The sequence below is a fragment of the Mesorhizobium sp. WSM4820 genome, assembly GCF_055811075.1.
The window spans coordinates 286812-343015 of sequence record NZ_JBVVQN010000004.1; the positions used below are offsets into that span (position 1 = coordinate 286812).

General features: G+C 62.2%; 54 protein-coding genes, 1 pseudogene and 1 riboswitch (2 of these 56 cut by a window edge). Of the genes and pseudogenes, 24 read left to right on the plus strand and 31 right to left on the minus strand.

The genetic code is table 11. The annotated features are described in order from the left end of the window. Positions 1-33 carry the 5' end (the start) of a PleD family two-component system response regulator gene (locus tag AC0L2R_RS09375; RefSeq protein ID WP_473508562.1) on the minus strand. Its footprint begins 1341 nt before the window's first position, so the window shows 33 of its 1374 coding nt (coding positions 1-33); its start codon is at positions 31-33; the stop codon falls past the left edge of the window. A 33-nt stretch (positions 34-66) separates the two neighbouring features. Then, complete coding sequence (locus AC0L2R_RS09380; protein WP_287247952.1) at positions 67-423, minus strand: response regulator; 357 nt, start codon at positions 421-423, stop codon at positions 67-69. A 249-nt stretch (positions 424-672) separates the two neighbouring features. On the opposite strand from AC0L2R_RS09380, the gene AC0L2R_RS09385 reads away from it, so the two are divergent. Beyond that, positions 673-972, plus strand: coding sequence for a DUF3572 domain-containing protein (locus AC0L2R_RS09385; RefSeq protein ID WP_027156292.1), 300 nt, complete (start codon positions 673-675; stop codon positions 970-972). Positions 973-996: 24 nt separating this feature from the next. Here the strand turns inward: AC0L2R_RS09385 and AC0L2R_RS09390 are convergent, their stop codons facing one another. Together AC0L2R_RS09390 and AC0L2R_RS09395 are read right to left on the minus strand one after the other, a co-directional pair. Continuing rightward, on the minus strand, positions 997-2490 hold the full coding sequence (locus AC0L2R_RS09390; protein WP_473508563.1) for a hypothetical protein: 1494 nt from the start codon (positions 2488-2490) through the stop codon (positions 997-999). A gap of 150 nt (positions 2491-2640) precedes the next feature. Beyond that, positions 2641-4077, minus strand: a complete 1437-nt coding sequence (locus AC0L2R_RS09395) for a S8 family serine peptidase (protein ID WP_473508564.1) — start codon at positions 4075-4077, stop codon at positions 2641-2643. 125 nt (positions 4078-4202) lie between these two features. On the opposite strand from AC0L2R_RS09395, the gene AC0L2R_RS09400 reads away from it, so the two are divergent. Both AC0L2R_RS09400 and AC0L2R_RS09405 read left to right on the plus strand, forming a co-directional pair. Continuing rightward, on the plus strand, positions 4203-4745 hold the full coding sequence (locus tag AC0L2R_RS09400; protein WP_473508565.1) for an RNA polymerase sigma factor: 543 nt from the start codon (positions 4203-4205) through the stop codon (positions 4743-4745). Then, positions 4742-5533: an anti-sigma factor family protein gene (locus tag AC0L2R_RS09405; RefSeq protein ID WP_091593572.1), complete on the plus strand. Its 792-nt coding sequence runs from the start codon at positions 4742-4744 to the stop codon at positions 5531-5533. The genes AC0L2R_RS09400 and AC0L2R_RS09405 overlap by 4 nt, the downstream gene beginning before the upstream one ends. On the opposite strand, the gene AC0L2R_RS09410 is transcribed toward AC0L2R_RS09405, so the two are convergent. From AC0L2R_RS09410 to AC0L2R_RS09420, 3 genes are all read right to left on the minus strand, one after another. Further along, positions 5493-5996, minus strand: a complete 504-nt coding sequence (locus AC0L2R_RS09410; RefSeq protein WP_473508566.1) for a hypothetical protein — start codon at positions 5994-5996, stop codon at positions 5493-5495. The two genes, AC0L2R_RS09405 and AC0L2R_RS09410, sit on opposite strands and share 41 nt — an antisense overlap. A gap of 459 nt (positions 5997-6455) precedes the next feature. Then, entirely contained in the window at positions 6456-7178 is a 723-nt protein-coding gene (locus tag AC0L2R_RS09415) for a DUF6065 family protein (protein ID WP_473508567.1), read from the minus strand. Between the two features lie 123 nt (positions 7179-7301). Then, on the minus strand, positions 7302-7877 hold the full coding sequence (locus AC0L2R_RS09420; RefSeq protein ID WP_473508568.1) for a GNAT family N-acetyltransferase: 576 nt from the start codon (positions 7875-7877) through the stop codon (positions 7302-7304). 68 nt (positions 7878-7945) lie between these two features. Between AC0L2R_RS09420 and AC0L2R_RS09425 the strand changes: the two genes are divergently transcribed. Then, positions 7946-9274 (plus strand): DNA polymerase IV, encoded by a 1329-nt coding sequence (locus AC0L2R_RS09425; RefSeq protein ID WP_473508569.1) that lies wholly within the window; start codon positions 7946-7948, stop codon positions 9272-9274. A gap of 99 nt (positions 9275-9373) precedes the next feature. On the opposite strand, the gene AC0L2R_RS09430 is transcribed toward AC0L2R_RS09425, so the two are convergent. After that, complete coding sequence (locus AC0L2R_RS09430) at positions 9374-9880, minus strand: hypothetical protein (RefSeq protein WP_473508570.1); 507 nt, start codon at positions 9878-9880, stop codon at positions 9374-9376. A 155-nt stretch (positions 9881-10035) separates the two neighbouring features. Between AC0L2R_RS09430 and AC0L2R_RS09435 the strand changes: the two genes are divergently transcribed. Then, complete coding sequence (locus AC0L2R_RS09435; protein ID WP_473508571.1) at positions 10036-10917, plus strand: DMT family transporter; 882 nt, start codon at positions 10036-10038, stop codon at positions 10915-10917. A gap of 103 nt (positions 10918-11020) precedes the next feature. Here the strand turns inward: AC0L2R_RS09435 and AC0L2R_RS09440 are convergent, their stop codons facing one another. The 4 genes from AC0L2R_RS09440 to AC0L2R_RS09455 all read right to left on the minus strand — a co-directional run bounded on the left by AC0L2R_RS09440 (position 11021) and on the right by AC0L2R_RS09455 (position 18878). Further along, the gene (locus tag AC0L2R_RS09440; RefSeq protein ID WP_473508572.1) at positions 11021-11824 is read right to left on the minus strand and encodes a potassium channel family protein; all 804 of its coding nucleotides are present in this window, start codon (positions 11822-11824) and stop codon (positions 11021-11023) included. 103 nt (positions 11825-11927) lie between these two features. Next, a complete protein-coding gene (locus AC0L2R_RS09445) occupies positions 11928-12938 on the minus strand; it encodes a methyltransferase (RefSeq protein ID WP_473508573.1) in 1011 nt (336 codons plus the stop codon). A gap of 99 nt (positions 12939-13037) precedes the next feature. Further along, the gene (dnaE, locus tag AC0L2R_RS09450) at positions 13038-16565 is read right to left on the minus strand and encodes a DNA polymerase III subunit alpha (protein WP_473508574.1); all 3528 of its coding nucleotides are present in this window, start codon (positions 16563-16565) and stop codon (positions 13038-13040) included. A gap of 300 nt (positions 16566-16865) precedes the next feature. After that, positions 16866-18878, minus strand: coding sequence for an acetyl-CoA carboxylase biotin carboxylase subunit (locus AC0L2R_RS09455; RefSeq protein WP_473508575.1), 2013 nt, complete (start codon positions 18876-18878; stop codon positions 16866-16868). 199 nt (positions 18879-19077) lie between these two features. Between AC0L2R_RS09455 and AC0L2R_RS09460 the strand changes: the two genes are divergently transcribed. The 5 genes from AC0L2R_RS09460 to AC0L2R_RS09480 all read left to right on the plus strand — a co-directional run bounded on the left by AC0L2R_RS09460 (position 19078) and on the right by AC0L2R_RS09480 (position 23411). Further along, a complete protein-coding gene (locus tag AC0L2R_RS09460; RefSeq protein WP_473508576.1) occupies positions 19078-20205 on the plus strand; it encodes an S-(hydroxymethyl)glutathione dehydrogenase/class III alcohol dehydrogenase in 1128 nt (375 codons plus the stop codon). A 294-nt stretch (positions 20206-20499) separates the two neighbouring features. Next, positions 20500-20967 (plus strand): YaiI/YqxD family protein, encoded by a 468-nt coding sequence (locus tag AC0L2R_RS09465; RefSeq protein ID WP_091597173.1) that lies wholly within the window; start codon positions 20500-20502, stop codon positions 20965-20967. 138 nt (positions 20968-21105) lie between these two features. Then, a complete protein-coding gene (locus AC0L2R_RS09470) occupies positions 21106-21654 on the plus strand; it encodes a DUF1345 domain-containing protein (RefSeq protein ID WP_473508577.1) in 549 nt (182 codons plus the stop codon). Positions 21655-21739: 85 nt separating this feature from the next. Continuing rightward, complete coding sequence (locus AC0L2R_RS09475; RefSeq protein ID WP_473508578.1) at positions 21740-22621, plus strand: cytochrome b/b6 domain-containing protein; 882 nt, start codon at positions 21740-21742, stop codon at positions 22619-22621. Between the two features lies 1 nt (position 22622). Beyond that, positions 22623-23411 carry a molybdopterin-binding protein gene (locus AC0L2R_RS09480; RefSeq protein WP_091597163.1) on the plus strand — a complete coding sequence of 263 codons (789 nt, stop codon included), beginning with the start codon at positions 22623-22625 and terminating at the stop codon, positions 23409-23411. A 42-nt stretch (positions 23412-23453) separates the two neighbouring features. On the opposite strand, the gene AC0L2R_RS09485 is transcribed toward AC0L2R_RS09480, so the two are convergent. Continuing rightward, the gene (locus AC0L2R_RS09485) at positions 23454-24452 is read right to left on the minus strand and encodes a hypothetical protein (RefSeq protein WP_473508579.1); all 999 of its coding nucleotides are present in this window, start codon (positions 24450-24452) and stop codon (positions 23454-23456) included. Positions 24453-24616: 164 nt separating this feature from the next. Then, positions 24617-24704: riboswitch (glycine riboswitch) on the plus strand. Positions 24705-24856: 152 nt separating this feature from the next. On the opposite strand from AC0L2R_RS09485, the gene gcvT reads away from it, so the two are divergent. Genes gcvT through gcvP form a run of 3 tightly spaced genes read left to right on the plus strand, consistent with a single transcriptional unit; the run spans position 24857 to position 29161 of the window. Beyond that, positions 24857-25957: a glycine cleavage system aminomethyltransferase GcvT gene (gcvT, locus tag AC0L2R_RS09490; protein WP_473508580.1), complete on the plus strand. Its 1101-nt coding sequence runs from the start codon at positions 24857-24859 to the stop codon at positions 25955-25957. A gap of 5 nt (positions 25958-25962) precedes the next feature. Continuing rightward, a complete protein-coding gene (gcvH, locus tag AC0L2R_RS09495; RefSeq protein ID WP_473508581.1) occupies positions 25963-26331 on the plus strand; it encodes a glycine cleavage system protein GcvH in 369 nt (122 codons plus the stop codon). Between the two features lie 19 nt (positions 26332-26350). After that, positions 26351-29161, plus strand: a complete 2811-nt coding sequence (gcvP, locus tag AC0L2R_RS09500; protein WP_473508582.1) for an aminomethyl-transferring glycine dehydrogenase — start codon at positions 26351-26353, stop codon at positions 29159-29161. Between the two features lie 71 nt (positions 29162-29232). Here gcvP and AC0L2R_RS09505 read toward each other — a convergent pair whose 3' ends face one another. Then, positions 29233-30402, minus strand: a complete 1170-nt coding sequence (locus tag AC0L2R_RS09505) for a GGDEF domain-containing protein (protein WP_473508583.1) — start codon at positions 30400-30402, stop codon at positions 29233-29235. Positions 30403-30669: 267 nt separating this feature from the next. Here AC0L2R_RS09505 and parE point away from each other — a divergent pair, with 267 nt between their 5' ends. Beyond that, positions 30670-32721, plus strand: coding sequence for a DNA topoisomerase IV subunit B (parE, locus tag AC0L2R_RS09510; protein WP_023801056.1), 2052 nt, complete (start codon positions 30670-30672; stop codon positions 32719-32721). Positions 32722-32773: 52 nt separating this feature from the next. Here parE and AC0L2R_RS09515 read toward each other — a convergent pair whose 3' ends face one another. From AC0L2R_RS09515 to AC0L2R_RS09535, 5 genes and pseudogenes are all read right to left on the minus strand, one after another. Further along, complete coding sequence (locus AC0L2R_RS09515) at positions 32774-33136, minus strand: Imm8 family immunity protein (protein ID WP_473508584.1); 363 nt, start codon at positions 33134-33136, stop codon at positions 32774-32776. Beyond that, positions 33133-33354, minus strand: a pseudogene (locus tag AC0L2R_RS09520) (hypothetical protein); the annotation flags it as partial. The pseudogene AC0L2R_RS09520 and the gene AC0L2R_RS09515, both read right to left, overlap by 4 nt. 88 nt (positions 33355-33442) lie before the next feature. Further along, complete coding sequence (locus tag AC0L2R_RS09525; RefSeq protein ID WP_473508585.1) at positions 33443-34513, minus strand: helix-turn-helix domain-containing protein; 1071 nt, start codon at positions 34511-34513, stop codon at positions 33443-33445. 5 nt (positions 34514-34518) lie between these two features. Continuing rightward, positions 34519-35157 carry a hypothetical protein gene (locus AC0L2R_RS09530; RefSeq protein ID WP_473508586.1) on the minus strand — a complete coding sequence of 213 codons (639 nt, stop codon included), beginning with the start codon at positions 35155-35157 and terminating at the stop codon, positions 34519-34521. A gap of 675 nt (positions 35158-35832) precedes the next feature. Further along, positions 35833-36288: a hypothetical protein gene (locus AC0L2R_RS09535; RefSeq protein WP_473508587.1), complete on the minus strand. Its 456-nt coding sequence runs from the start codon at positions 36286-36288 to the stop codon at positions 35833-35835. Positions 36289-36382: 94 nt separating this feature from the next. On the opposite strand from AC0L2R_RS09535, the gene AC0L2R_RS09540 reads away from it, so the two are divergent. Beyond that, positions 36383-36538, plus strand: coding sequence for a hypothetical protein (locus AC0L2R_RS09540; protein ID WP_473508588.1), 156 nt, complete (start codon positions 36383-36385; stop codon positions 36536-36538). 42 nt (positions 36539-36580) lie between these two features. Here AC0L2R_RS09540 and AC0L2R_RS09545 read toward each other — a convergent pair whose 3' ends face one another. Further along, the gene (locus AC0L2R_RS09545) at positions 36581-36868 is read right to left on the minus strand and encodes a nucleotidyltransferase family protein (RefSeq protein WP_473508589.1); all 288 of its coding nucleotides are present in this window, start codon (positions 36866-36868) and stop codon (positions 36581-36583) included. 223 nt (positions 36869-37091) lie between these two features. Between AC0L2R_RS09545 and AC0L2R_RS09550 the strand changes: the two genes are divergently transcribed. After that, positions 37092-37973, plus strand: coding sequence for a dienelactone hydrolase family protein (locus AC0L2R_RS09550; protein ID WP_473508590.1), 882 nt, complete (start codon positions 37092-37094; stop codon positions 37971-37973). A gap of 144 nt (positions 37974-38117) precedes the next feature. Beyond that, positions 38118-38900 carry a 4-hydroxy-tetrahydrodipicolinate reductase gene (dapB, locus tag AC0L2R_RS09555; protein WP_473508633.1) on the plus strand — a complete coding sequence of 261 codons (783 nt, stop codon included), beginning with the start codon at positions 38118-38120 and terminating at the stop codon, positions 38898-38900. 77 nt (positions 38901-38977) lie between these two features. Here dapB and AC0L2R_RS09560 read toward each other — a convergent pair whose 3' ends face one another. Then, positions 38978-40099 carry a DUF2336 domain-containing protein gene (locus AC0L2R_RS09560; RefSeq protein WP_473508591.1) on the minus strand — a complete coding sequence of 374 codons (1122 nt, stop codon included), beginning with the start codon at positions 40097-40099 and terminating at the stop codon, positions 38978-38980. A 237-nt stretch (positions 40100-40336) separates the two neighbouring features. Between AC0L2R_RS09560 and AC0L2R_RS09565 the strand changes: the two genes are divergently transcribed. Further along, positions 40337-40810: a MaoC family dehydratase gene (locus tag AC0L2R_RS09565; RefSeq protein WP_473508592.1), complete on the plus strand. Its 474-nt coding sequence runs from the start codon at positions 40337-40339 to the stop codon at positions 40808-40810. A gap of 3 nt (positions 40811-40813) precedes the next feature. After that, positions 40814-41689 (plus strand): HpcH/HpaI aldolase/citrate lyase family protein, encoded by an 876-nt coding sequence (locus tag AC0L2R_RS09570; protein WP_473508593.1) that lies wholly within the window; start codon positions 40814-40816, stop codon positions 41687-41689. A gap of 12 nt (positions 41690-41701) precedes the next feature. On the opposite strand, the gene AC0L2R_RS09575 is transcribed toward AC0L2R_RS09570, so the two are convergent. After that, positions 41702-43162 carry an MFS transporter gene (locus AC0L2R_RS09575; protein WP_473508594.1) on the minus strand — a complete coding sequence of 487 codons (1461 nt, stop codon included), beginning with the start codon at positions 43160-43162 and terminating at the stop codon, positions 41702-41704. A 132-nt stretch (positions 43163-43294) separates the two neighbouring features. Here AC0L2R_RS09575 and AC0L2R_RS09580 point away from each other — a divergent pair, with 132 nt between their 5' ends. Further along, positions 43295-43909 carry a TetR/AcrR family transcriptional regulator gene (locus AC0L2R_RS09580; protein WP_473490439.1) on the plus strand — a complete coding sequence of 205 codons (615 nt, stop codon included), beginning with the start codon at positions 43295-43297 and terminating at the stop codon, positions 43907-43909. A 56-nt stretch (positions 43910-43965) separates the two neighbouring features. Here the strand turns inward: AC0L2R_RS09580 and AC0L2R_RS09585 are convergent, their stop codons facing one another. Next, positions 43966-44574 carry a flavin reductase family protein gene (locus AC0L2R_RS09585; RefSeq protein WP_473508595.1) on the minus strand — a complete coding sequence of 203 codons (609 nt, stop codon included), beginning with the start codon at positions 44572-44574 and terminating at the stop codon, positions 43966-43968. Beyond that, positions 44575-45159, minus strand: a complete 585-nt coding sequence (locus AC0L2R_RS09590; protein WP_027156268.1) for a nitroreductase family protein — start codon at positions 45157-45159, stop codon at positions 44575-44577. 155 nt (positions 45160-45314) lie between these two features. Here AC0L2R_RS09590 and AC0L2R_RS09595 point away from each other — a divergent pair, with 155 nt between their 5' ends. Then, on the plus strand, positions 45315-46280 hold the full coding sequence (locus AC0L2R_RS09595; RefSeq protein ID WP_128168969.1) for a hypothetical protein: 966 nt from the start codon (positions 45315-45317) through the stop codon (positions 46278-46280). A gap of 48 nt (positions 46281-46328) precedes the next feature. Here AC0L2R_RS09595 and AC0L2R_RS09600 read toward each other — a convergent pair whose 3' ends face one another. The 6 genes from AC0L2R_RS09600 to AC0L2R_RS09625 form a co-directional block, all read right to left on the minus strand. Beyond that, entirely contained in the window at positions 46329-47267 is a 939-nt protein-coding gene (locus tag AC0L2R_RS09600) for a lysophospholipid acyltransferase family protein (protein ID WP_473508596.1), read from the minus strand. A 102-nt stretch (positions 47268-47369) separates the two neighbouring features. Further along, on the minus strand, positions 47370-49346 hold the full coding sequence (gene thrS, locus AC0L2R_RS09605) for a threonine--tRNA ligase (RefSeq protein ID WP_128170790.1): 1977 nt from the start codon (positions 49344-49346) through the stop codon (positions 47370-47372). A gap of 166 nt (positions 49347-49512) precedes the next feature. Next, a complete protein-coding gene (gene blaOXA, locus AC0L2R_RS09610; protein WP_473508597.1) occupies positions 49513-50352 on the minus strand; it encodes a class D beta-lactamase in 840 nt (279 codons plus the stop codon). A gap of 105 nt (positions 50353-50457) precedes the next feature. Beyond that, positions 50458-51837 (minus strand): tetratricopeptide repeat protein, encoded by a 1380-nt coding sequence (locus tag AC0L2R_RS09615; protein ID WP_473508598.1) that lies wholly within the window; start codon positions 51835-51837, stop codon positions 50458-50460. A gap of 65 nt (positions 51838-51902) precedes the next feature. Continuing rightward, on the minus strand, positions 51903-52265 hold the full coding sequence (gene yidD, locus AC0L2R_RS09620; RefSeq protein ID WP_473508599.1) for a membrane protein insertion efficiency factor YidD: 363 nt from the start codon (positions 52263-52265) through the stop codon (positions 51903-51905). Positions 52266-52272: 7 nt separating this feature from the next. Beyond that, a complete protein-coding gene (locus AC0L2R_RS09625; protein ID WP_473508600.1) occupies positions 52273-52719 on the minus strand; it encodes an iron-sulfur cluster assembly scaffold protein in 447 nt (148 codons plus the stop codon). Positions 52720-52960: 241 nt separating this feature from the next. Here AC0L2R_RS09625 and folE point away from each other — a divergent pair, with 241 nt between their 5' ends. The 3 genes from folE (at position 52961) to AC0L2R_RS09640 (ending at position 55258) form a co-directional block, all read left to right on the plus strand. After that, the gene (folE, locus tag AC0L2R_RS09630; protein WP_473508601.1) at positions 52961-53596 is read left to right on the plus strand and encodes a GTP cyclohydrolase I FolE; all 636 of its coding nucleotides are present in this window, start codon (positions 52961-52963) and stop codon (positions 53594-53596) included. A gap of 138 nt (positions 53597-53734) precedes the next feature. After that, entirely contained in the window at positions 53735-54205 is a 471-nt protein-coding gene (gene hisI / locus AC0L2R_RS09635; RefSeq protein WP_473508602.1) for a phosphoribosyl-AMP cyclohydrolase, read from the plus strand. 84 nt (positions 54206-54289) lie between these two features. Next, positions 54290-55258, plus strand: coding sequence for a patatin family protein (locus AC0L2R_RS09640; protein WP_473508603.1), 969 nt, complete (start codon positions 54290-54292; stop codon positions 55256-55258). A gap of 44 nt (positions 55259-55302) precedes the next feature. Here AC0L2R_RS09640 and recJ read toward each other — a convergent pair whose 3' ends face one another. Beyond that, a protein-coding gene (gene recJ / locus AC0L2R_RS09645; RefSeq protein WP_473508604.1) for a single-stranded-DNA-specific exonuclease RecJ crosses the window boundary here: on the minus strand, positions 55303-56204 show its 3' portion. The gene runs 883 nt beyond the window's last position; only the last 902 of its 1785 coding nucleotides appear in the window; the start codon falls outside the window, past its right edge; it ends in the stop codon at positions 55303-55305.

Below are 56204 nucleotides of genomic sequence, written 5' to 3' on the forward strand. Positions count from 1 at the left end.
GATGTCGTCGACGACGAGGATCCGTGCAGTCATCTCATAAAGCTCCGGCTCGGCTGGAAGGGCGCATCAGGCGTCGCCCAGGTAGGATTTGATGGTTTCGATGAAACGCGGCACCGAGATCGGCTTGGAAATATAGGCTTCGCAGCCACCCTGGCGGATACGCTCCTCATCGCCTTTCATCGCGAATGCGGTGACGGCAATGACCGGGATGACATGGAGGTCGTCGTCCTCCTTCAGCCATTTGGTCACTTCCAGCCCCGACACTTCGGGCAGCTGGATGTCCATCAAAATGAGGTCCGGCTTGTGCAGTCGCGCCAGATCCAGCGCTTCCAGACCGTTGCGCGTGCGTACCGTCTCGTAACCGCTCGCTTCAATGAGGTCGCGAAAGAGCTTCATGTTGAGCTCGTTGTCCTCGACGATCATGACCTTCTTAGGCATCAAATTCCCGTCCCGGCCTGCCTTCCGCTCGAAGGATGCCGCCATGCGCCCTCGCCGGTACGCACCAAACCCTGCTCAACTCTACCGCGAGATAATTGACGAAACGGAAACCGGCTGCCGGAAAAGCTTCGGATTTCACCGCGAACTCCGCATTGCAGAGACAGATGGCTTGCCGCAGGCGACGCTTGCGATTACTGCCAAAAACAGACTCATTCAACCCAGAAGAAGGTAGTGATGGCAAACCCAGGGTCAATGCGCGAGGAAGCGGAAACCATTGCCGTGAAGGCATTGGGCTTCGTCGCCGCCGATCCGGAACTTCTGCCCCGCTTCCTGGCGATCACCGGCATCGAGGCGCATTCGATCCGCCAGGCCGCCGGCGAGCCGGGATTCCTGGCCGGCGTGCTGCAATTCATCCTCGCCCACGAGCCGACGCTCATGCGGTTCGCGGCGGAAACCGGCACGCCGCCGGCTTCCGTCGGCAAGGCGCTGCGGGCGCTGCCGCTGGGCGACGACGACCATGAGCATTCGATATAAGCGACGATCGGATCGCGAAAACGCCTACGGCGTCGCTTCTTCTTCGCCGTCGTCGCCTTCATCATTCCCAACCGGATCGGCCGGCTTCACCATGACACCATTGACGCTGACCGAACCGTCCGGCTTGCCGTTGACGACCCATTCGATGCGGCCGTCCGGCAGCGTCTTGCCGAATCCCTTGATCGCAAGCGCCACCGGCACATATTGCGCGGCTTCCGGCTCCGACTTCGCTGCCGCCTGCAGGCTTTCCACGATCCTGTCATAGCCTGCGATATCGATGGTCACATTGGCCTCCGGCTTCATGCCGGCGAACGTCATCTCGCCTTCCATCGCGATTTCCATATCGCCGTTTTTCACCGTGCTGTGGCCGATGACAAATTTCGGCATCTTGGCCATGAAATCAGCGGTCAAGGTATCGCCGAAGTCGGCCGGCAGCGGTGGATTCTTGTTCAGATCAAAGGCTTCGATCGCCTTCTTCGCCATGCTGTCGAGATCGATATTCGCGCCGCCGAAACTCAGATTGACATCGGTCGGCAGCAGCGCCGTGCTCCAGGCGGGCGCGAGATTGTTAGGGATCTTCAGTCCCGCGGCCCTGATCGAGTAGTTGATTGCTCCGTTCTGGGCGATGCCGTCGGTCCCGAAGCCTGTGTCCAGCTCAGTCGCCCCGAAAAGCCCGACCGGGCTTTCGACGGTAAGATCCTTGAACCCGTAGGTTCCGTCGATCCGCTCCCACAGAGGCAGCGCGGCGAGCAGGAGCGATTTGAGCTGCGCCTGGTTGGCCTTCAGTCTGGCCTCGTCTTCATTGGCGACGGCAAATGCCAGCAGATCGAGAAGCGGCCTGGTCCGCACGCCTTTGCCGGTCGCGTTCACCGACAGGTTTGGCGATTTGATCGTGAGCGGGAATTTCAGCCCGCTCTTGGGATCGTCAAAGTCGAGCGCTTCGGCGAAATCGGCGAGCGTCTGCGTCGCGGTGAAATCGACGCCGCCATTCGCAGCTTTGCTTGCGTTCATGGTGGCCGTACCGGCGCCGGTGCTCACCTTGGCGCGCTGCACGGCGTCCCGGGAATTCATCGTCATCCCGGCTATCGACTGTGTGGCGCTGGTGAAAGCCGCCAGTTCGGGATCGTAGACGCCGGAAAACTTGCCGTCTGTAATCGAGAACTGCATGCTTTGCGGGCCCTCTGGCCCCTTGAACTCGAAGGACCCGCTTTGCGACACGTCCGCCGAGACGCTCCATGTCCCGTTGCTGCCTGGCTTGACGAGCAATGCGTAGGGGCTGAAGTCGAACTTGAAGGAATTCTGCGCCGCCAGCAGGTCCACGACAGGTTTGAAATCGACGGCGAGTTTGTAGGCGTCGCCTTCCACCGAAACCTTCAGGAAACCGCTGTCGATCGCCTTGCTGCCGAAATAGCGGGACAGATTTTCGGAGAGCTGCTTGGCACCCTCGCCGTCGACGGTCTGGCCGAAGGCAGGCGCGCTGAGCGCGAGGACAAAGACGGCCGGCAGAACACGATTCACGCAGAATCTCCGTTGCTGTTTCTGTGGTAAAAACTCCAGCCGCAACCGTAATCGGAAACCGTCGGGGTGCAATCCCCTCGTTGGGGCTGGAAGCCGGTCTATAACCAGCCTTCGCCCTCCGCGCTATCCTCCGGCATCGACAGTGGAGCTTCAGGTCGCCTTCTTCGACGTGACGAGGCAAGCGGCACTGGCATTGAGCAGGCCCCAGCCGAAGACGTCGTCCTTGCCCGGCGCGCCGAGATCTTCCGCCGACTTGCCGAGCGCGTCTTGAATGTCGGCTGCGGTGGCGTTGCCGTTTGCAGATTTCATCAAGGCAGCGGCTGCGGTGACGAAGGGCGCCGCGAAGGAGGTGCCGGTCTTCGGCCGTGCGCCGCGGACCGACGCGGCCGTCCACACTTGGACGCCGGGAGCGGCCAGGTCGATATGCTCGCCGCGGCCGGCGCGCCTGTAGGGGCGTTTCATGCGGTCGACCGCCGTCACCGCGATCACTTCAGCATAGGCCGCCGGATAGGCAGGCCCGGCTTTTGGGCCGCCATTGCCGGCGGCGGCGACGATCACCATGCCGCGTTCGGAGAGTCTTCGGACAACCTGCTCGAGAAGCGCATTCGCAGGTCCCGACAGGCTCATATTCGTCACCTGCACGCCGCGCGCCGAAAGAAGGTCGAGCGCGCGAAGCAGATCGTAGGCGTCCGAGCGGTCATCCTGGCGATCGCCCCGATGAAACGCATCGACCGCGATGAGCCTGGCGTGCGGCAGCAGGCCGGGAGTACGGCTGTCGGCGCCGCCGACAAGCAGGGCCGCGACGGCGGTACCGTGCTGGCGGCCGGACTCGGGAACGCCGTCGTCCGACAGGCGAAGAACTTCGACCCGGCCTTTCGAGAAGGCGTCATGCGCAGGATTGATCGCGGTGTCGATAAGGCCGATCGTGACAATGCCACCGCAGCCGGCTGGCAGTCCGCTACCGGCCGGCCAGCCGATCAGGCCCGCGGCGGCGCAGTGCGGCCCGGCACATTCGGCTTCTTGTCCGGGCCGGTAGTAATGCACGAAATCTGCCGTCGACTGCGGAGCGGCATCGATGACAAGATCGCGCGCAGCCTCCAGCGGCATGTTGGGTGGAATGCGCAACCGAATCAGCTCCGATCCAAGAAGCTGAATGGCGGCACGGTCCAGTACGGTGAAGCCGGTTGCCTGAAGCCGACCGATCTCAGCCGAACTCAGCCCGGTCGCCACGATCTGGTCCGGTGCCCGAGACGGCAAAGGGGCGGCTGGCCGTTGCGCACGCCTGCCGCCGCGCCTTGGCGGGCGCGGAAGAAACCGATCCGTCAGCGCGCGAAACAGGTTCGGTCCGGTCGATCGGCGGGGCGTCGTTCGCGACCCACCAGGCGAAGCGCCGGACCGACTACCGTCATCACCGCCGCCATCGTCGCCGCCATCGTCACCGCCACCGTCGTCATCGGCCAACGCCGATCTTGGTCCGAACTCGCCGAGCGCCAGCTGGCCGCCCGGCGCCTGAGGATCGACGAGCAATGCGACGGCGACCCAGAAAAGCAGCAGGGCTTTTGGTCTCAACCAGGAGGTGGCGCGCATGGTCTCCCTCACATTTCCGGCCGTCGCCGATTTTCAACATCGCGAGGCTAGCGGAGCTGTCCGGCAATAAGCTAGCCTTGCGAGGAACGGGCGCGGGGCCGCTTTATTCCAGAACCTGGGGCAACATGCCGGAAAAAGCCGACCGCGTCCAAGATCAGCTTGTCGCTTTTCTGCCGAATCTGCGCCGGTTCGCGATTGCGCTGTGCCGGTCCCGCGACATCGCGGACGATCTTGTCCAGCGCGCCTGTGAACGGGCGCTCGCCAACGAGCAGCGTTTCGAGCCAGGGACGCGCTTCGACGCGTGGATGTTCAAGATCCTGCGAAATCTGTGGATCGACGACATCCGCAAGCGCAAGGTCGCCGGCCCGCAGGACGATATCGACGGGCGCCATGACATCGCCGGCGTTTCCGGTGAGCGCGAGATGGAGGCGCGGCTGGCGCTGAACAGCGTGGCGCAAGCCATAGGCGATCTCGCCGCCGACCAGCGCGACGTGCTGCTTCTGGTCTGTGTCGAAGACCTCTCCTACAAGGAGGCCGCGGAAGTCCTTGCCGTGCCGATCGGGACGGTGATGAGCAGGCTGGCCCGGGCGAGGAGGAATCTGGCGGAGGCGACTGGAATATCTTCGGCGCCCACCCGTTCTCCGGTCACAAAAGGGGCTGCAAAATGACCGAAGAGACTTTTTCGGACGAAATCCTGATGCGGTTCGCCGACGGTGAGCTTGATCCGGACATGGTCGCCAGGATCGAGCAGGCGATGGAAACGGACGACCGTCTGGTGGCCAGGATTGCTGTGTTCATCGAAACCAGAGCGCAGGCGCAGGCCGCGCTGAAGCCGCTGCTCGACGAGCCGGTTCCCGAAAAACTTGTCGCGGCCGTCGAGCAGATGATCGAGGCCAGGCGTGCCGGCGAGAAAGCGGCGACGGCATCGATACTGCCCTTCGGCAACAGGCGCTTGGCAGGGCCTGCTTCGAGGTCTCGATGGATGCTGCCAATTGCCGCCTCTCTCGCGGCGGCAATTGGCGGCGGGCTCGCCGGCTATTGGGCAGCAGGCAGCAACGAACGCACGCAGGGCGGCTTGTGGGTTGCCGGCGTCATCAGGCCGGGCCTGGCCCAGGCCCTTGAAACGGTCGAGTCCGGCAAGGAGATCAAGCTCGCCGGGATCAGCGACCGGTTCCGGGCCATCGCTACGTTCCGTAACGATTCGCAGGATTTGTGCCGCGAGTTCGAGGTCGACTCGCAGGACCGCTCCACGGTGATGTCGGTCGCCTGCCGTTCCGGCGACGAATGGCGCGTCAGCTTCGCGGTCGTGGCGCCGGGCGACGCCGGAGGCTATGCCCCGGCCTCGTCGACCGAAGCCCTCGACGCCTATCTTTCGGCGATCGAAGCAGGCGCTCCGATGTCAGCCGAGGAGGAAGTCAAGGCGCTGGACGAGATCCGTCAAAAGGACCGGAAGTGAAACTGCTACGGCCCGGCTGCTCTGACCCCGCTTGCTCTGGCCCGGCTTGCTCTGAAATGGAATCCAACTTTCTTTGAATGGAATAAAGCCGGCGATCGCCCGTTACTCCGCCGGGCCGCAACTGCCGGTCCGGTCTGAAACAAGGAGTAACTACCATGACAAGACACTGGAAGCTCAAGTCGACACTGGTCGCAGGAATGGCAGCGCTCGCGAGCACCACGGCGCAGGCGAAGGAGTCTCCCGCGGGAGCGCCGGAAACCGAGCGTCCGCCGGCGGCAATGTCCAGCCAAAGCGACGGTTCCTTCATCGTCGCTGGCAACAGCTCTTCAAATTCGAGCTCCAATTCGTCGTCCAACGGTTCGTCGAATTCCAGCTCTAATTCGTCGAGCAATTCGAATTCGAACTCCAGTTCCAATTCCTCGAGCAACTCGAATTCGAACTCATCGTCGAACAGTTCCTCCAACTCGAACTCGAACGGTTCGGATCGCGGCTGGTCGCGCAACTGGCGGCGTTGACATCGGCCGGACGATAGAGCGGCGGCGCGCTTCGACCCGCCGCTTTGGCAATCGACCGAGAAACGGGGGCCAGCGGGCTCCCGTTTCGCATTCGCTGGCGATTGGCGCAGAACCTGTGATGGCGGAGCGAGGCGCCCCCCTCTGTCCTGCCGGACATCTCCCCCACTTGGGGGGAGATCGGCGGCTTCGGCGACGGCGCCAATTTTTTCAACGTTGAAAATTGGCGAAAGCCGAGGGGAGCCAATCTCCCCCCAAGTGAGGGAGATGTCCGGCAGGACAGAGGGGGGCGCGAAGGATCACTGCAGATCAGCATTAGGGGTCTGCGCCGCTTCGCTTCGCGCCCCTGGCCAATCCACAAGGAAACGGGGCCTAGCGGCCCCGTTTTCGTATTCTTCTCCAGAAAAAGTCTAGCGGGCCGCGCGGGCCCATTTGCGATACCAGCCTTCGCTTGCAATCGTGTTGCGGTAGACCTTTTCGCGCTCGGTCGCCTCGGCTCCGGTCTCCGCCTGGATCTCGGCCTTGAGCGCCGCATCTTCGCGGCGAAACGGTATGACCTGGACCAGCGGCGTTCCCTTTTCGATGACGTAGAGGCCATCCGGCGCCGTCGCAAAGAACGGAAAATGGATGTGGGCTGTATAGGTGTCGGTATCGACGATGCCGGCGACGCATTCGAAAGGCTGAGCCGGCCGATTGAGCGGCGGCAGGAACAGACAACTCCAGCCCGGCGGGGTACGGATCGACCAGTAATTGTGAAACTTGCATGGCGGTGCCGGTTCCTTCGGATTGCCGGCGACCTGATGCGCGCCATGATTGCTCACCATCACCCTGTCGAACTCCCAGCCGGCATCGACGGCGCTGCCGCCATCCTTGACCTCAAGGCGGACTGTCGCCGCGATCGGCAGGATCCAGCCGGTTGTCATCGCGTCGAGAAACGGCATGCAGCGCTTGACGGTCAGGCCATTGTTGGTGGCCGAGGCTTGCTGCGCATCGACCGGCGGCAGTTTGCGGAACCAGTCCGGCAGGACCGTCTTGGCCGCCACTGGCGGCGCGATGACGCCATGATCTTCCGGCCGACAGGCAAACCGGATCGAGCGAGAGGTCTTCTGAGAAGTCTGGGAAAAATGAAACATCGATGGCCTCCATGGAAAAATCCGAGGAGGAACGGGCCGCAGCCGGATTTATTCCCGGATGGGCGTCTGATATGCAGGCCGACTACGATAGTTCGGTCGCCGCGGCGCGCACAGCAGCGTTGACTAAAGCACCAATCGCATCAGCGGCCGGCCCGCCTTGCGCTCGACCAGCCTCTCGAAACCGGCTTTCTCGAAGACCCGCGACGAGCCGACGAACAGCCCGATCGAACGCGAATCTTTCGACAGGTCGATCGGACATGCCTCGACCAGCCGAGCGCCATTCTGGCGAGCAAATTCGATGCCGCCTTCGACCAGCCGGTGCGTCACGCCCCGGCCGCGCGCCTTGACGCGGATGAAGAAGCAGGAAATCGCCCAGACGCCCGGATCGGTGGCGTCGGCGGGATCGACCGGCGCCGACCCCCTGCCCTTGTTGTTCCATTCGGGCACGTCGGCGCGCGGGCCGATCTGCATCCAGCCGACCGCCTTGCCATCCTCGAACGCCAGCAGGCCCGGTAGCGGCCCGGCCTCGATCCGCGCCTTGATGTGGTCCTTGTTGCGTTCCCCGTTTCTGGCGCGGCGCGCTGCCGGCGACAGCCGGAAATGTGTGCACCAGCAGCCGTAGCAGGCGCCCTGCTTACCGAAAAGATCTTCAAAATCCGCCCAAAGCTCGGGCACCAGCGGCGCTATGGTCGTATTCACGAACTCTCTCCCGGCCCACCGCCTTGTCGTGGCGTCCGTCCTGACGTACCATTGCTTTTGTTCTCTTTATGTTCGCAGCGATGGCGGTTCCTGTCAACAATCCCGATCACGGTTTTTGCCGCGACTGCCTGACCTTTCAGCGCGGTGAGGCACGGCGCTGTGAGCGCTGTGGCAGTCCACGGCTGGCCCGCCATCCGGAGATCTATCGGCTGCATCTCGCCCATATCGATTGCGACGCGTTTTATGCGGCGGTCGAAAAGCGCGACAACCCGGCGCTGAAGGACCGGCCGTTGATCATCGGCGGCGGCAAGCGCGGCGTCGTCTCCACCGCTTGCTACATCGCCCGCATCCACGGGGTGCGCTCGGCGATGCCGATGTTCAAGGCGCTCGAAGCCTGTCCGGAAGCGGTCGTCATCCCGCCGGACATGGAAAAATATGGTCGCGTCGGCCGCGAGGTGCGCGCCATGATGCAGGCGCTGACGCCGCTGGTCGAGCCGATCTCCATCGACGAAGCGTTTCTGGACCTTTCCGGCACCGAGCGCCTGCATGGCCTGCCGCCGGCGGTGGTGCTGGCGCGCTTCGCGTTGGGTGTGGAGAAAGAGATCGGCATCACCGTTTCATCAGGCCTTTCCTACTGCAAGTTCCTGGCCAAGGTGGCGTCGGACTTTCGCAAGCCGCGCGGCTTTTCGGTGATCGGCGAGGCCGAGGCGACCGGCTTTCTGGCCGAGCAGCCGGTGACGCTGATCTGGGGGGTGGGAAAAGCCTTCGCCGCCACGCTTGAACGCGACGGCATCCGCACCATCGGCCAGTTGCAGCGCATGGAGCGCGGCGACCTGATGCGCCGCTACGGCGTGATGGGCGACCGGCTGTACCATCTTTCACGCGGCGAGGACGACCGCCGCGTCCACCCCGACCAGGATGCGAAAAGCGTCTCGGCGGAGACCACTTTCGACACCGACATCGCCTCCCCCGAGCAACTGGTTTCGGTGCTGAGAGCGCTGTCGGAAAAAGTCTCGGGGCGGCTGAAGAAATCCGGCATTGCCGGGCGCACCGTCGTGCTGAAGCTGAAGACGCAGGATTTCAAGACCCGCACGCGCAACCGGCAGCTCGGCGACCCGACACGGCTGGCTGACCGCATTTTCTCGACCGGGCTCGAGCTGCTGCGCAAGGAGGCGGACGGCACCCGATACCGGCTGCTCGGCATCGGCGTCAGCGACCTCTCGAATGACGAAAAAGCCGATCCGCCCGACCTCGTCGATATCCAGTCACGCAAGCGTGCCATGGCCGAAAGCGCCATCGACAGGTTGCGCGACAAGTTCGGCCGCAGGGCGGTGGAGACCGGCTACACCTTCGGCAAGGGCCGCAACGCCCACCCGTCAGAGCCGATCGAGGATTAGTTTAAGCATGACCCCGAACCGAATGTCCGCGCAAGCGAAAAGCGGATCCAGTTCTCGGAAAGACCACGCTCAAAACAAGACAAGGTAAAGCGGGCCGCTTCAGGTGCGTCGCAGATCGATCCGGCTGGTCGTCACGCGCTCGCCGGTTTTCGGGTCGACGTCGATAACGGTCAGCCGCATGCCGTCCTCGCCGTTCTTCTCGACGGTCATTTGCGCGGTGCGGTCGCCGTTGACCTCCTTCGCCCAGCGGATGCCGAGATTGATCGCATTGCCCGAGCGCCTGCCGCTGAGCTGCGCCGGTCCGGTGCGGGATCCGACATAGGTGCCGGTGTACTTCGTCCCGCTGGACTTCAGGTCGGCACTGATGGCGCGCGTCACCACGACGAGACCGCGGCAGGTGCCGTCCAGCGACAGTGAACTCGATGTCGCGTCGGAATTGAAGCGGCAGGAGACGTTCACCGTCGGCGCCTCGGTGGTTACCTTGACGGTGCCCTTGCCGGCAAAATTCCCCTCGAACGAGCGAAGAAAATCGGCCTCGTCGGCATGAGCCGCGCCGGCGGCAGCCGTCAGGCAGCCGGCGAGTGCAAATCGTGCACATGATTTCATTGGATCTCTCCCCTTGAATTGGCTGTTGGACCAACGCTCGCCGTGACGGCAGGTTCCGCCTTCGAGATGACCGTTTTGCAACACCTCGCTTCTGGCCCAGCCGAATGCGTCGACTAGCGGTTGCGGTGAAAGTCCCGGCTTGCGACATAGCGCGCATGGCACCCTCGCCCTCGATCCCCAAGGCTGCGTTCTGGATGGCGCTGTCGATCGCATCGTTTCTGACGATGTCGGTCGCCGGCCGCGCCACGACCGCCGAGCTCAACGTCTTCCAAGTGCTGGAGCTGCGCTCGGTGATCGGCCTGTTCATCCTCCTGCCGCTGGTGATGATGTCAGGCGGTTTTGCGGCAATGCGCAGCAAACGCCCCACCGCCCATATCGCCCGCAACGTCGTCCATTTTGTCGGCCAGGCGGCATGGCTCTACGCCTTGACATTGATCCCGCTGGCCGTGCTGATCTCCATCGAATTCACGACGCCGATCTGGACGGCCATTCTGGCGGTCGGCTTTCTTGGTGAAAGACTAAGCCGGCCAAGACTTGCGGCGATCGTGCTCGGGCTGATCGGTGTGCTGATCATCGTCCGTCCGGGCGTTGGCTCGGTCGATCCGGGACATGTTGTCGTGCTGGGTGCCGCGGTCTGCTTCGGCATATCCGTGGTCCTGGTCAAATCGCTGACGCGGACGGACAGCGTCGTGTCCATCATCTTTTGGATGCTGGTCATCCAGTCGGTGCTCGGGCTGATCCCGGCGCTCTACGAATGGCGCAACCCGCCGCTCGAACTGTGGCCGTGGATCCTGCTGATCGCCTTCACCGGCATGTCGTCGCATTTCTGCATGGCGCGCGCACTCGCCTATGCCGACGCCACCGTCATCTCGCCGATGGACTTTTTGCGCGTGCCGCTGTCGGCGCTGATCGGCTGGCTGCTGTATCAGGAGCAGATCGACGCCTTCACCGCCGGGGGCGCCTTGCTGATCCTGCTGGGCAATCTGCTTAATCTGCAGAAAAAGGCGACCAAACCAGCGGAAGTGGCAGCGTCTTAGCATTTTGCAGCCAAACGTCTTCGTTTGGCGTCCGACAAAATGCGTTAAAGCAAAGAGCTACCGCGCGGTATTTGTTCCACAAAACCGCGCTTAGCCTCGCATTTCAGTCGCCTTCGTCGGGTATGTTGAGGAGATGCCCGCAGGCCTTGCAGTGGACGGCGTCGGCTTCATGCCGCTGAAGGCCGCATTGCGGGCACGGGAAGAAGACCTTGTTGGGACGGAAGAGCGCCTGTGCCAGCCTGACGAACAGCGATATGCCGATGATCATGGTAACGATGGCGGTGAGCTTGCCGGCTATCCCCGGCAGGACGATGTCGCCGAAGCCGGTCGTGGTCACCGTGGCGACGGTGAAATACAGCGCATCGACATAGCCTTCGAGACCGGCCCCGGTGCGGAAGAAGAAGGTGTAGACGAAACCGGTGACGACAAACAGGAATGTCAGGAGATTGATGACTGCATGGCTTGCCTCGCGCCATTTTTTGAGGCCGCGCATCTCGAAAAACCGCCACAGCGCGCCGCTGCGCGACAGCGACCACAGCCGCAATATGCGCAGAAAACCCAGATTGGCCAGCGCCGAAGGCAGCAGCAGCGTCAGCAGGATGAAGCCGTCGACCCACGACGTCGGCTGTTTCATCAGGCGCAGCATGTTGTTTGACGCCAGCAGCCGGGCAATCATGTCGGCGGCGACAAGCGCTGCCACTGAATAATCGAGCCAGAGGAACGAGGACGATTCCTGGATCACCGGTGTGGCGATGAAGAAGGCGATGATGGCAAGGTCGATGATAACAGCCGCCAGCTGAAACCGGAAAGCCGCAGGCGTGCGCCCGTGATAGAGTTTGCGCAATGTGTCGCGCAGCCGCGTCAAGGCTGAAAAATCCTGCACTCCGTCCCTTTCCGGCGCCTTCATGACAATTGCGATAACGCTCGCTGCGACAGCCGTCCAGTGGGCAGAGCAGAGGCAAGCCGCTGTGGCTTGAGTACATCCGCAGCGTTCCACACCCGGAAAGCAATCAGACCGGTTCGGCCTCGATGATGCTGATGCGAGGTCCGGCTTCAACGATATTCGCGACCCGAAAATCCGACGCGACAAGCAGCAACCTGAATTCTTCCGCCGTGCGCTCCTGCCCGCCCGGCATGACCAGCATGTTCAGATCGCCGAATTTTGCGACGGCGCCTTCATTGGGCGGCGCCAGAATGCTCTCGAGCACCAGCAGTTTGCCTTCTGGGCGAATCGCCCGGCGGCAGCTTTTCAGGATCCGGATGTTTGTGTCGTCGTCCCAGTCATGCAGGATCCATTTAAGCACAATCGCATCGGCTCCTTCGGGCACCGAGACGAAGAAATCGCCGGCGACGATGTCGCAGCGATCGGCCACAGCCGCGGCGTCGAAGACCGGGCCGGCCTTCGCCACGACCTGCGGCTGATCGAATAGAATGCCGCGCTGGCCGGGATTGCGGCGGAGGATTTCGGCAAGCAGCGCGCCCTGCCCGCCGCCTACATCCATAACGACAGAGAACTGCCGGAAGTCATAGGCCGCGAGCACCGCAGCGGCGACGCCACGCGACATGGCCGTCATCGCCCGGTCGAAAACGACGGACTCTTCCGGATGCTCCGCCCGGTATTCCCAAACGCCCTTGCCATAAGCGTGGCGAAAGGCGTTTTCGCCGGTGCTGACACTGTGCAGCAGATCGCTCCATGCCTGACGGAAATACGGCCGTCCGGCCAGAATTGCCCACGACGCGACCGAATGCTGAACGTCGGATCGCAACGCGCCGCCAACCGGGGTCAGCGAGAAGGACCGGTCTTTCGCTTCATGGAACACGCCGGCGGACGCAAGGGCGCGCAGCAGCCGGTAGAGCGCCTGCGGATGGGTATTGGTCAGCACGGCCAGTTCGCCGCTGCTGCGTTTTCCGTCCTTGAGATGGTCTGCAATGCCCAGCGTGGCGGCGACGCATATCGCCTGAGATACCTGGAACCCATTGACCATTTTCTGGAGTTCGGCAGCGGCATCCCGCTCATCCATGACGCACTCCCCCGGCCGCCAAAAGACCCAGGCCGCCGAGCCCACAATACCAGCGGCATCGTCACCGGGCAATGCGACCGGCGGAATACGGTCGTTAGCTCACACCAACTCCACCTCCACCACGCCCGGCACCGCCCGCATGGCCGAGGCGATCTGTGGCGAGACGCGGTAACGGTTGGGCAGTTCGATCTCGACCTCGCCCTGCGCCTCGTCTTTGATGACGATAATGCTCACCTGGCTATCGCCGCGCTGGGTAAGCTGCGATTGAATCGCCGACGCCGGCCGGTCATCCCTGACAAAGATGCGCAAGGCTTTTTGGATGCGGCTTGCCTCGTCCTCCAGCGACTGCACCGTCTGGATGCGCAGATTGACGCCTTCGGGCCTGTCCTCGGCCGAAACTGTGATCACCACCGAACGGCCGGGCTCGAGCAGGTCGCGATATTGCGCCAGACCTTCGGAAAACAGCACTGCTTCATACTGGCCTGACGTGTCGGAGAACTGCACGACGCCCATCTTGTTGCCGGTGCGCGTCTTGCGCTCCTGCTTGGTAGTGACGGTGCCGGCAAGCCGCCCGGCGGCAGCGCCGCGTTTGACGGCGGCCGAGAACTCGGCCCAGGTCTGCACCCGCATCTTCTGCAGCGCCGCCTTGTATTCGTCCAGCGGGTGCGCCGAGAGATAGAAGCCGACCACCTGGAATTCACGGTGCAGGCGGTCGGCGGCAAGCCACGGGTCGGTCTCCGGCAGGTTGAGCGCCTGCGACTGTGCGCCGAGCGAGGCGCCGAAAATGTCGTGCTGGCCCGACATTGCATTCTGCTGCGCCAGCGACGCCAGCCCCATCATCCGCTCGACGCCGGCCATCATCGCGGCGCGCTCGTGGCCGAAGCAGTCGAGCGCACCGGCCATGATCAGGCTTTCGAAGACGCGCTTGCCGACGATCTTCGGGTCGACCCTTTCGCAGAAATCGGCGAGGTTCTTGAACGGTTTTTCGCCGCGCATGGCGACGATATGCTCGACCGCCGCGTCGCCGACGCCCTTGAGCGCGGCCAGCGAATAGAAGATCCGGTTCTCGGCGACCTCGAAGGCGCGGAAGCTTGATATCACCGACGGCGCCACGACATCGATGCCGAGGCGCAGCGCATCCTGGCGGAAATCGGCGAGTTTATCGGTGTTGCCCATGTCGAGCGTCATCGACGCGGCCAGGAATTCGACCGGGTAGTGCGCCTTCAGATAGGCCGTCTGGTAGGAGACGACCGCATAGGCGGCGGCATGCGACTTATTGAAACCATAGTCGGCGAACTTTGCCAGCAGGTCGAAGATGAAGTCGGCTTGCGGCTTGCCGACGCCGCGCTCGATCGCCCCCGAGACGAAGCGCTCGCGCTGCTTGTCCATCTCGGCGCGGATCTTCTTGCCCATGGCGCGGCGCAGCAGGTCGGCTTCGCCCAGCGAATAGCCGGCAAGCTCCTGCGCGATCTGCATCACCTGCTCCTGGTAGACGATGACGCCTTGCGTCTCCTTCACCAGATGGTCGATTTTCGGATGGATCGAAGCCATCTCCTCCTCGCCATGCTTTCTGGCGTTGTAGGTCGGGATGTTCTCCATCGGGCCCGGCCGGTAAAGCGCGACCAACGCAATGATGTCCTCGATGCAGTCGGGCCGCATGCCGATCAGCGCCTTGCGCATGCCGGCACTTTCCACCTGGAACACGCCGACCACTTCGCCGCGTGACAGCATGGCATAGGTGTCGGGGTCGTCGAGCGGAATATGGGCAAGATCGATCTCGATGCCGCGGCGGCGGATCAGCTTGACCGCGGTCTCCAGCACCGTCAGCGTCTTCAGGCCGAGGAAGTCGAACTTCACCAGGCCGGCCTGCTCGACATACTTCATGTTGAACTGGGTGACCGGCATGTCGGAGCGCGGGTCGCGGTACATCGGCACCAACTCCCACAGCGGCCGGTCGCCGATGACGATGCCGGCGGCGTGCGTCGAGGCGTGGCGGTAGAGCCCTTCCAGCTTCTGCGCCATGTCGAGCAGCGTCTGCACGATCGGCTCGCGCTCCGCCTCCTCGGCAAAGCGCGGCTCGTTGGCGATGGCGTCGGCGAGCTTGACCGGATTGGCCGGGTTCGACGGCACCATTTTGCTGAGCTTGTCGACCTGGCCATAGGGCATCTGCAGCACGCGGCCGACATCGCGCAGCACCGCGCGGGCCTGCAGCGTGCCGAAGGTGATGATCTGGCCGACCTGGTCGCGACCGTATTTCTGCTGGACGTAGCGGATGACCTCCTCGCGCCGGTCCTGGCAGAAATCGATGTCGAAGTCGGGCATCGACACACGGTCGGGATTGAGGAAGCGCTCGAACAGCAGCGAGAAGCGCAGCGGATCGATGTCGGTGATGGTCGTCGAATAGGCGACCAGCGAGCCGGCGCCCGAACCGCGCCCCGGCCCGACCGGGATGCCTTGCGCCTTCGCCCATTTGATGAAGTCGGCGACGATCAGGAAATAGCCGGGGAACTTCATTTTCTCGATGATGCCGAGCTCGAATTCCAGCCTTTCGCGGTATTGCTCGACCGCGTAGCCAGGGGCCAGGCCATGCGCGGCGAGGCGCGCCTCCAGCCCTTCATGCGCCTGCCTGGCAAGCTCCTGCGCCTCCGCCTTCACCGCCGCATCGGCATCGGCGACATCGCCGCCGGCAAAGCGCGGCAGGATCGGGTTGCGGGTCTTGGGATAGTAGGAGCAGCGCAGCGCTATTTCGACGGTGTTGTCGATCGCCTCCGGCAGATCGGCGAACAGCCTCGCCATGTCGGCCTGGCTTCTCAGAAAATTGTCGGGCGACAGCCGCCGGCGATTGTCGACGGCGACGACCGACCCTTCGGCGATGGCGATCAGCGCATCATGCGCCTCATAGTCGTCGCGCGAGGAGAAAAACGCCTCGTTGGTGGCAACCAGCGGCAAGTCATTGATATAGGCGAGGTCGACTGACGATTTCTCGATGGCCCGGTCATAGCCGAAAACCCGTTCCAGCTCGACATAGAGCCGGTCGCCGAACAGCGCCTTGAGCGCCAGAAGCCGCGTCTCGGCGAGGTCGCGGCGGTCCTCTTTCAGCGCGTTGCCGATCGGGCCGCGCGGCCCGCCGCTGAGACAGATCAGGCCGTCGCAATGGCCTTGCAGCATCTCGGTCGTCAGATGCACGGCCTCGCCGGGCGGCGTTTCCAGATAGACCCGGCTGACCAGCCTGACCAGATTGCTGTAGCCGGCCTCGGTCGCCGCGATCAAAACCACCGGCCGCATTTCCGGGCCCTGCCGCCTGCGGTCGCGCTGGCTGTCGCTGGCTTCACCGGAAAAAGCGAGAGCGGTCTGGCAGCCGATGATCGGCTGGATGCCCTCCTTCACCGCCTTTTGCGCAAATTCGAGCGCGCCGAACAGATTGTTGGTGTCGGTGACGGCAATGGCCGGGGCGTCATCTTTGACCGCATGGCCGACAACCGTGCCGAGCTGCAAGGCGCCTTCGAGCAGCGAATAGGCCGAATGCACGCGCAGATGAATGAACGGCCGCGCCGGCGCTTCCGGCCGCGACGCCTTCACAAAGGCCTCGCGCCGCAACGGATCGCGGGGAAGTGTCTCATTCGCCATTTTTTTATCGCCGTTTGAGAGGACTCAGTCGATGAGGATGTATTGTCCGGCACTGGACGATGCGAGTCCAGCGACAGGCCAATTGTCGATGCTGGCGCTGCCCCTCATCCGCCTGCCGGCACCTTCTCCCCGTATAGTGACGGGGCGAAGGGGCTGGCCGCAACCTCGGCACGCTTTCTGCCACGCTGCAGATTGGCGAAATCCCTTTGCGAAGGCGTCTTTCTCCCCGTCACTATACGGGGAGAAATGCCCGGCAGGGCAATGAGGGGCAGCGCCAACCAATGCGATTTCCTTGTATCCTCACGCAAATTCCATGATCACCGCGTCGACGGCGAGACTGTCGCCCGGTTTTGCCTTGAGTTTCGACACGGTGAGATCGCGCTCGGCGCGCAGCACGTTTTCCATCTTCATCGCCTCGACGACCGCCAGCGTCTCGCCGGCCTTGACCTCCTGCCCTTCGGCAACGGCGATCGACACGACAAGGCCGGGCATCGGGCAGAGCAGCATCTTCGACGTATCCGGCGCCACTTTTTCCGGCATCAGCCTTTCGAGCTCGGCGGTGCGCGGCAGCATGGCGCGTGCGCTCACCGACATGCCTTTCCAGGCGACGCGAAGCCCGTTCAGCACCGGCCTGACCTGCGCAGCGATCCTTCGGTCGCCGACCGTGCCGCGCCAGACGAGATCGCCCGGCCGCCAGTCGGACGCCACCGTCAGCGCCGTGCCGCCGTCGATCGACAGACCGAGCTCCATCGGAATGGAGATCATGCCTTCGATAACCGAAGCCGAAAGGTAATCCTTGCCGATCTTGACCACCCAGTCGCGTTTCAGCACACCCGAATGCGGCGCCAGCCGCCCGCCGAGCCGGTCGAGCCGGTCGCGGCGCAGCAGTTCGACCGCGGTGGCGATCGCTGCGAGCACGGCCGTTTCTTCGCTGTCAGGCACGATCGGCGCAAAGCCGTCGGGATATTCCTCTGATATGAAGGCGGTCGATATCCGCCCTTCCCGCCAGCGCGGATGCTGCATCAGCGCCGCCAGGAACGGCATGTTGTGCTCGATGCCGTCGACGACAAAACTGTCGAGCGCTTCGGACATGGCGTCTATTGCCGCGAGCCGAGTCGGCGCCCAGGTGCACAGCTTGGCGACCATCGGGTCATAGAACATCGAGATTTCCGAACCCTCGGCAACCCCGGTATCGTTGCGGATGACGACGTCGCCGGACTGTCCCTCTTGCGGTGGCCGGTATCTCGTCAGCCGGCCGATCGACGGCAGGAAATTGCGATACGGGTCCTCGGCGTAGAGCCGGCTTTCCACCGCCCAGCCGTTCAGCTTGACGTCGCTTTGCTTGATGGCGAGCTTTTCGCCGGCTGCTATGCGGATCATCTGCTCGACCAGGTCAATGCCGGTGACGAGCTCGGTCACCGGATGCTCGACCTGCAATCGTGTATTCATTTCAAGGAAATAGAAGTTCTTTTCGCTGTCGACGATGAACTCGACCGTGCCGGCGCTCTGGTAGTCGACCGCGCTGGCCAGCGCCACCGCCTGCTCGCCCATGGCTTTCCGGGTCCTGGCGTCGAGGAAAGGTGAAGGCGCCTCTTCGACGACCTTCTGGTTGCGGCGCTGGATCGAGCATTCGCGCTCGCCGAGATAAAGCGCATTGCCATGCGCGTCGGCCAGCACCTGGATCTCGATGTGGCGCGGATCGACCACGAACTTTTCGATGAAGACGCGGTCGTCACCGAACGAGCTTTTGGCCTCCGACCGCGCCCGGTCGAACCCGTCGCGCACCTCGGCCTTGCTCCAGGCGATGCGCATGCCCTTGCCGCCGCCGCCGGCCGAGGCCTTGATCATCACGGGATAGCCGATCTCGCCGGCTATTTTCTCGGCATGACCGGCATTCTCGATGACGCCGAGCCAGCCGGGCACCGTGCTGACCCTGGCTGCATTGGCGAATTTCTTCGATTCGATCTTGTCGCCCATCGCCCTGATCGCTCCGGGTTTCGGGCCGATGAAGACGATGCCTTCCTGCTCCAGCGCTTCACAGAAGGAGGCGCGTTCGGACAAAAACCCGTAGCCGGGGTGCACGGCTTCAGCACCCGTCGCCTTGCAGGCGGCGATGATCTTCTCCGGCACCAGATAGCTTTGTGAGGCCGGCGAAGGCCCGATATGTACAGCCTCGTCGGCCATCTCGACATGCACGGCGTCACGATCGGCGTCCGAAAAGACCGCGACGGTGGCGATGCCCATCTTTCGCGCCGTCTTGATGACGCGGCAGGCGATCTCGCCACGATTGGCGATCAGGATTTTTGTGAACATGCGGGTTTTGTTCCCTCGGCTGCCTTTCTTTTATGGGCTTGGCCCGACCGGTCAAGGCACGTAGGCGCATATCCGGGCGCAAGTCGCCTGGTGACGACCAAAACCCGGCACCGAACTGTCAATTCGTCCCATAGTCCAGAACCTGCAGATACGCTAAAGCTCGCCCCGATTGCCGTTTTGGCTTGAGAGGAGAGCCCCGATGAAAACCCGTGCCGCTGTCGCTGTCGCCGCCGGAAAGCCGCTGGAAATCCTGGAGGTCGACCTCGACGGCCCGCAAGCCGGCGAGGTGCTGGTCGAGATCAAGGCGACCGGCATCTGCCACACCGACGAGTTCACCCTGTCGGGCGCCGATCCCGAAGGGATTTTTCCGGCAATCCTCGGCCATGAGGGTGCCGGCATCGTCGTGGATATCGGCAAGGGCGTCACCTCGGTCAAGAAGGGTGACCACGTCATCCCGCTCTACACGCCGGAATGCCGGCAATGCCCGTCCTGCCTGTCCAGAAAGACCAATCTGTGCACCGCGATCCGTGCCACGCAGGGGCAAGGCCTGATGCCGGACGGCTCGTCGCGCTTCTCGATCGGCAAGGACAAGATCTTCCACTATATGGGCTGCTCGACCTTCTCCAACTTCACCGTGCTGCCCGAGATTGCGGTGGCCAAGGTCAATCCCGACGCGCCCTTCGACAAGATCTGCTACATCGGCTGCGGCGTCACCACCGGCATCGGCGCGGTGATCAACACAGCCAAGGTCGAGATCGGCGCCACGGCCGCCGTCTTCGGCCTCGGCGGCATCGGCCTCAACGTCATCCAGGGGCTGCGCCTTGCCGGCGCCGACATGATCATCGGCGTCGACCTGAACAACGACAAGAAGGAATGGGGCGAGAAATTCGGCATGACGCATTTCGTCAATCCGAAGGAGATCGACGGCGATATCGTGCCCTATCTCGTCAACATGACAAAACGCGGCGCCGACCAGATCGGCGGCGCCGACTATACGTTCGACTGCACCGGCAGCACCAAGGTGATGCGCCAGGCCCTAGAAGCTTCGCATCGCGGCTGGGGCAAGTCGGTGGTCATCGGCGTTGCCGGCGCCGGCCAGGAGATCTCGACGCGGCCGTTCCAGCTGGTCACCGGCCGCACCTGGATGGGCACCGCCTTCGGCGGAGCGCGCGGCCGCACCGACGTGCCGAAGATCGTCGACTGGTACATGGACGGCAAGATCGAGATCGACCCGATGATCACCCACACGCTGAAGCTGGAGGACATCAACAAGGGTTTTGACCTGATGCATGAGGGCAAGAGCATCAGGAGCGTGGTGGTCTATTGAGAATTTGCGACGTGGCCGGGAGGAAGCAAGGCAATCGCTTTAGGTCTGCGCCGCCCCTCATTGCCCTGCCGGGCATTTCTCCCCGTATAGTGACGGGGAGAAAGACGCCTTCGCAAAGGGATTTCGCCAATCTGCAGCGTGGCAGAAAGCGTGCCGAGGTTGCGGCCAGCCCCTTCGCCCCGTCACTATACGGGGAGAAGGTGCCGGCAGGCGGATGAGGGGCAGCGCCGACCTTTGACCGCTCGAACATCAATCCAGGCACAATCGCCCGGCTTCATACGCTTGGAACGAACCATGCCCGCACCCGCCATTTACGTCGATGCCGATGCCTGTCCGGTGAAGGCCGAGGTCGAGAAGGTCGCCGAGCGCCATGGCGTCGTCGTCACCTTTGTCTCCAATGGCGGGCTGCGCCCGTCGCGCGACCCGATGATCCGCAACGTCGTCGTGTCCAAGGGCGCCGACGCGGCGGACGACTGGATCGTCGACAATGCCAAGCCCAACGACATCGTCGTGACATCAGACATCCCGCTTGCCGCCCGCACGGTGGCGCTCGGCGCCCATGTGCTTGGGCCGACCGGACGCCCGTTCACGCCGGAAACGATCGGCATGGCGGTAGCGATGCGCGACCTCAAGCAGCATCTGCGCGAGACCGGCGAAAGCAAGGGCTACAATGCCAGTTTCGCGCCGCAGGACCGCTCGCGGTTTCTTGGCGAGCTCGACCGCATCTTGCGGCGTGCGCTGAAATCCGCCGCACTGGGCTAGCGCTTGACCCCGAACCGGAGGTCAGCGCAGCAAAACCGGAATCGATCTTCGGCATCATGCGCACAGTCAAAAGTGCTATACTGTTCGAGCCCTAAGAGACGAGCGGCGGTAAGACGGACCGCCATCAGAGGCCGGGCCATGACGACCGAGACGCCCCTGAAGACACCACTGCACCGCCACATGCAGTTCGCGGTGTCGGCCTGCATCGGTGTAGTGGCACTGGCGATCGCGCTGGTCTTGCGCACTCCGCTCGCCTTTTCGATCGGCGCCAATGCGTTTTTCGCCGCCTACACCGTCATCGTCGTCGCCCAGATGCCGCTGCTCACCGGCCGCTTTTTAAGCAAGAACGCGCGGGCCACCGACCAGCCGGTGCTAGTCATCTTTGCGGTGACGCTGATTGTCGTCACCATTGCCATCATCTCGCTGTTCCAATTGATCAATCGCGAGGGCAGCGCGCATCCTGTCGAACTCACCTTCGCGCTGCTGTCGATCCCCCTCGGCTGGTTCACCATCCACGCCATGACGGCGCTGCACTACGCCCATGTTTACTGGGTCAACGATGAAGAGACCGACCCCGGCAGCAAAGCGAAACAGAAAAAGCCGGTCGGCGGCCTCGTATTTCCCGGTACGGAACGGCCGGACGGCTGGGGAGCCGGTAGCACCGGGCAGTCTGTAATAATTCCGTGATCGGATGAAACATCGCTTTGGCTGGCAACGTATTGGGAGGAAACGATCGGAAAGGCCGACTGAGCGGCCGGAAGGACGCGAAAAAATGCAATCGGTTGCCAGGAGCCAATCCACTGTCGGGCCAGATACTGCCGCGCCGAAAGATGCAACGCTGATCTACCGGCAGTCGCGCTGGACGCGGCTGACGCACTGGCTTTGGGCCATTTCGCTGTTCTTCATGCTGCTTTCCGGCCTGCAGATCTTCAATGCCCGCCCCCAGCTCTATATCGGCAAGGAATCGGGATTCGCATATAACAACACCATCTTCGCCATCGGCGCCGAGAACACCGCAAACGGCCCGCGCGGCTACACCGAAATCTTCGGCAAGCGCTTCGACACAACCGGTGTGCTCGGCTGGTCGGGGCCGGCGGGTCGGGAGACGTCCCGCGCCTTCCCGTCCTGGGCGACAATCCCCTCCTATTACGACCTCGGCACCGCCCGCGTCGTCCATTTCTTCTTCGCCTGGATACTGTCCACGACCTTGGTCGTGTGGCTGGTCGCCAGCCTGGTCAACGGTCATCTGCGCCGCGATCTTGTCCCGCGCATCGACGATCTCAGGCGTTTGCCGCGAGACATCATCGATCATGCCAAATTCAAGTTTCATCACACGCGCGAATACAACACGCTGCAGAAGATGGCCTATGGCGGCGTGATGTTCGTGCTGCTGCCGCTGATGATCATCACCGGCCTTGCCATGTCGCCGAGCATGAACGCGGCGCTGCCATTCCTCAACGATTTGCTTGGCGGCAGGCAGACGGCGCGGACAATCCATTTCGTCGTGATGCTGCTGCTCGTCGCCTTCTTCATCATCCATATGCTGATGATCTTCGCTGCCGGCCCGATCAACGAGCTGCGTTCCATCATCACCGGCTGGTACCGAACCGATCCGCCGGCGCATGGCAGCAAGACGCCGCAGAGGGGTGCGTGAGATGGCGAAGTTTGTGATCAGCCGCAGAAAATTCCTGACCTCGGCCAGCCTCGGCGTCACCGGCATCATGCTGTCGGGTTGCGATGCATTCGACAGCCAGCTTCGTGTCGGCGACGGCCTGCGCAGTTTCCTCGAAGGCGCCAACGGCCTGACCTGGCGCGCGCAACGCCTGCTCGCCGGCGATTCGCTGGCGCCGGAATTTACCGAAGCCGACATTCGCCAGCCGCAGCGGCCGAACGGCGTCACCGCGCCGGACGACGATGTCTACAAAAGCCTGCTCGCCAACAATTTCGCCGACTGGCGGCTCGATGTCTCAGGCCTCGTCGAAAAGCCGCTGTCGCTGACCCGCGAGCAATTGATGAACATGCCAAGCCGCACCCAGATCACCCGCCACGACTGCGTCGAAGGCTGGAGTTGCATCGCCAAATGGACCGGCACGCCGCTGTCGCTGGTGCTTGATCAGGCGGTGGTCAAGCCACAGGCGCGCTACGTCGTGTTCCATTGCCTCGACACGATCGACCGCAGCCTGTCCGGCGACATCAAATATTACGGCTCGATCGACCTGATCGATGCCCGTCACCCGCAGACGATCCTTGCCTATGGCCTGAACGGCAAGCCGCTGCCGGTCGAGAACGGCGCGCCGCTGCGCGTCCGCGTCGAGCGCCAGATCGGCTACAAGATGCCAAAGTATCTCCGCCGGATCGAACTGGTCGACAGTTTCGCCGCGATCGGCGGCGGCAGGGGCGGCTACTGGGAGGACAATGGCTACGACTGGTACGGCGGCATTTGACGCCATAGCTCCGCCATTTCCGATCAGTGTTTGGTGCTTTGCTCAGGCGACCTTGTCGATCAGCGGCTTGAGCACCGGATGGATTTCCGGCGAGGCGTGCTTGATCAGTGTCAGCAGCGCGCGCTCGTTCTCATGCAGCGGCCGGTCGCTGCCGATGCGCTCGGCCAGCCATTCCGCCTCGCACGCGTCGATCGTTTCGGCGCGGCGTGCCAGTGCTTCGGCTGCCTTGTTCTTCGATTCCCATTCGGATTCGATATCGCCCGGCGCGCAGTAGGCTTTCATGATGCCGGCGAGGCCACCCGAAACCATGCGGCCGAAGAAACCGCCGATCTCTGGATCGGCCTGCTCCAGGAAAGCATCTTGCCGCAGCGCCACGTCGCGCACCGGAGCTTCGTAGCCGGCCGAGCACATGACGTAATTGGCGAGCGCCTTGACGAACAGATCATTCCACGATGGATCGTTGTTGGCTGCCGCGGTCCGCTCGTTGATCTTGAACAGCACCTCTGCCTCGGCGCGGGTGATGGCAATGTTGCCGTCGCCGCCATAGGCATAGAGGATGCGGCGCAGAAGCTCGACTTCAGCCTTGGCGATCAGCCCGGGAACCAGCTTACCGCCGTGCATCAGCGGCCCTTTGCCGTCGATGATGGCATGGGCGACCTGCTCCAGCGCATAGGCGCAAAGCCCGTTCGGCGAGGATTTCGCCTTTTCCAGCACATGCACGAGCAGTTCGAGTTCGGTCAGGCTGTCGACCATGCCGTCACGCGAAATCGCTTGGACCAGCCAGTCGGCATTGTCCTGCGAGATATAGCCCGCCGGCTTTTCCTGATGAACGATGAGGTCGGTGATGGCTTCGATGAAAAAATCCGGCCATTCCGCGCATTTGTCCCCTTCTATCGCGTCGAGCGCAAACAGCGCCTCGGCCTCGCTCCGCGTCACCACCCCGTCGCCGAATACCTCGCGGCGCAGCATGACCACGTCTTCCGCTGTGACCCGATTTTTCGAGGCCAGCTCGGCCACCGGAACGCTCTTCAATTCGCCCATTTCGTTTCCCATCCATACGTCACTTGGACCCAACATATCGGCAGTTCCTTGAGAAACCGGCAAACCGCGTGGTTAGCGAAGACTTGTCGGTAAGCTGTCGCTAGCAGGTGACAAGGTGTCGCCGACAGGCTATGGATGACGAGTCGAGGGCTCAAATTGAGTCCTACCTGTTTGCGGGAGAGAGCAGCGAGAGCTGCCGCCGAAGGGGAAATCGCCCGAAATCTCTCAGGCAAAAAGAACCGTAGACGGGAAAGACACTCTGGAAAGTCGGGGCTTTTTTCGCCCCGCGCCGAAGGTGTAAGCGCTGCCGACAGAGTTACGGGGCGCGAGTCTCTCAGGCTTCAGACAGAGGGGCACGGACTGGTCGCCATTCGCGGCCGATTGCGTGCGACTCTGGAGACGACATGACGGGCGACGACACCAAACACCTTCCCCTCGAAGACCTGCACGTGGCCGCCAGTGCGCGCTTTGGCGCGTTCGCCGGCTGGTCGATGCCGCTCACCTATCCGGCCGGCGTGATGAAGGAGCACCTTCATACCCGCGAACATGCCGGCCTGTTCGACATCTCACACATGAAGCTGTTCGAGATCAGTGGCTTGGGCGCTGAAGCACTGCTCAATCGGGCCTGCCCGTTCGACGCCGGCGCGCTTGAGATTTCCCAGTCCAAATACACGTTCTTTCTCAATGAAGCGGCCGGCATCATCGACGATCTGATCGTCACCAGGCTCGGCCGGCAACGCTTCATGGTCGTCGCCAATGCCGGCAATGCCGAAGCCGACGAAAAACACTTGCGCGCCCTTGCCATGGATTTTGACACAAAGGTGGACGCACTCGGCCGCGTCTTCCTGGCGATCCAGGGTCCCGAAGCCTGGGCCGCCCTGTCGCGCGCCGGCATCGAAACCGGATCGCTGCTGTTCATGCACGGCTTCGAGCCGCGCGAAAACTGGTTCATGAGCCGCTCGGGCTATACCGGCGAGGACGGCTTCGAGGTCGGCCTGCCGGAAGCGGATGCGCGAAATCTCGTCGCCAAACTGCTCGAGGACGAGCGAGTGATGTGGGTTGGGCTGGCCGCCCGCGACAGCCTGCGGCTCGAAGCAGGGCTGTGCCTGCACGGACTGGACATCACGCCTGAGATGGACCCGGCCAGCGCCGGGCTGATGTGGGCGATCCCGAAGGAGGTTCGCGCCTCTGGCGCTTTCATCGGCGCCGACGCATTGCGTTCAATCCTGGAGCGCGGCCCGGCGCAGAAACGCGTCGGCCTGAAGCCGGAAGGCCGCCAGCCGGTGCGTCCCGGTGCTGCCCTTTTCGATCCCGACGGCAATCCCGCCGGCCACGTCACCTCCGGCGGTTTCGGCCCCTCGGCCGGCCATCCGGTCGCCATGGGTTATGTCCAGACGGCGCTGGCCAAACCCGGCGCAAAACTCTTCGCCGACGTTCGCGGGACCAAAATCCCGGTCGATATCAATCCCCTGCCCTTCACGCCGCATCGCTACCGCAAAGGATGAACTTCATGGCAAAGACCTATTTCACTGAAGATCACGAATGGCTCCGCGTCGAAGGCGGTATCGCCACCATCGGCATCACCGACTACGCGCAGGAACAGCTCGGCGATCTCGTCTTCGTCGAATTGCCGGAGCCTGGGAAAAAGCTGGCCAAGGGCGATACCGCAGTCGTGGTCGAATCGGTCAAGGCGGCATCGGACGTCTATGCGCCGGTCGACGGCGAGATCACCGAGGCCAACGCCGCGCTTTCGTCTGATCCGTCCCTGGTCAATTCGGCGGCGGCCAGCGACGGCTGGCTGTGGAAGATGAAGCTGGCCGATGAAAGCCAACTCGAAGGTCTCCTGGATGAGGCCGCCTACAAAGCCCATATTGGTTGAGAGAGCAGGACCAGGAAAGATGACTGCAGCACCCTACTCCTTCTCGGCCCGCCATATCGGCCCCGGCCTCAATGATGTCAGAGCCATGCTGGCGACGATCGGCGTTCCGTCGGTCGAGACGCTGATCAGCCAGGCTGTGCCGAAATCGATCCGGCTCGACCGGCCGCTGGCCTTGCCGGCCCCGGCGAGCGAAGCCGAGGCGCTGGCCGAGCTGTCAGCGACAATGGCGAAAAATACAGTTTTGAAGAGCTTCATCGGCGCCGGCTATCACGGGGTCCACGTGCCGCCGGTCATCCAGCGCAACCTGTTCGAGAACCCGGCCTGGTATACGGCTTACACGCCCTACCAGGCCGAGATCAGCCAGGGCCGGCTCGAAATGCTGTTCAATTTCCAGACCTTGGTCACCGAACTGACCGGGCTGCCGGTCGCGTCGGCCTCGTTGCTCGACGAGGCGACGGCGGTGGCCGAAGCAGTCGGCATCGCGTTACGCCACCACCGCGACAAGCGGACCAAGGTGGCGCTGGCCGGCACGCCGCATCCGCAGACGCTTGACGTCGTGCGCACCCGCGCCGAGCCGCTCGGCATCGAGGTCGACGGTGACACGATCGACGACAACACAGCCGCTCTGCTGGTCTCCTGGCCCGATACGTTTGGCGTCTATGGCGACCACAGGGCGGCAATCGAGAAAGCCCGCGCCACCGGCGCGCTGGTCGTCTTCATTGCCGATCCGCTCGCCCTGACGCTGACCGACGCGCCGGCTGCGCTTGGCGCCGACATCGCCGTCGGCCCGATGCAGCGCTTCGGCGTGCCGATGGGCTTTGGCGGGCCGCATGCCGCTTATTGCGCCGTTTCCGACAGGCTGACGCGGCTGATGCCCGGCCGCCTGGTCGGCCAGTCCACCGACAGCAAGGGCCGGCCCGGCTATCGCCTCGCCTTGCAGACGCGTGAACAGCATATCCGCCGTGACAAGGCGACCTCCAACATCTGCACCGCGCAGGCGCTGCTCGCCAACATGGCGACCGCCTATGCGATCTGGCACGGCCCTGCCGGGCTGCAGGCGATTGCCGGCCGAATCCATGCATTGGCCAACCGGCTGGCTGCCGGTCTCGAGGCAGCAGGAATTTCGGTGCTTGGCGCAAGCCGCTTCGACACCGTGGCGGTGGAAGTGAAAGGCAGAGCCGGGGCGATTGGCGCCGCAGCCGAAAAGACCGGCCGATTGCTGCGCGTCATCGACGCCGACCGCATCGGCATCAGCTTCGACGAAACCTCGACCGAGGCCGATCTGGAAGCGATCGCGGCGCTGTTCGGCGCCAAGCCGGGCGCGGCCGTCGGCAGCACCATGCCCGGAAAATCGCGTGGCAAGGCGTTTCTCACGCAGCCTGTCTTCCGCGAAAACCACTCGGAAACCGACATGATGCGCTTCCTGCGCCGGCTGGCAGACAAGGACCTGGCGCTCGACCGCGCCATGATCCCGCTCGGCTCCTGCACGATGAAACTCAATGCCGCCGCCGAGATGATGCCGGTAAGCTGGCCTGATATCGCCAATTTGCATCCCTTCGCCCCGGCAAGCCATTCGGCCGGCTACCGCGCCATGATCGACGAACTGGAAGCCTGGCTGGCGGAGATCACCGGGTTCGACGCGGTGACCCTGCAGCCCAACGCCGGCAGCCAGGGCGAGTATGCCGGGCTGCTCGCCATTCGCGGCTATCACCGCTCACGCGGCGAAGCTCACCGCACGGTCTGCCTGATTCCGTCATCGGCGCATGGCACCAATCCGGCGAGTGCGGCGATGGCCGGCATGAACGTCGTCGTCGTGCGCTGCACCGAAGACGGCAACATCGACGTCGATGACCTGAAAGCCAAGGCGGACGAGCATGCGCAAGACCTTGCGGCGCTGATGTTCACCTATCCCTCGACGCACGGCGTTTTCGAGGAAGGCGCGCGCGACCTCTGCGCCCTTGTCCACGAGCATGGCGGCCAGGTCTATTTCGACGGCGCCAACCTCAACGCGCTGGTCGGTCTCGCCCGCCCCGGCGACATCGGCGCCGACGTCTGCCACATGAACCTGCACAAGACGTTCTGCATCCCGCATGGCGGCGGCGGTCCCGGCGTCGGCCCGATCGGCGTCAAGGCGCATCTGCAACCCTATCTGCCCGGCCACGTCGTCGAAGGCTCGGGCCATGCCGTGTCGGCTGCACCGTTCGGCAGCGCTTCGATCCTGCCGATCACCTGGATGTATATCCGGATGATGGGCGCTTCGGGCCTGAAGCAGGCGACCGAGACGGCGATCATTTCCGCCAATTATGTGGCGACGCGGCTCGGAGCGCATTTCCCGGTGCTCTACAAGGGCAGGCACGAGCGCGTCGCGCATGAATGCATCCTCGATACCCGCGTGCTCAAGGACAGTGCCGGTATCAGCGTCGACGACGTCGCCAAGCGGCTGATCGACTATGGTTTCCATGCGCCGACCATGTCGTTTCCGGTCGCCGGCACGCTGATGGTCGAGCCGACCGAGTCCGAGCCCAAGCGCGAGCTCGATCGCTTCTGCGAGGCGATGATCGCGATATCAGGCGAGGCAGCCAAGGTGGCGAAAGGCGAATGGCCCCTAGCCGACAATCCGCTGGTCAATGCGCCGCATACCGCCGCCGAGGCGCTGGCCGGCCAGTGGACCCATCCCTATTCGCGCCTGGAGGCGGCCTACCCCGCCGGCGATGCCGACACGTCAGCCAAATACTGGCCGCCGGTGTCGCGCATCGACAATGTCGCCGGCGACCGCAACCTCGTCTGCTCCTGCCCGCCGCTGTCGGAATATCTGGGGGCGGCGGAGTAGACCATGATCCCGAAAAGTGGAATCCGGTTTTCGGACAAGATCATGGTCTAACAAGAAGATAGAAGCCTCAATCAGGCAGAACGCAAGGCCGGCGCGTCGGCCTTGCTCGCCTTGTTCTGGGCGACGACGCGATTTCGCCCGGCGCGCTTTGCCGCATAGAGTGCGGCGTCGGCTTCGGCCAGCACATTGTCGAGACTGGTGCCATCCGTCCCGCCAAAGCCGATGCCGCCACTGACTGTGCTGCGCAACGGACCAAGCTGGGTGGCGACGACTTCCGTGCCGAAGGCGACGCTGATCTTGCTCGCAATGTCGTAAGCTTTCTCTTCAGTCATCCGCGACATGACGAGGACGAATTCCTCGCCGCCCAGCCGGAAGGCGTCGACGCCGGTCCTGGAGTATTTTCTGACGACAGCGGCGAAGCGGCGCAGAACCTGATCGCCGACCGGATGACCGAATACATCGTTCGTCTTCTTGAAATGGTCGAGGTCGAACATGGCGACGGACATGAACGGGCCGAAAATCCGCTCGCCGTAGAATGCCGTCAACGCCCGCCGGTTCATCAGCCCGGTCAATGGGTCGGTCATGGTCTCGGCCTTCAGTTCAATCTGCGCCTGCAAATGGTGCAGGGAGAGCGTCAATGCGCCGAGCCCCGTCATGCAGGCGACCGCCACGGCGGAATTCAACCGTTCGGCCCAGTTGTCGGGCGCAACGCCGAGCACCCATTGGCCCTTGACCAGCAGGACCGCGCCGCAAAGTCCGAAGGACAGCGCACAGACGCCGCTCAGGAACGAAACGACCAGCAATATCCGGCGATCATGACCACCTTTGATCCAGAACATCACCCCGATAAGCGAGAGCAGCGCCGTTACCGTCGCGTAGGTGACGATGAAGCCGACGCCGTCAAAGCCCAGCGACGTCGCGCCTGCGCAAACCACCATCGCAGCCAGGGTCGGCAAGATGGCGCGCCTGTAGTCGTGGACGCCGAGATACTGCATGGCCGACAGGCAGAGGGTCAGAAGGCCCAGGCTGAGAAGCGCAAGCACGATCTGGCAAAGCCAAGGGCTGGGATGCTTGGCATAGTGCCAGAACAAGACCACATGTGCGACGAGCACGAGAATGCCGCACGCCACCGTCAGCACAAAGCGTGCCTGTGGCGCGGTGCACCAGATCGCAAACAGGGTGATGCTGAGGCACGTGCCCGACAACGCTGCCGCAAGCAGGAGCGAACTGTAATCCAACATGCGTAAGCGACAGCCTCTTCTCGGGTTCTGCCGCATTCTAGGTCAGCAGCAATCCGCGAATACCCTTTTTCGGCCAACCTTCCGGCGTAACCTCCGGACAAGGTTTACAAAGCGTCGATGCCCTCGGCCCATTTCCGCCGCTTGGTTGTCGAATGGTTTTGCAGTAAGAGGCTCTATCCTCGAACGTAACGGGAACCTCCGTCGCCTGCCCGCAAAAAGCGTGGCAGTATCGGGTGGTGATTCGCAGCATCGCAATCCAGGACCAGCATGAACGACAGCAACGATCTTTTCGGCAATTTGGACAAGCAGCCGCAACCGGTTCGCGCCACCGCGCGCCCGGCCGACCCGCTGGTGCAGGCGGCGAAGCGCCCGGCATCCCGCGACGGCAGCGAGAGCTACAGTGCCGCCGACATCGAGGTTCTGGAAGGGCTGGAGCCGGTGCGGCGGCGGCCCGGCATGTATATCGGCGGCACCGACGACAAGGCGATGCACCATTTGTTCGCCGAGGTCATCGACAATTCGATGGACGAGGCGGTCGCCGGCCACGCGACTTTCATCGACGTCGAGCTTTCGGCCGACGGATATCTGGCGGTGACCGACAATGGCCGCGGCATTCCGGTCGATCCGCATCCGAAATTCAAGAAGCCTGCGCTCGAAGTCATCATGACGACGCTGCATTCCGGCGGCAAGTTCGACAGCAAGGTCTACGAGACCTCGGGCGGCCTGCACGGCGTCGGCGTCTCCGTCGTCAACGCGCTGTCGGACCATCTCGAGGTCGAGGTCGCGCGCGGCCGCCAGCTCTATCGCCAGCGCTTTTCGCGGGGCGTTCCGGTGACCGGCCTGGAACAGCTCGGCGAGGTGCATAACCGCCGCGGCACCAGGATACGCTTCCATCCCGACGAGCAGATCTTCGGCAAGGGTGCTGCTTTCGAGCCGGCGCGGCTCTATCGGATGACGCGCTCGAAGGCCTATCTGTTCGGCGGCGTCGAGATCCGCTGGACCTGCGACCCCTCGCTGATCAAGGAGAAGGACACGACGCCCGCCAAGGCCGAGTTCCATTTTCCCGGCGGCCTCAAGGACTATCTGAAAGCCTCGCTCGGCGACGAATTCCAGGTCACCCGCGAAATCTTTGCCGGCAAAAGCGACAGGCAAGGCGGCCACGGCTCGCTCGAATGGGCGGTGACCTGGTTCGGCGGCGACGGGTTCCTCAACTCCTACTGCAACACCATCCCGACCGGCGAAGGCGGCACCCATGAGGCTGGCTTCCGCAACGTCTTGACGCGCGGCCTGCGCGCCTATGCCGAGCTGGTCGGCAACAAGCGCGCTTCGATCGTCACCTCGGAAGACGTCATGATCTCGGCGGCGGGCATGCTGTCAGTGTTCATCCGCGAGCCGGAATTCGTCGGCCAGACCAAGGACCGGCTGGCGACGATCGAGGCGATCAGGATCGTCGAGGCCGCGATCCGCGACCCCTTCGACCACTGGCTGGCCGACAACCCGCAGGAAGCTTCGAAGCTGCTCGAATGGGTGATCGCGCGTGCTGACGAGCGGGTGCGCCGCCGCCAGGAAAAGGAAGTCTCGCGCAAGAGCGCGGTGCGCAAGCTGCGCCTGCCCGGCAAGCTCGCCGACTGCACGCAGAATGCCGCGGCCGGCGCCGAACTCTTCATCGTCGAGGGCGATTCGGCCGGCGGCTCGGCGAAACAGGCGCGCGACCGCGCCAGCCAGGCAGTGCTGCCGCTACGCGGCAAGATTCTCAACGTCGCCAGCGCCGGCAACGACAAGCTGGCTGGCAACCAGCAGATTTCCGACCTGATCCAGGCGCTTGGCTGTGGCACGCGGTCAAAATACCGCGATCAGGATCTGCGCTACGACCGGGTCATCATCATGACCGACGCCGACGTCGACGGCGCCCACATCGCTTCGCTGCTGATCACCTTCTTCTATCAGGAGATGCCGAGCCTGGTCCGCGACGGCCATCTCTACCTGGCGGTGCCGCCGCTCTACTCGATCCGCCAAGGCGGCAAGGTCGCCTATGCCCGCGACGATGCGCACAAGGACGAACTGCTGCGCACCGAGTTCACCGGGCGCGGCAAGGTCGAAATCGGCCGCTTCAAGGGGTTGGGCGAAATGATGGCCGCCCAGCTCAAGGAAACCACCATGGACCCGAGAAAGCGCACGCTGCTCAGGGTCGATGTGATCGACGCCGAGGCGGCGACCAAGGATGCGGTCGACGCGCTGATGGGTACCAAGCCGGAAGCCCGCTTCCGCTTCATCCAGGAACGCGCGGAATTCGCCGAGACGGAAGTGCTGGATATCTGAATTTCTTCGGCTCGGCGAACCGCAACGGCAGGTAGTGTCTCAGTTTGAAATTTCAAAGGCGATAGTCGAACTCCCAGCGCCCTAGTCTGGTGAGTTGCGCGCCGATGGCCTGCCAAGTTTCCCCCTCGGTCGCAGCACAACGATCCCTGAGAAACTTTTCGAGCTCGACGTGGTCGAAACGCGGCATGAAAATCACACTTTCCGCCGCAAATACCTTGCTGCCCTGAGATCGAAGGAACCAATTGGGAGAGCAGACAGTCGCTGTAAATGCGTCGGCGCTGTTATCTCCTTCTGGACCGGCATAGAAATCAATAGTGACGGAGAAGTCAGTGGGATCGCGCGGGTTCCACGTATCGAGGGCAAAAGCTCCGGCATCGGTATCTAGAATTCGGTGGCCCTTGTACTGTGCTCTCATGGCAGCAATTTTTCTTGCTTCTTGTACGGGCCGCGCTTGCCGGGCTTCGGTGCAACAGCGTCCATCTTCTCGCAAAGGTCATCCATTGACCAGAGAGTTTGCGACACGCCAGCGGCCATTGCCGGGGTCATTTTCAGCGCCCTATGCACTTTGGTCTTGGTCGCGCCAGTGCAAACGGCGGGGCTGTAGCGGCGCTCTGGCGAGGTCCTCTTGCCTTCTGTGGAGCGCATCGAAGAACCCTCGCAAAGCACGGTGAGGATTTGGACACGGGTTTCAGGGGCAGCTTGTGCCAAGCATGAAAGTTCATCACACCTTCCGTAGACCTACCCGGCCGGTTGGCTTGGGCGGCGTCGGATCGCCCGTCAACCCAAACACTAGGTTTTCAAGCTCCTCGGGAGGCAAATGAAGGTCTGCCGCGATGCGATTTTTTGGGACCTTCTCGCTCCATAGCGTCGTGAAGACAGCCTTCCACACGACCGATTCTTCACGAGGCACGCTATTCGGCTCATTGTGTCGATAGCCGCGCTCATTCATCTGAATGCAGAACGTGCGATACTGCCAATCGCTAAGTATCCCAAGCTTGTGCAACCGGTAAGCTAGCGCCGCTGTAGAGACTCCCCAACGCTTCTTTGCGATAACGAGATCGTCCAGTCGAGCGACCGAAGGAACCCGAGATTTGATGTCGGCTGCCGGCATCAAAAACGAGGAGGCGAAGCTGTTGGCCTCGATTTCGGCTTCCCGCCCTTGCTGAGGCCCGCCATGCCGATGCAGTACCAAATGTGCCAGCTCATGAGCAGCATCTAGCCGACTGCGGTCCGCCGACTTGAAGGTGTTCAGGAAGATGTAGGGAACATCGTTCCGCCAGCACGAAAAAGCATCCACGTTCTTGGTGTTCTCAGCCAGAGAGAACACGCGCACGCCTTTCGACTCCAACAACTTGATCATGTTGCTGAGAGGTTGTTCGCCCAATCCCCAAACTTCACGAAGCGTTCGTGCCGCCGCCGCTGGGTCGCGCTCGTGCGCCAAGTCTATCAAGACTGGTTCGGGTAGGTTGAATCTCTCTGAGATGTAGTCCGAAAGGAGATACGCGAACGACCCCGATGCAAGCGCTGCGTCGCGCTCGCGGGCTGTCATAGTCGTCAGGCTGCGAAAGCTGGCCGCGTCCTTGGTGACTTCGTCAACGTCGTCGCCGAAAAAGAACTCGCGCGGAAACCGCAACACCGCCGCGATGGCATCGACCGTCTCGGAAGACGGTTCATTCTTCTCTCCCTCAAGGCGCGTAATGGTAACTGGCGACATGCCAAGCAGTTGAGCGAATCCTCTGCTGGTGAGCCTCCGCCGTTTCCGAGCGAGGCTCATTCTCTGACCACTGAACATGGCTGCTACTTCTTGCGTGTGACGTTGATTTCGAAATCCTGGGCAGGGGTTTCGTCGTCATCCTTCTTGGGCATGATGCTAGCCCACTCGCCTGGCTTGATGATGTAAATTCGTTCGTTGAACTCTTTGAACTGCTTTTCCTCGATGCTCTTGGGGAACGAAAGTTCCGCCCGAACATCATCGCCGTTGATATAGACGCAGAAATACCAGAGCGAGGCGTTCTCGCGCGACTTGCGCTGCTCGTCTTCCGCATCAAACTCTGGGAATAAGTTTTTCTGCCCGAGATCGACCGCACGCGTCGCCGCCGGCCCTTTGTCGGAAATAGCCTTGGGGTCGCGTGCGTCTTCGCAGGCGCTGTCCGCATTCTGGAAAACGATCTTCATCCCGGTCTTGGGATTATAAACCGCTTCAATATTTCCGGTGCGGTCGATTTCCCAACCTTTGAGCCGCAGGGTATCGCGCAAGGCACCTGTGCCGTGGATGTAGGAAAGTTGACCGGCTGCATTGAGCGGGAAATTGAGCACGAAGCTCGCCTTGGCCGCGACCGCGCGCTTTGCCACCTCGATAAACTCGCCAGCCGTCAGGCCGAAGTGATCGAGGCGGGAGCCGACTTCATAGTCCTGAGAAACAATGCGGGTTGGCACGAATCGACCTCATGTTAATTTTTTCTTCCTCATTTGTGGAGGAGAAAATTAACATGGTCAAGCGCCATCTACTTTCTCCAGCGACTTTCCGCCGCCTACTTGGCGGTCTCGGCTCGCCGCTCTGGCGTCACGTTGACGGCGCGTTTCTTACCACCCTTGGAACCAAGCTCTTGGCGGCGGCGCTCTTGCCGTCGTCCTGCACGTCATCGGCTTCCTCGCCGGTGGCAATGCGCGTGACGCGGACGGCATTGCCGAGCACGTCAGCGGGGCGCTTTCTGGCCTTTAGGACCTCTAGGCATTGTTCATTCGCTTTTTCAACGCAATAGCGTTGGTAAGGTGACCGACGGCTTCCTCCATATCGGCCAGTTGCTTAGCGGTGAACTTGGGGCCAATCTTGCCTACCATCCGCGCGCATTCTTTTGCGGCGGAAATCGTCTCTTTTGCATCATCGCCGCAGCGAACAGTGTGACGCCAACGCCACCGAATTGCCAGAGAGCTAGCGATTCATTGAATAGCGTCCGATATGTTGGGAAATCGGGGAGCGCGACCGCGATTTGCGCGGCTGGATTCGCCAACTGCATGCGTAGCGCATGAGGCTGCGCCAATAGGGAAGGATTGGTGGGCTTCGGCTAGGCGCATGGATCCGCGCAAATCTTTGAACCCCACGCAGCTTGGCTACGGACATCCCGTTACGAGGGCACTTACTTCCAGAAAGCCATCTATAGTCCTGTATTTGTATTCTAACTCACCGCCTTTCTGAATGAAGTCGGTCATTCCCTCTGGGCTACACACCCTTCCCTTTGTCGCCACAAGCAGCCCATCGTTGTAGTTTGCCTGCGAGACGCCAAGAGACTGCACATATGCATCCATCTGGGCTTTTGTCTCGGACCACACCGCATAGACGATCAGCCTCCTGCCTGTTGCCGCAACGGCGTTGATCGTGAGCGTCGAATTTATTGCTTTCGGCAGCGTGGGTGCCAATGTCTCCTGAAGGCTAGCGGCGAATTTACAAAGATCGTTCGTTTTGTCCTTAGATTGGCAATCGTCGTCTGCCATTGCTGAACTGGGCAGCGTTAGCGCGTTTAGCACCATAAACGAGGTCAACAGCAAACTGCTCACACTGTACTTCAACCCGTCCTCCTGCGCATTGGCACACCTTATCGAGTCGCCGGAACGTTAGCTATGCACCCAACAGATGCCTACCGCCTCGGCGTCAGGCGACCCGATGACCCGTCACTTCACAGCGACAGGAATGGAGCTGGTGGGCGTCGTGACGCTCGATGTGAATGGCCTCTTAAATCGCCAGCGCCCGGATAACCTGCTCGCTCAAATAGGTCGCGTTTTCGGGACCCGGATTCTGCCCGAAGGCGTGCGTCCCTGATGCACGATCGCCAACCGAAGGGCACTAGCGATGGTCCGGTGGTCAGACATCCAGTTGGCGCCCGTCCCGCGCGACGTCATACGCGATCGTATACCGCGAACCCCAGCTTGCCGCCAATTCACTCGACGTGGTCGAGAGGATTGTGGCAGGAATTCCGACTTCATGCTGAATCGTCCAACCGACGAGCGGATCGAGCAGTTCCGGCGTGGCGTCGTTGGGCAAAGCAACGAGAACATCCCAGTCGCTGTCAGGTCGATTGTCGCCCCGCGCTCGGCTGCCGAACAGCCATATAGAATCGGGGCTCAACCGAAGCCTGATCTCATCGATCAACGGCTTGATCTCTGCCGGAACCTTAAGGCGTTTCGAAGCAAAATCGTGCATGGCCCTAAAATAGTAGCAGTTTTTTGCGCCTACAACGCAACGCAATCGCGGCTACCAAACCCAAGCTAGTGGTGAAGACCTGACGCTTGTACCCATGTAGAAGGACGCGAGACGACCTTGCCGGTCAGCGCATAAGCTCGGTCGATAAGAAGTCTGAGGGACTGGAGCCGAGATGCACGCCCGCTGGATCGAGACCTTTGGCCTACCAGCCTTCCTTCGAAAGGCAGCCAGACTACTCTTGTGCGGTATCATTGGTTGTCTTGGAGTTTTTCATTCGCATGCCGGCCAGTTGGTGAAGTTCAAAAGCGCCACATCCCAGCTGACACCGTTTCAGACGCGCATGGCGCGGCAGCGAGGCGAAGAACCAAAGATTTTTCCCGGCGTGCCGATACAAGGATTCCTGGGACGCCCAGCGGGGGATGGACCGTTCCCGGCTGTCGTCCTGCTTCACGGCTGTGCCGGCCTTGGCCTCCGAGAAAGAGAGGCCTGGTCAAGAAGATTGTCGTCCTGGGGGTATGTCGTATTAGCCGTCGACAGTTTCACGACGCGCGGCATCCGGCATACCTGCGACCGGCTGTTTTACGATCGGGTCAACGACGCCTACGGCGCCTTGGAATTCCTCACCACGCTCGGCTTCGTCGACTCTCGACGCGTCGCGGTAATGGGGTTGTCCGCTGGCGGAATCGCTGTGCTGCAAGCCGTCCAGCTTGGCGCTGCGGAAGCGCTTATGAAGCAGAAATTCCAAGCTGCGATTGCCTACTACCCCTCATGCTCGGTGACGAGTGGTGAGATGGCCGTTCCGACCTTGATCCTAGTCGGCGAACGCGACGATTGGACCCCGGCGGCGGCCTGCCGGAAAATGATGGAGCAACGCAGCGGCAAAGGGAGCCCCGTCAAACTTATCGTCTACCCGGACGCCACGCACTCATTCGACGCCGAGAACCTGAAAACGGGCATCTCGTCCTTCGGCCACTTCCTGCAATACAATGAACTCGCCGCCAATCGCTCGTTTCAGGATTCACACGTTTTCCTGAGTGAAACGCTTGGACACTGATCCAGACAGACACTTGTGCCGCAAGGCCGCTTTCCGTCACCCCGTTGCGGACCTTAGACGTTGTCGCGATGCGCCACTTCTGCGACGGTACAAAATCGATACGAAACCGTCGATTTTAATCTGGATGTTGCTAAGGGAAGAACATTGGTGCCTGCTATTAGAATCGCTGTCGCTGGCGCGCAGGGCCACATGGGCAGAGCATTACTCGCTGCAGTGGCCGCAGCACCTGCCTTTTCGCTCGTAGGAGGCTTCGGACGCCCCGAAAAAGTCGTCGACGGATTGATTGATGTTGACGCAGCGCTCCGCGCTGCGGATGTCGTCGTGGATTTCACGACCGGCCAAGCATCGGCGGCGCTTGCAGAAAAGTGCGCCGCGATGGGTCGACCAGCAATGGTGATCGGCGCAACAGGGTTTGAGGACACTCACCTCGCTCGGATCGCCGAGGCGGCACGTAAAATAGCGATCGTGCGTTCAGGCAACTTCTCCCTTGGCGTGAACATGCTGGTGGGCCTAGTTGAGCGCGCCGCGCGCTCTTTCCCAGCTGAAGTTTGGGATATCGAGGTCCATGAAGCTCACCATCGCCGGAAGATCGATGCACCATCTGGAACGGCGCTGATGCTAGGCGAAGCAGCAGCCAGCGGTCGGGGCGTTCCGCTTGCTCCCGTCGAACGGCGCGGGCGCGATGGTATTATTGGCGAGCGAGCGCTTGGTGAAATCGGGTTTTCCGTATTGCGAGGCGGCGGCATCATTGGAGAGCATAGTGTGGTATTTGCCGCCGACGAAGAGATTCTGACACTGTCGCATTCCGCTTTGGATCGCGGCATGTTCGCGCGAATTGCGTTGACTGCCGCACGCTGGGTTTCAGACCATGAACCCGGCGAATACGACATGCAGGACGTTCTCGGGTTGTCGCCAATCTCCCGCTGAGTTTGCAACTGCCGCAAGGACTGCTCTTCATCCATTGCTGCAATTCGATTTGGGTATCAACCGTCAGATTTTCACCACTAGGCCGCCGCGATCGCCAGCGCGTGACCGCGCGCGTTTTCGCGCAGCGCATCGAGGTGGATCGATTTGACCAATCCGGCGAGATCGCCTTCGGCGGACTGCCCGCCCAATTCCTTCAGCATCAGCCAGCTGACTTCCTGGACGCCGGCGAGGCGCTTGCCATTGGCGACCTCGCGCCAGACCTTCAGCGCGCGCAGGATGATGGCGTGCGTGGCCGCGGCCAGGCCAGCGCTGCGGAGCAGCGCCTGCAGCGCCACGTCGTGCCCGCCGGCCAGCAGCGCCCTCACCCGTTGTTCGGATTGCTGGCTGAGCGCGACCAGCGCCGAGCCGAAGAAATCGACCTTGCCGTGCGCGATGGTGCGAATGATGAAGCTTGCGGTCAGGTCGCCGCGCAGGCGCAGATGCTCGATGAGCGCCGCATGTTCTTCCTGGCGCGTGCCTTCGATCAGCGTCAGGGAAGCCTTGACGCAGGCGTCGCGCATGACGCGCTCGGTTCTGGCACGGCCCATCAGCGCCAGGACCAGCGGCGAACCCTTGAGCGTTTCACCAAGTTTTATCAGCAGCATATGCCGGCAGTCAGCGGGCAGACGCGCATCCGATATCAGCGCTTCGCGCAGCGAAGGCAGATGGCCATGGCGTTCGGCGATACGGCGGAAGCTGAGCGAAGCGATGTCGGCGCCGCTGTTGGCGAGAAGCGTGGCGCAGGCTTCCGGCTCGCCGATTTCGGCGATCGCGGCGGCGACCGCCATGGAGACGCGCGGACGACCGGCGATCAGTTTCTGGATCGCCTTCTGGCCGCCGGCAACCCGGTCGGTCAGATCGGCATCGGTAAGCAGCGGCGAACGTGCCAGCACCAGGCTGGCGACTTCCGGCTGATCGGACGCCAGCGCGCTGATGATCTGCAGCGGCGCGTGATGGCTCATCGACAGCGCCTCTGCCATCGCCAGCCGCACTTTCGACGAGGCATCGTCGAGCAGCAGCGTCAGCGCCGCCTCCGCCGCGCAGCGATCCTCGAAAGGCAGTTCGGCATTGATGTAGGCGCGAGCCAATGCGCTTGCTGCCGCGGCGCGCTCAGAGACCCTTGCCGTATGAATCCATTTCAGGAAATGCGAAACAACCATGCCGTCCGCTATGCCCCTAGCCCGAGTCCGTTCCCGCCCCAGTGAAGACCGTAGGCAGAAATAGTTTACGAACGGTTCACCATCTTTGTTAACTGCCCCTCTTTGTTAACTGGCTTGCGAGCGCGGTAGGCAGCGCCTATCAACCCTTAGAGCGACTTGCGCGCTTTCGGACGCACAAAGCACGCTAACACTTTGAAGCATCGTGCTTTCCAAAAATCGATTCCGATTTTCGGGGCGATGCGGCAGCGGAGGAGATCGACCATGGCCGGGCTTTATCTGGAAGAGTTCGTCGTCGGCCACGTCTTCCGGCACACGCTGCGGAAAACCGTCACCGAAAGCGACAACATGCTGTTCTCGGTAATGACGCTGAACCCGCAGCCGCTTCACATCGATTTCGACTTCGCCGCCAAAAGCGAATGGGGCAAGCCGCTGGTCAATTCGCTGTTCACGCTGGGCCTGATGATCGGTATTTCGGTGAACGACATCACCGTCGGCACCACCGTCGCCAATCTCGGCATGAAGGAGACGGTGTTTCCGCATCCGGTCTTCCACGGCGACACCATCCGAGTCGAGACGACGGTGGTGTCGGTGCGCGACTCCAGGTCGAAGCCGGATCGCGGCATCGTCGAATTCGAGCACCGCGCCTACAACCAGGACGACGTGCTCGTCGCCAAATGCGCGAGGCAGGCGATGATGATGAAGAAGGCCTGACCGATGCGCTCGCTGCTGTTCGTTCCCGGCGATTCGGAAAAGAAGCTGGAAAAGGCGATTGGCGCCGGCGCCGACGTGATCATCGTCGATCTCGAGGATTCGGTCGCGCCACAAAACAAAACCTTGGCCCGCGATATCGCCGCACGCTTCATCACCGGACACGGGCATCAAACCAGTTCCGCAATCTATGTCCGCATCAACGATCTCTCGACCGGCCTGGCGGATGACGATCTGGCGGCACTCGTGCCAGTGAAACCCGACGGCATCATGCTGCCGAAGTCGAACAGCGGACAGGATGTCCAGCAGCTCTCGGCCAAGCTCAGGGTGCACGAGGCCGAAAGCGGGGTGCCGGACAGTGCGATAAAAATCCTGCCGATCATCACCGAAACAGCTGCCGGCGTGCTGGCGGCCGCGAGCTACGCCAAGGCAAGTGCGCGGCTTGTCGGCGTGACCTGGGGTGCGGAAGATCTCTCGGCAGCAATCGGTGCGCGCACGGCCCGCGACGAGAATGGCCGCTACACCGATGTGTTCCGCTTCGCCCGCACCATGACCATCCTCGCCGCCGGTGCCGCGGAAGTCGCGGCGATCGACACGGTTTTCCCAGATTTTCGCGACATGGCCGGCTTCGCGGCGGAATGCGCCGAGGCCGAGCGCGACGGCTTCACCGGCAAGATGGCGATCCATCCAGCGCAGGTGCCTGTCATCAACGCCGCCTTCACGCCGTCGACCGAGGCGGTGAAACACTCCCTGGCGATCGTCCAGGCATTCGAGGCGGCTGGAAATCCCGGCGTCGTCGGCATCGGCGGCAAGATGTACGACCGGCCGCATCTCAAGCTGGCCGAGAGGCTTCTGGCACGCGCCAGGGCGGCAGGGATATAACTCCCTGCCAGGTCATTCGGGCAATTTTCTCGGCAGCCAGAGCCACGCGATGACGCCAGTTGCAAGGGTCAGCAGACCGCCGGCGCCGACTGCGACATGTAAACCGGTGAGGAAGGCTTCGTTGGCCCGTACGATAATTTCAGGGTCCGACTGATCAAGTGTTTCGTTGAGCGTGCCGGCCACGCCGGGACCCAACAGCCGGAAGCTCAGCGCGGCCAACGATCCGAGCAGGGAAATTCCCAGTGCATTGCCCAGTTCGTTGCTGGTCTCGGCGATCGAACTCGCCGCACCGGCTCGTTCGGCAGGAACGGCCGACACCGCTATCTCGGCCACCAGGCTAAAGGACAACCCATATCCGACGCCAGCGATCATGGTCGAGGCGATGAAGGCCGCGATTCCGACCTCGGTGGTCGTGAACAGCAGCAGGAGGACGCCGACGCCGATGAGCAGATGTGTGGCAACAAGGGCAGTTTTGCGGCCGATCCGCTCGACGATGCGCGCGGTGCCCACGCAAGTCGCCGTCAGCACGATCGCGCCTGGCAACGTCAGCAGCGCTGCGTTGAAAACATCAAAGCCCAACACCGATTGCAGATAGATGCCCGACAGATATCCGGTGGCCGACCAGACAACCAGCGTAAGAAGGCCGGTCAGGATGGCGATGGAGAAAATGGGGTCTCGGAACAGGTCCAGGTCGAGCAGCGGGTAGTCAATCCTGCTCTGTCTGCGCACGAACAGCTCAAGGGCAAGGATGCCGACGATGCCGATGGTCAACAGTGTCGGCGTGAAGCCATGCGCCGCCGCGCTCTTGAGCGAATATGTGAACAACAGGATACCTGCGAAGGACAATATGAGGCTCACCAGATCGATTCGTCCGTAGGCAGTCGAACGCACCTCCTGCAGCTGTACCGGTGCAGAGATCAGGAAGCCGATCACGACGGGGACATTGATCAAAAACACGGCGCCCCATTCGAATTGCCGCAACAGCAGGCCGCCCATGACAGGCCCGATGGCGAATCCAGCCGCAAAAGTCGCCGCGAACATCCCGATCGCCTGAGCGCGCGTTCGCGGATCGGGGAACAGCGAGCTCACGATCGCCAGCCCGGAGGGCAACAGTGTCGCGCCGCCCAATCCCATTAGGGCGCGTGAGGCGATCAGGCTTTCAGACGTTTGCGAATAGGCTGCGCCGAGCGATCCAGCACCGAAGACCACTGCGCCGATCATGATCAGCTTCAGCCGCCCAAAACGGTCGCCGATATTGCCGAAGACGATCAGCAGCGATCCAACCACGAAACCGTAGATGTCGAGAATCCAGAGTGCTTGGTCGGCGGTCGGCGTGATGGCCGAGGTCACACGCGGCATGGCGAGATAGAGTATCGAGCCGTCCATGGCTACGAGCAGGACCAGGGGCAAGACAGCCATGAGGCCCAACCATGACCTGCGGTCCGTCGGGCGTACAAGTGAAGTATCGGTCATAAGGCACACAAATCCTTTGCGTGCGGCATGCGAAGGCGTGCCGCTTCGGCCGCCGGAGCCAAGGCTGGCGGATGGTTGCGATCGAAGAGTGAACTCTATATACTTAAGGTAAGTTACCTTTGGTATATAGGCATGTCAAGCATACCGAACAAAAGCCAAGCCACGGAGAAACGCGTTCGTCTCAGTCGCGAGCAGCGGCTAAGCCAGCTCCTTGAGGTGGCAAGGTGGCTGGTTCGCGAAGAAGGCACCGACGCGTTGACGCTGCCGCGCCTGGCCGAACAGGCCGGTGTCGCCAAGCCGGTGGTCTATGACCATTTCCGGACGCGCAACGGTTTGCTGACCGCCCTCTATCAGGATTTCGACGCGCGCCAGACGGCGCTGATCGACGCCGCCCTTGAAGGAAGCGCTCCGGGTTTGGAGGAGAAAGCTTCTGTCATCGCATCGTCCTACGTCGAATGCGTGCTGGCCCAGGGCCGTGAGATCCCCGGCGTGCTGGCCGCGCTGGCAGGCTCGCCCGAACTGGAGACCGTCAAGCGGGATTACCAACTGGATTTTATCGAGAGGTGCCGTACGGCGTTGGCCCCGTTTATCGGGCCAAGGGGGGTTATGCAGGCCGGTTTTTGGGCGATGCTGGGCGCGGCCGACACCTTGTCCAATGCTGCCGCGACGGGAGAAATCACCGCTCAACAGGCGCAGGACGAACTTCACGAGACGATCGTTGCTATGATCGAGAGAAGCAATCGTTGACGCATGCATCCTGGCCAAAGGGTTGGAGTTCCACCCGATCCATCGGAGATCAGGTTCTAATCCTTTCCCCAATGAGGCCGGCGCATCGAGAAGATTTCGTTGACGCTGGCATAATCCATATAGCCGAGACGGCCGACATTGCCGGCCCTGACGATATCGAAGATGCCGTCTATCAGGAAGGCATCGTCGACATGCACACCGACGACTTCGCCGGCGACGACGATGGCGCCGGTCGGTGTCCCGTCCAGCGCCTTTGGACGCATGATCTCCGTCACCCGGCATTCAAGCGCCGCGGGCGCCGCCGCCACGCGGGGTGGCGCAACCAGCCGCGACGGCGCCATGGCGAGATCGGCATAGTCGAATTCGGTGACGCCGCGCGGCGCATCGACTGCGGTGCGGACCATTTTTTCAGCGAGATCGCGGCTGACGAGATTGGCGACGAACTCGCCCGTTTCTTCGGCGAAGGTGGCGCTGTCCTTCTCGCCTTCGGACGAAAACCAGACGATGAAGGGCCGCGTCGAAAAAGCATTGAAGAACGAATAGGGGGCGAGGTTGACCTCGCCGGCCTTGTTCACCGTCGAGATCCAGCCGATCGGCCGTGGCGCCACGATCGCCTTGGACGGATCATGCGGCAGCCCATGCCCCTTTGCCGGCTCGTAGAACATTCAGCCCACCCATGGCCCTGCATAATCGGCATAGAGTTTTGCCGGATCCGGCCGCGGCCGCTCCGGCGCCGGCCCTTGGTAGGTGCCGATATGGATGAAGCCGACCACCCGCTCATGTGGCGCCAGCCCCAGGATCGCCCTGCCCTCCGGCACGTCGGAATACCAGTTGCTGATCATGTTGGTGCCATAGCCCAGCGCATTGGCTGATAGCATCAGGTTCATCGCCGCCATGCCGCCGGACAGGAACATCTCCCATTGCGGGATTTTTGGGTTCTCCTTCGGGCTCGACACCACCCCGATCACCAGCGGCGCGCGCGAAAAACGCGCCAGTTCCTGGTTATGGCGGCCTTCCGGCAGCGGCCCTTCGCGCTGTGCGGCAAGTGCCGCCAGCTTCTTGCCGATCTCGACGCGCGCCTCGCCCCGGTAGAGGATGAAGCGCCAGGGCTCGAGCCGGCCGTGGTCCGGCACCCGCGAGGCGGCTGCAATCATCGTCGCGATGTCAGCGTCGCTGGGCGCCGGTTCCTTCAACTCCGGGATCGGCGCGGAATTTCGGGTCAGCAGAAAGTCGATGATCGGCGACGCCATGGGCGCAAGACTCCTTGGAATTTAAGCTGAAGCGCACCATCGGGGCATCGGGCGGCTCGGGCATTGGCGCGGCGCGCCGACAAAGAGCCTCTAGCAGAAGCTGATCAGACTCTTAAGCCTTGAAATTGCCACCGCCTTGGGCTTCAACGCAAGCCATGTTTGAGGGGACATTGCGACTTTTCCTGATCTGGCTCGCAGCCGCACTGTTGATGGTGCCGGTGTCGCTTGCCGTCGCGCAGGATGCGGACGGCCTCGGTGATCTGAAACTTCCCGGAATGTCGAACTATGCGCCCCCGAAAAGCGATGCACCGCTGGCAGCGGCGAGCAGCGGGGCGATCACGCTGTCGGCGCAATTGACCGACAAGGGCGCCGACATCACACGCGGCATCGTCTGGCGCGTCTTCAAGCCTGACGCCACCGGCGACGGCAAGCTGCCGATGGTCGCTTCCGCCCATGGCGGCAGCGCGGTGTTCCAGCTCGAGCCCGGCAGCTATCTGGTCCACGCCTCTTACGGCCGGGCCGGAGCCACCAAGCGCATCACCGTCGGCAAAGACGCCAAGCGCGAAAGCCTCGTGCTCGATGCCGGCGGACTCAAGCTCGACGCCGTGCTGTCAGGCGGGGTGCGCATACCGCCGAAGAAATTGCGCTTTTCGATCTATGAAGGTCAGGCCGAGGCCAATCACGATCGCGCCCTGATCATACCCGACGTCGAGCCGAACAGCGTCGTGCGGCTGAACGCGGGCGTCTATCACGTCGTCTCGACTTATGGCTCGGTGAATGCGGTCATCCGCTCAGACATCCGCGTCGAGGCCGGCAAGCTGACCGAAGCGGCCGTCGAGCATCGTGCGGCGGAGATGACCATGAAGCTGGTGCGCGAGCCGGGTGGAGAGGCGATCGCCGACACCTCCTGGTCGTTGCTCAACGAATCCGGCGACCCCATCCAGGAAACCGTCGGCGCCTTTGCTTCGATGGTGCTTGCCGAGGGCGACTACACCATCATCGCCAAGAACCGCGACCGCATCTACCAGAAAGATTTTACGGTCGTGGCCGGGCAGAACCAGGAAATCCAGGTTTTGGCCACGGAGGCCTCGGCGATCGATCCTCAGGAAGGCGCGGACTAGACGTCCGAACCCTGTGCGGGAACCGGTCCAGCAGCGTATGATTGCCGATCAAGCCGCGTTACGCATGCGTTGCGGCAGAAACTGGCCGCGGCCGCGCGGTTCGGCCGGAGCCAGATCGAAGACAGCCCGGTAAAGCCGCTCGAGCAAAGCCTTGCGGTCGCCCACCTGCTCCAGTTCGTTCCATCCCAGCACGTCGCCGACGCGCACGTCGATCGATTTGCCGGACAGCCGACCGAATTCGTGGATGAGCAGCGAAGTACGCAGCGTCAGCGAAGCCCTGCCGACGAACTTCGCGACGCGCCCGTCACGCTCGGTCAGGTTCATGGGTCCGCTGACCAGGTGGAACAGCCGCCCGTTCTGGCCGGAAAAGTGCATTGGGACAACCGACGCCTTGGCATCCCTAACGAGACGGGCCGGAAACATCTTCCACGGCAGGTCGCGCCCCCGGCCAAAACCTTTCGGCGCGGTGGCGACGCCGCCCGCGGGGAAGACGACGATGATGACGCCGTCTTTCAGCAGCCGCACCGCCTCATGGCGCACCGCCATGTTGTTCCTGAGCGCGTCCTTGGTCTCGGAAAAGTCGATCGGCAGCGAATAGGGCTCCATCTCGCGGATCTTGAGCAGATCCTTGTGGATCATGACACGGAACGGGCGCTGAAGCTGCTCGGCCAGCGACAGCACCGCAATGCCGTCGCCGATGCCGAACGGGTGGTTGGCGACGATCACCAGCGGCGTGTCAGGCAATTTTTCCGGCGGCCATTGGCCGGTGGTCCGCACCCTGACATCGATCAGCTCCAGCATGCGGCTGAACACGCGCTCGCCGCTCGGCGCCACATGGCGGCGCCAAAAGTCATAGAGCGCCGCGAAGCGATCGCGGCCGGACAGGCCTTCGATGGAGTGGATGAACCAGCGCGTCAATGCCGGCTGATGCGGGCTGGCATAGGAAAGCTCGGGAAACGGCCTTTCGCGCATCTTCAGCTTGAGCATGAGGCTCGTTACTAGGCTGGCGTGACAAGCGTATGAATTGGCGGGTATCTGAAAATGGCGGTGGATCGCTCCACCGCCATTTCGTCGACAATCCGGCTGAACTCAGGCCACTCGCTTGCGCCTGCGGTCGGGCGTCACCGCTTCTTCGGCAAGCATCGCCACCGCCTGGCCAAGGCCGAGCGACTCCTGGTCGCGCGAGCCGAGCCGACGGATGTTGACCGTCTCTTCCTCCGCCTCGCGCTTGCCGCAGACGAGGATGACCGGAACCTTGGCCAGGCTGTGCTCGCGGACCTTGTAGTTGATCTTCTCGTTGCGAAGATCGGCTTCCGCCAACAGTCCGGCCGCCTTCAGCTGCGCGACGACCTTTTGCGCGTAGTCGTCGGCATCGGAGGTGATCGTTGCAACCACCACTTGCAGCGGCGCGAACCACAGCGGGAAATGGCCGGAATAGTTCTCGATCAGGATGCCGAGGAAGCGCTCCATCGAACCGCAGATGGCGCGATGCACCATCACCGGCTGCTTTTTTTCCGAATCCGAGCCGATGTAGAAGGCGCCGAACCGTTCCGGCAGGTTGAAATCGACCTGCGTGGTCCCGCATTGCCAGTCGCGGCCGATGGCGTCCTTCAGCACATATTCGAATTTTGGCCCGTAGAACGTGCCCTCGCCCGGATTGACGCCGGTCTTGATCCGGTTGCCCGACCGCGCTGCGATCTTGTCGAGCACGTCCTGCAGCACGCCCTCGGCATGATCCCACATAGCGTCGGTGCCGACCCGTTTTTCGGGACGCGTCGCCAGCTTGACGGTGATTTCATCGAAGCCGAAATCGGCATAGGTCGACAGGATCAGGTCGTTGATCTTGATGCATTCGTCGGCGAGCTGTTCCTCGGTGCAGAAGATGTGGGCATCGTCCTGGGTAAAGCCGCGCACGCGCATCAGCCCATGCAGCGCGCCGGACGGCTCATAGCGATGCACATTGCCGAATTCCGCAAGTTTTACCGGCAGATCGCGGTAGGACTTCAGACCGTGCTTGAAGATCTGGACGTGGCCGGGGCAGTTCATCGGCTTCAGTGCAAACATCCGGTCGTCGTCGGTGTCGTCGCCGGCAACCGTCACCTTGAACATATTGTCCCGGTACCAGCCCCAGTGACCTGACGTCTCCCACAGGCTCTTGTCGAGCACTTGCGGCGCGTTGACTTCCTGATAGCCCTGCTCGTCAAGGCGGCGGCGCATGTAGTTGACCAGGTTCTGGAACAGTCTCCAGCCCTTGGCGTGCCAAAAGACGACGCCCGGCCCCTCCTCCTGGAAATGGAACAGGTCCATCTCGCGGCCGAGCTTCCTGTGGTCGCGCTTTTCGGCTTCCTCCAGCATGGTCTGATAGGCATCGAGCTGCGCCTGATCGGCCCAGGCCGTGCCATAGATGCGGGTCAGCATCGGGTTGTTCGAATCGCCGCGCCAATAGGCGCCGGCCACCTTCATCAGCTTGAAGGCGCTGCCGATCTGTCCGGTCGAGACCATATGCGGGCCGCGGCAGAGGTCGAACCAATCGCCCTGCGCATAGATTTTTAGGTCCTGATCTTCGGGAATGGCGTCGATCAGTTCCAGCTTGTAGCGCTCGCCCTTGTCGGCAAAGATCTTCTTCGCCTTCTCGCGCGACCAGACCTCTTTGGTGAACGGCTTGTTACGCGCGATGATCTCGCGCATCTTCTTCTCGATCACCGGGAAATCATCGGGCGTGAACGGCTCGTTGCGGGCAAAATCATAGTAGAATCCGTTCTCGATCACCGGGCCGATGGTCACCTGCGTGCCCGGCCACAATTCCTGCACGGCTTCGGCCAGCACGTGCGCTGCGTCATGTCGGATGAGTTCCAGTGCGCGCGGGTCTTCGCGGGTGATGATCTCGACCTTGCCGGACTTGCCGAGCGGGTCGGAAAGATCGCGCACCACGCCATCGATCGAGTAGGCGACCGCCTTCCTGGCCAGCGACTTCGAGATCGATTCCGCCAGGCCGGCGCCGGTCATCGCCGCTTCGTAGTCGCGGACGGAGCCATCGGGAAATGTCAGGGAAACGGAATTCAGCATAAAATTCTCCTATCCAGTCCCGCAAACGAGCGCGGGTGGTGAAATGCATCTCGCCCAAAACTGTGCAGCGATTTTTGGCCAACGACATGCATAAAGTAAAAAGCCGGATGCGTCCGGCGGCAGTCTTTTATGGGCAGATTTTCGTGCCGTAAAGGCGAATGGCCGATCACTTGCTCCTGTTCATGAGATTCGGCAGCTCTTTCAGGAACATCGTCCGCGCCTGAGGCCCCTTCGGCGTATCGGAACGTTTCGTATCGATTACCAGGCGGGCAAAGACGATGCTGCGCGCATCCTTGTTCGCCCAGCCGACAAACCAGCCGAGCGAGCGCCAGCCAAGCGAGGACTTGTCGGCGCTTTCGCCAAGCCTGGTGGTCCCGGTCTTGCCCTGCACCGTCCAGCCACCTGACCGGAAGGTCGGCAAGATCGCTTTGGTCATCGCGTGGGCTTTGGCCGAAACCGGCAGTTCGCCGGCAAGCAGCCGGCGCATGAAATTCACCTGTTCGACCGGCGATATCTCAAGCGAAGAATTCACCCACGACCGGGTGAGGCCATCATTCTTGCCGGCATTGCCGGCAACATCGGTGTTGCCGTAGTCGAATTTCGAGACATAGCCGGCAAACCGCTCGTTGCCGAGCCGGCGGGTGATTTCCTGCGAAAACCACAGCACCGAGTCTTTTTCCCAGATCGTCGGGTCGACGGTTTTCTTGTCCCGCTTTGCCGCCTTGAACTCGGGCTTGTAGTCCCAGGCCGGCGTGTGCTCGTCGCTCAGGATTCCCGCGTCATAGCCGATCAGCGCCAAGGGGACCTTGAAGGTCGAGGCGGGACTGAAGCGCTGGTCGCAGACCCCGTCCCGATACAGCGTTTCACCGCTCCCAGCATCCAGGATCAGCGTGCATTCGACCTCCTCCAGCGGCGCCGATTGTGCGCGGATCGGAAAACCAAAAAGCCAGGCCAGAAGGTAGATCACCACAGCGAAAACGAATGGACGGCGGTCAATCTGGCGCATTTGCAATCTCTCCTGATGGCGATCAGGAGCGGCTTAGCGAGGCGTCTTGTCTCGATTTTGTCTTAAATGCGCAACGTGCGGTTAAGGTTTGCAAATCGTAAATAGTCATTGCAATTGACGTAATTTCTCTAGCGCCTTGGGTGCCGGTGCATAGCCCATCTTAGCGGCCTTTCGCAGCCAGGACTCACCCTCGCTAACATTTCTGGCCACGCCCAGGCCATATGCATACGCAAGTCCTAAATTGTGAATTCCGCTCATTTGATTTTGCGCAGCGGCTTTACGAAACCAGACAACAGATTCAGTATAGTCTTGCTTTACGCCGCGGCCATCTCGAAGCATTTCTCCGAGCCCGTTCTGTGCAGGTGCGAAACCTTGTTCGGCCGCTTGTCGATACAGCCTCGCAGCCTCTTCTTCATTCTTTAGCAGCCCGCGGCCCCTCTGATACATAGAAGCCAAACTTGTTATGGCTGGCGCATTTCCCTGTTCAGCCGCCTTGCGGTACCAGATAGCAGCTTGGTGGTAGTCTTCCCGCAGACCGTAACCGAAGTCATAGGCTGCACCTAAATAGCTTTGCGCTCTGGCATAACCTTGGTCGGCGGCTTTACGAAACCAGGCTACCGCCTCTGCATCATTTTTAGGAATGCCCCTACCAACCAAGAGCATTGCGCCTAACCGAGTTTGTGCATCCGCGAGTCCCTGATCCGCGGCCCTACGGTACCAAATGGCTGCCTGTGAAGGATCTTTGGCCACTCCCAGCCCTAGTTCAAGCATTTCGCCCACTCCCACCTCAGCGGGCGCAAAGCCTTGATCGGCAGCTTTGCGATACAACTCAACTGCCTTTCCATGATCCTGCGGCACACCCTGACCATTGAAATAAAGGATAGCCAAATTAGTTTGAGCATGAGCGAAACCTTGGTCGGCGGCCTTACGATACAACTCTGCCGCCTTTCCATAGTCCTGCGGCACACCCTGACCATTGAAATAAAGGATAGCCAAACTAGTTTGAGCATGAGCGAAACCTTGGTCGGCGGCCTTGCGATACAACTCTGCCGCCTTTCCATAATCCTGCGGCACACCCTGACCCCTATGAAAAGAGTTCGCCAAATTAGTTTGAGCATGAGCGAAACCTTGGTCGGCGGCCTTGCGGTATAGTTCTATTGCCTTGGCAACATCCTTAGGAACTCCGTCACCTTGCACGTAAAGCACAGCCAGGTTATTTTGCGCCCGAGCGAACCTCTGACCAGCCGATTTGCTGTACCATTCGGCAGCTTTTTTCAGGTCTTTCTTTATTGCGCCTTGGCCGAAGTGAAACATCCGACCGATGTGAAACTCAGCCTCAGGGTCTCCCTTGTCGGCACGCGGCTGGAACAGCTCCAATGCTGTGGCAAAATCACCTTTTTCGTAGGCGTCACGTGCATCGTCGGCCCAGGCTGAAATAGACAAGGACAGCACCAAGCAAGCAACTGACAAAGATCTCTTCAGCATTAATTTCCCCGCCACCACCATGTTCGCCCGGTGAACGGTAACATTGCTGAATTGATACGGGAAGCTCAGCCGTTTGAGGCCGGATCCTTTTTCCCGATCCGCCAGTACCGCCAGGGCGTGAACCAGACATAGCGCTCGGCCAGCACCTCCGGGACACGGTCGATGCCATGCGTTCCTCCCGGCCCGCAGCGCAGCACGCGGAAAAACCCCATCCAGCCGCCGGCCCATAGCCCATGGCGGGCGATCGCTTCGTGCGCGTATTCGGAACAGGTCGGCAAATGCCGGCAGGAATTGCCGACAAAGCCGGACAGCGTCAGCTGATAAAAACGCACGAGCGAGGTGCCCAAAATTCGGCCGGGCGTCTTGCGCCAAGGGCCCGGCCAGTTGCGTGTATATCGCGGCCTCTGATGCGTGTGATCCGTCGCCATTTGACGGCTACGCCGCCTGTTCGGCGCGCTTCTTCTCGATCTGGCCGATCGCGTCGACCACCGCATCGAAGGTCAGCATGGTCGAGGCATGGCGCGCCTTGTAGTCACGCACCGGCTCGAGATATTTGAGATCGGCGAAGCGGCCTTGCGGCGGTGCGCCGTTTTCCTTCAGCATCTTCAGCATCGTCTCGCGAACGCTGCGCAACTCATCCGCGCTGGCGCCGACGACATGCTGCGCCATGATCGAGGACGACGCCTGGCCAAGCGCGCAGGCTTTGACGTCATGGGCGAAATCGGTGACGATGCCGTCATCCATCTTCAGATCGACGGTCACCGTCGAGCCGCACAGCTTGGAATGCGCGCGCGCGGTTGCATCGGGATGGTCGAGCCGGCCGATCCGCGCGATATTCCCGGCAAATCCCAGAATTTTCGCATTGTAGACGTCGTCGATCATATTTTTCCAATCCGTCGCCGCCGAGCGAACAGCGATTGCCGCAGACGGCCTTCCTTTCGCTCGCAACGATCATATATAATGCTGGTACTCGGGTATGGACAAGGCGACCAACGACCACGTCCCTGCTCAAATTCACTTCACGCCGCTTACGGGCTGGAAACAGGGCACGTTTCTAACACCCGAAAGGTCGTGGTCCGTTCAACTCGTTCCTCCTGAGAGGGGAACTACGGGAGACGCCTTTATGGATGCCGTCATCAAGAAATTCATGCCCCCTTCCGCCTATATGGAAAAGCCGGTCACCGATCGGCCGACCGAAGCCGAAGCCGAGGCCGCGGTTCGCACGCTGTTGCGCTGGACCGGCGACAATCCGGACCGGGAGGGCCTGGTCGATACGCCAAAGCGTGTGGTGAAGGCCTATCGCGAAATGTTCGGCGGTTACGACAAATGCCCGGCCGAAGAACTCGGCCGCACCTTCGAGGAGGTCGCCGGCTATGACGATCTTGTTCTCGTCAAGGATATAACGTTCCATTCGCATTGCGAGCACCACATGGTGCCGATCATCGGCAAGGCGCATGTCGGCTATCTGCCGGACGGCAAGGTCGTCGGCCTGTCCAAGATCGCCCGCGTCGTCGATATCTTTGCCCAGCGCCTGCAGACCCAGGAAGCGATGACCGCACAGATCGCCGGCGTCATCCAGGATGTGCTCAATCCGCGCGGCGTCGCCGTCATGCTCGAAGCCGAGCATATGTGCATGGCGATGCGCGGCATCCGCAAGGAAGGCTCCACGACGCTGACCTCGACCTTCACCGGCGTCTTCAAGGACACGCCCGAGGAACAGGTCCGTTTCCTCACCATGGTGCGCGGCGGCAGGGGCTGAACGAGCCTCGCCGGCCGCCAGCCATGGTCGCGAGAAATGAGAGCCGGTTCTCGGATCAGATCATGGCCAAACAACAAGACAGAGCCTCGCCCGTTCCGATCCGATCGGGCTCGGCGAGGCTCTGAACAAGGACCGGCGATGTCGGCAGTAGAATTTCCGAAAGCTCCATCAGACAAGAAAACACTGGAAGAAAGCACGGTCTTTTCGCCGCGCTTCGATGCCGGCGGCCTGGTCACAGTCGTCGTCACCGATGCCGAAGACGGCATGCTGCTGATGGTCGCGCATATGAACGCCGAGGCGCTGGCGCTGACATTGGAAACGGGCATCGCCCACTACTGGTCGCGCTCGCGCAGCGCTCTGTGGAAGAAGGGCGAAACGTCCGGGAATGTCCAGAAAATCGTCGAGATGCTCACGGATTGTGACCAGGACGCAATATGGCTGCGCGTCAAAGTGATGGGCCACGACGCAACCTGCCACACCGGCCGGCGTTCCTGCTTTTATCGGACGGTGGGACTGATCGACGGCAAGGGGACGCTTGCCAGCGATGGCAGCAAGCCGCTGTTCGATGCGCAAGAAACGTATCGAAAGCCTCATGAACCATTTATTTGAACCATTCGCCGAACTGCAATCACGTATATTCATGATTTCGATACGGCCTGCCGATAATTTAGCCGCGGGACAAGGGAGATTGTGATGCTCGAATGGGCGTCATTGCATAACAGACCTGACGTTCGGGAGGCCAATGGCCTGTCATCGTCCGCCGGTGCATCCGAAAAGAGTCCCGCCAGGAAAACAGGCATTTCGCTGGCGCTGGGCGGCGGCTGCGCGCGTGGCTGGGCCCATATCGGCGTGCTGCGCGCGCTCGACGAAGCCGGCATCGAAGTGTCGATGATCGCCGGCACCTCGATCGGCGCGCTGGTCGGCGGCTGTTACCTTGCCGGCAAGCTGGATCAGTTGGAAGAATTCGCCAGAAGCCTGACCAAGCGGCGCATTTTTGGTCTTCTCGATCTCAACCTGCGCGGCAGCGGACTGTTCGGCGGCATGAAGCTCGATGCACGGCTGCGCGAGCACATGGCCGGCATCCGTTTCGAGGATTTGCCAAAACCTTTCGTCTGCGTCACCACGGAGATCCGCACCGGCCATGAAATCTGGCTGTCGGGCGGCTCGCTGATCACCGCCATGCGCGCCTCCTACGCCCTGCCCGGCGTGTTCGAACCGGTCAGCTGCAACGGTCGCGTGCTGGTCGACGGTGCGCTGGTCAATCCGGTCCCGGTCTCGGTCTGCCGCGCCTACGAGCAGCCGCTCGTGGTCGCGGTGAACCTTCACTACGATCTGTTCGGCCGCGCCGCCGTCATCAAGCACAGCGCCGGCGAACTGGTCGTCGAGAAGGACGCGCCAAGGCCCGGCCTGATCGACACAGGGCATCAGTACCAGACACGGCTCGGCATCACCGGGGTTATGGTCGAAGCCTTCAACATCATCCAGGATCGCATTTCGCGGGCGCGACTTGCCGGCGACCCGCCTGATATGTCGCTGCAGCCAAAGCTCAGCCACATCGGCCTGACCGAATTCCATCGCGCCGACGAGGCGATCCGCATCGGCTATCAGGTGACGATGGCGCAGATCGACGAGTTGGCCCGCCTGCAGGCGGTTCTCGCCTGAAGCGCGACCCGAACTGAAGGTCCGCGCAGAAACGGAAGCTATCCTCAGGCGCGCGCGGCATCGACGATGCGGAACTGCACCGTGCGGTTGCCGTTCCAGTGATTGCCCGACAGCGAACCGGCGACATGCACCGGCTTGCCCCTGTTCTTGAACAGGAATTCGCCGAGCGCCGTATCGACGGCGCGAAACGCGATCGCCTGGATGCGGCCGCCGCTTTCCGACTGCAACTCGACGCGGATGTGATTGGTGCCGACCGGCCTCGCATCGGCAAGGCGATGGCGCGGCAGCGCGAAGACCGGTGCGACATGCCCGGCGCCGAACGGGCCGGCTTTCTCCAGTGCATCGAGCAGGCCAAGCGTCGCGCCTTCGGCGGCCAGCGCGCCGTCGATCGCCAGGCTTTCCTCGCCTTGCAGCCGGAACACCTCGGCCGCCGCTCGTTCCTCGAAGAAGGCCCTGAGCGCGCCAAGTTTCGCCCGCTCCACCGTGATGCCGGCCGCCATGCCATGGCCGCCACCCTTGACGATCAGCCCGGCAATGGCCGCCTCGCGCACCAGCCGGCCAAGATCGAAGCCCGACACCGAACGGCCGGACCCGGTGCCGACACCATTGGCGTTGAAGGCGATGGCGAAAGCCGGCCGGCGCGCATGGTCCTTGAGCCGCGAGGCCAGCAGGCCGACGATGCCCGGATGCCAGTTGGAGCTGGCGGTGACGACGATGGCCGGGCCATTGCCGCCGGCAAGCTCGGCATCGGCCTCGACGCGCGCCGCGGCCAGCATTTCCAGTTCCAGCTGCTGCCGCTCCTGATTGAGCCGGTCCAGCGTCTCGGCGATGGTGCGGGCCTCGACGGGATCGTCGGTGGCGAGCAGGCGGCTGCCGAGTGCTGCGTCGCCGATGCGCCCACCGGCATTGATGCGCGGGCCGATCAGATAGGCCAGATGAAAGGTGC

Coding starts and splice junctions, on each gene's coding strand:
- AC0L2R_RS09380 (WP_287247952.1), bottom strand. CDS start 423: ATGATCGTCGAGGACAACGAGCTCAACATGAAGCTCTTTCGCGACCTC.
- AC0L2R_RS09385 (WP_027156292.1), top strand. CDS start 673: ATGGCAAACCCAGGGTCAATGCGCGAGGAAGCGGAAACCATTGCCGTG.
- AC0L2R_RS09395 (WP_473508564.1), bottom strand. CDS start 4,077: ATGCGCGCCACCTCCTGGTTGAGACCAAAAGCCCTGCTGCTTTTCTGG.
- AC0L2R_RS09400 (WP_473508565.1), top strand. CDS start 4,203: ATGCCGGAAAAAGCCGACCGCGTCCAAGATCAGCTTGTCGCTTTTCTG.
- AC0L2R_RS09405 (WP_091593572.1), top strand. CDS start 4,742: ATGACCGAAGAGACTTTTTCGGACGAAATCCTGATGCGGTTCGCCGAC.
- AC0L2R_RS09415 (WP_473508567.1), bottom strand. CDS start 7,178: ATGTTTCATTTTTCCCAGACTTCTCAGAAGACCTCTCGCTCGATCCGG.
- AC0L2R_RS09425 (WP_473508569.1), top strand. CDS start 7,946: ATGTTCGCAGCGATGGCGGTTCCTGTCAACAATCCCGATCACGGTTTT.
- AC0L2R_RS09430 (WP_473508570.1), bottom strand. CDS start 9,880: ATGAAATCATGTGCACGATTTGCACTCGCCGGCTGCCTGACGGCTGCC.
- AC0L2R_RS09435 (WP_473508571.1), top strand. CDS start 10,036: ATGGCACCCTCGCCCTCGATCCCCAAGGCTGCGTTCTGGATGGCGCTG.
- AC0L2R_RS09440 (WP_473508572.1), bottom strand. CDS start 11,824: ATGAAGGCGCCGGAAAGGGACGGAGTGCAGGATTTTTCAGCCTTGACG.
- AC0L2R_RS09445 (WP_473508573.1), bottom strand. CDS start 12,938: ATGGATGAGCGGGATGCCGCTGCCGAACTCCAGAAAATGGTCAATGGG.
- dnaE (WP_473508574.1), bottom strand. CDS start 16,565: ATGGCGAATGAGACACTTCCCCGCGATCCGTTGCGGCGCGAGGCCTTT.
- AC0L2R_RS09455 (WP_473508575.1), bottom strand. CDS start 18,878: ATGTTCACAAAAATCCTGATCGCCAATCGTGGCGAGATCGCCTGCCGC.
- AC0L2R_RS09460 (WP_473508576.1), top strand. CDS start 19,078: ATGAAAACCCGTGCCGCTGTCGCTGTCGCCGCCGGAAAGCCGCTGGAA.
- AC0L2R_RS09465 (WP_091597173.1), top strand. CDS start 20,500: ATGCCCGCACCCGCCATTTACGTCGATGCCGATGCCTGTCCGGTGAAG.
- AC0L2R_RS09470 (WP_473508577.1), top strand. CDS start 21,106: ATGACGACCGAGACGCCCCTGAAGACACCACTGCACCGCCACATGCAG.
- AC0L2R_RS09475 (WP_473508578.1), top strand. CDS start 21,740: ATGCAATCGGTTGCCAGGAGCCAATCCACTGTCGGGCCAGATACTGCC.
- AC0L2R_RS09480 (WP_091597163.1), top strand. CDS start 22,623: ATGGCGAAGTTTGTGATCAGCCGCAGAAAATTCCTGACCTCGGCCAGC.
- AC0L2R_RS09485 (WP_473508579.1), bottom strand. CDS start 24,452: ATGGGCGAATTGAAGAGCGTTCCGGTGGCCGAGCTGGCCTCGAAAAAT.
- gcvT (WP_473508580.1), top strand. CDS start 24,857: ATGACGGGCGACGACACCAAACACCTTCCCCTCGAAGACCTGCACGTG.
- gcvH (WP_473508581.1), top strand. CDS start 25,963: ATGGCAAAGACCTATTTCACTGAAGATCACGAATGGCTCCGCGTCGAA.
- gcvP (WP_473508582.1), top strand. CDS start 26,351: ATGACTGCAGCACCCTACTCCTTCTCGGCCCGCCATATCGGCCCCGGC.
- AC0L2R_RS09505 (WP_473508583.1), bottom strand. CDS start 30,402: ATGTTGGATTACAGTTCGCTCCTGCTTGCGGCAGCGTTGTCGGGCACG.
- parE (WP_023801056.1), top strand. CDS start 30,670: ATGAACGACAGCAACGATCTTTTCGGCAATTTGGACAAGCAGCCGCAA.
- AC0L2R_RS09515 (WP_473508584.1), bottom strand. CDS start 33,136: ATGAGAGCACAGTACAAGGGCCACCGAATTCTAGATACCGATGCCGGA.
- AC0L2R_RS09525 (WP_473508585.1), bottom strand. CDS start 34,513: ATGTTCAGTGGTCAGAGAATGAGCCTCGCTCGGAAACGGCGGAGGCTC.
- AC0L2R_RS09540 (WP_473508588.1), top strand. CDS start 36,383: ATGACCCGTCACTTCACAGCGACAGGAATGGAGCTGGTGGGCGTCGTG.
- AC0L2R_RS09550 (WP_473508590.1), top strand. CDS start 37,092: ATGCACGCCCGCTGGATCGAGACCTTTGGCCTACCAGCCTTCCTTCGA.
- AC0L2R_RS09560 (WP_473508591.1), bottom strand. CDS start 40,099: ATGGTTGTTTCGCATTTCCTGAAATGGATTCATACGGCAAGGGTCTCT.
- AC0L2R_RS09565 (WP_473508592.1), top strand. CDS start 40,337: ATGCGGCAGCGGAGGAGATCGACCATGGCCGGGCTTTATCTGGAAGAG.
- AC0L2R_RS09570 (WP_473508593.1), top strand. CDS start 40,814: ATGCGCTCGCTGCTGTTCGTTCCCGGCGATTCGGAAAAGAAGCTGGAA.
- AC0L2R_RS09575 (WP_473508594.1), bottom strand. CDS start 43,162: ATGACCGATACTTCACTTGTACGCCCGACGGACCGCAGGTCATGGTTG.
- AC0L2R_RS09580 (WP_473490439.1), top strand. CDS start 43,295: ATGTCAAGCATACCGAACAAAAGCCAAGCCACGGAGAAACGCGTTCGT.
- AC0L2R_RS09585 (WP_473508595.1), bottom strand. CDS start 44,574: ATGTTCTACGAGCCGGCAAAGGGGCATGGGCTGCCGCATGATCCGTCC.
- AC0L2R_RS09590 (WP_027156268.1), bottom strand. CDS start 45,159: ATGGCGTCGCCGATCATCGACTTTCTGCTGACCCGAAATTCCGCGCCG.
- AC0L2R_RS09595 (WP_128168969.1), top strand. CDS start 45,315: ATGTTTGAGGGGACATTGCGACTTTTCCTGATCTGGCTCGCAGCCGCA.
- AC0L2R_RS09600 (WP_473508596.1), bottom strand. CDS start 47,267: ATGCTCAAGCTGAAGATGCGCGAAAGGCCGTTTCCCGAGCTTTCCTAT.
- thrS (WP_128170790.1), bottom strand. CDS start 49,346: ATGCTGAATTCCGTTTCCCTGACATTTCCCGATGGCTCCGTCCGCGAC.
- blaOXA (WP_473508597.1), bottom strand. CDS start 50,352: ATGCGCCAGATTGACCGCCGTCCATTCGTTTTCGCTGTGGTGATCTAC.
- AC0L2R_RS09615 (WP_473508598.1), bottom strand. CDS start 51,837: ATGCTGAAGAGATCTTTGTCAGTTGCTTGCTTGGTGCTGTCCTTGTCT.
- yidD (WP_473508599.1), bottom strand. CDS start 52,265: ATGGCGACGGATCACACGCATCAGAGGCCGCGATATACACGCAACTGG.
- AC0L2R_RS09625 (WP_473508600.1), bottom strand. CDS start 52,719: ATGATCGACGACGTCTACAATGCGAAAATTCTGGGATTTGCCGGGAAT.
- folE (WP_473508601.1), top strand. CDS start 52,961: ATGGATGCCGTCATCAAGAAATTCATGCCCCCTTCCGCCTATATGGAA.
- hisI (WP_473508602.1), top strand. CDS start 53,735: ATGTCGGCAGTAGAATTTCCGAAAGCTCCATCAGACAAGAAAACACTG.
- AC0L2R_RS09640 (WP_473508603.1), top strand. CDS start 54,290: ATGCTCGAATGGGCGTCATTGCATAACAGACCTGACGTTCGGGAGGCC.